Below are 56507 nucleotides of genomic sequence, written 5' to 3'. Positions count from 1 at the left end.
GGGGCCGTCGGCTGCTGGCCGACGCGGACGTGGTGGTCGCCGACCGGCTCGCCCCGCGCGAGCTGCTCGCCGAGCTGGCGCCGCACGTCGAGGTGATCGACGCCTCCAAGATCCCGTACGGCCGCTTCATGGCCCAGGAGGCCATCAACCGGACCCTGGTCGAGCACGCCAAGGCTGGCCGGTTCGTGGTCCGGCTCAAGGGCGGCGACCCGTACGTCTTCGGGCGGGGCGGCGAGGAGCTGCTCGCCTGCGTCGAGGCGGGCGTCCCGGTCACCGTGGTGCCCGGCATCTCCAGCTCGATCAGCGTCCCGGCGGCGGTCGGCATCCCGGTCACCCACCGGGGCATGACGCACGAGTTCACCGTGATCTCCGGGCACGTGGGCCCGGACGAGCGTTCGCTGACCAACTGGGACGCCGCCGCCCGGATGACCGGCACCCTGGTGCTGCTGATGGCGGTCGACAAGATCGGCGCCATCGCCGCCCGGCTGATCGAGGCGGGCCGCTCGGCCGACACGCCCGTCGCCGTCGTCCAGGAGGGCACCACCGCCGCCCAGCGCCGGGTGGACGCCACCCTCGCCACCGTCGCCGACGTGGTCACCGCGGAAGGCATCAAGCCCCCGGCCGTCATCGTCATCGGCGACGTGGTGAACGTCCTCGGCTGATCCGCCGAACCGTCCCGTCGCCCGAGTTGACGGGTCGGCGGGACGGACCTCCTCGGGCTGAGCCGCCCGGCCGGTGTGCCAAGATCGATGTCGTGGCAGAACCAGAGACCATCACCGACCCCGCCGACCCCCGGCTCGCCGACTACACCGGGCTGACCGACGTCGAGCTGCGGCGACGCCGTGAGCCGGCCGAGGGGCTGTTCATCGCGGAGGGGGAGAAGGTGATCCGGCGGGCCGTGGCGGCCGGGTTCCGGATGCGTTCGATGCTGCTCACGCCGAAGTGGCTCGACGTGATGGCCGACGTGATCACCGACACCCCGGCCCCCGTCCACGTGGTCGAACCGGGCCTGGCCGAGGCCGTCACCGGCTACCACGTGCACCGGGGCGCGCTCGCCTCGATGGAGCGCAAGCCGCTGCCCGGCGCCGCCGAACTCCTGCTCACCGCCCGCCGGGTGGCGATCCTGGAGGGCCTGGTCGACCACACCAACCTCGGTGCGATCTTCCGCAGCGCCGCCGCCCTCGGGATGGACGCGGTGCTGCTCTCGCCGGACTGCGCCGACCCGCTCTACCGACGGGCCGTCAAGGTCTCGATGGGGGCGGTGTTCGCCGTCCCGTACGCCCGGCTCGACCCGTGGCCCGCCGCCCTGCAGACCGTCCGCGAGGCGGGCTTCGAACTGCTCGCCCTCACCCCCTCCGGCGCCGACGACCTGCCGGCCGCCACCCCGCACCTGATCCCGAAGACCGCCGTCATGCTCGGCGCCGAGGGCGACGGCCTCACCGACCGGGCCCTCGCCGCCGCCGACCGCCGGGTCCGGATCCCGATGGCGCACGGGATCGACTCGCTGAACGTCGGCGCGGCCGCCGCCGTGACCTTCTACGCGGTGAACGCCGGGATCTGACCGCGGAACCATCCGGACTGGGAACGGCGGGTGCTACCTTCCTTCCCGTGGCGGAGCACCAGGACGAGACCAGGGCGGCCTACGACGGGGTCGTCGAGCTGTACGCGTCGCTGTTCGCCAACGGGCTGGAGACCCAGCCGTTCGCGCGGAACATGATCGGCACCTTCGCCGAGCTGGTGCGCGGGACGGGGAACCTCCGGGCGGCCGACGTCGGCTGCGGGCCGGGACACCTGACGGCCATGCTGCACGACCTGGGCCTGGACGCCTTCGGGCTCGACCTCTCCCCGGGCATGGTCGACCACGCCCGGCGGGCCCATCCGACGCTGCGGTTCGACGAGGCGCGGATGGAGGCCCTCCCGGTCGAGGACGGCGTCCTCGGCGGCGTGCTGGCCCACTACTCGATGATCCACACCCCTCCCGGGGAAGTGCCCGCGCTGCTCGCCGAGCAGGCGCGGGTCCTGGCGCCGGGGGGCCTGCTGCTCGCTTCGTTCTTCGCGACCGACGGGCCCGAGCCGGTCCGCTTCGACCACAAGGTGACGCCCGCCTACAGCTGGCCGGCGGACCGGTTCGCCGAACTGCTGGCCGGGGCCGGGTTCGTCACGTTCGCCCGGCTGCTCCACGACCCGGCCTCCGAGCGGGGCTTCCTCGACGCCCACCTGCTGGCCCGTCGCCGGTAGGTGGACCCCCGCCGGAACGTCGCGCGGTCGGTGTCAGCTGCCGCCCGTTCCGCCACTTCCGCCCGAGACCCCGGCGCCTGGCCAGGACTCCTCCAACTGCCCGTCCCCGCGCACGGTGTAACGCGTCGTCGAACCGGCCCCCGTGTGCGAGACCCGCTCCTCCCGGACCAGCGCGCCGCCCTCGATCCGCCAGGCCGCAGTGGCCTGGGGATCGGCCACCGAGGAGCGGGAGGCGAGCAGGACGGGGGTGTCGCCGCTGAAGCCGTACAGCTGGACCAGGTCCACCGGGGCGGAGCCCTCGGCGCGGCGCAGCACCACCAGGGCCGCAGGGGCGCCGTGGTAGCGGGCCGGCAGCACGGTGGAGAGGCCGATCTGCACGCCCTCCACCGCCGACCGGCCGTCCCGGAGCCGGATCGCCTGGCCGCCGGACAGGTCGGCGTAGGTGCGGTTGGGCCAGTCCACGGCCGGCAGGGTGACCCCGACGGCGGGGCCGAGCGCGGCGTCGGCGGCCCCCTTGGCCACCGCGGCGAACGGGGCGGCCGGCGGCTGCGCGCCGTCGATCGAGACCGAGACCGGCGAGCCGGACGGGCCGCCCGCGCTCACCTTCGGTGCCGGGATCATGCCCTGACTGCTGCGGCTCTCGCAGCCCTGGGCCGCCGCGATGGCCAGCGCGACGCCGACAGTGACGGTCACGAAGACCACCAGCCGCTGCCGGAGCAGCCGACGCCTGGCCTCGGCGGGCCGACCCGGCAGGGTGTGCGGGCGGTCCCGCTGCGGGCCGCCCTGGCGTTGTGGCGGCGGTCCCTGGCGGCCGTCGTGGCCGGTGTGACGCTCCCTCAGCGGTTCGGTGGCCGAGGTCTGCGGCATCGGTGCGGTGGCGGACTGCCGGGTGGCACCGGCCGGGCGGCGGACCGGCTGCGGCCGGGCTGCGGGGGCGACGGCGGGCGGCGGCCCGGCCCGGCGGGCGGCGGGGGCCTGCAGCGCGCCCCGGGAGGCGAGTTCGGTCAGCCGCTCGTGCAGCGCGGCCGCACCCGGCCGCTCGGCGGGCTCCTTGGCCAGGCAGGCCCGGACCAGCGGCGCGAGCGGGGGCGGGACGGTGGAGAGGTCGGGCTCCTCGTGCACCACCCGGTACAGCATCACCTCGGAGGAGGCGCCGGAGCCGAACGGCGAGTCCCCGGTGAGCGCGTACGCCAGGGTGGCGCCGAAGGCGAACACGTCGGTGGCGGGCGTCACGGCCGCGCCCCTGACCTGCTCGGGCGCCAGGAATCCCGGGGAGCCGACGGCGGTACCGACGTGGGTGAGCGTGCTGGCACCGCGCGACCAGGCGATGCCGAAGTCGATGATCCGCGGGCCCTTGGGGGAGAGCAGGATGTTGGACGGCTTGAGGTCGCGGTGCACCACACCGGCCTCGTGCACCTTGACCAGCCCGTCGGCCAGCGCGGCGCCGATCCGGGCCGCCTCCGGCCAGGGCAGCGGGCCCTCCTCGCCGACCCGTTTGTACAGCGAGGGCCCAGGGACGTACGCGGTGGCCAGCCAGGGCCGCTCGGTCTCGATGTCGGAGCCGACCACCCGCGCGGTGCAGCCGCCCCGGATCTTCGAGGCGGCTGCGATCTCGCGGGCGAACCGGGTGCGGAACTCGGCGTCCTCGGCCAGCTCGGCCCGGATCAGCTTGAGAGCGACCCGCTGCCCCTTGCGGTCCGAGCCGAGGTAGACCACGCCCATCCCGCCGGCGCCGAGCCGACGGTGCAGCCGGTAGGGGCCGACGATGCGGGGGTCCTCACGCCTCAGCCGCATCATCGCCATAGTCAGTTCTTCCTGTCAGCCTCAAGGGTGAGACCCCGTCGGTTGGGCCACCGTCAGAATCCTGTTCCGGCACAGCTTACGGACTCCGTACTGCGGTGTGCTGATACGCAACACCCGCCGGGCCGGTCGGATTGTCGGATCTGCCCGGACGGCCGCACTGACCAGCGCCGGAGCATCCCCTCGGGGTAGCTCTCAGGGTTGCCTCGGGGATCTCCGCCACCCGCTCTCCCCCTTCGGTAGTAGGCGGCGTGCCCCGTCGTCATCCTCGGGGATGCCCAGCGACGGTACGCGGGCATGACGACCCCGTCGGTGGCCCCGCCTACCTTTGTTCCTAGCGGTGGGCGGCCTACTCGTCCCCCGAGGTGAACCGCCCACCGCATCGACCGACACCAGTCCAGGGCTCACGACAGAGAAGGCAGGAGCACCGACCATGGCCACCCAGCTCACCGAAGCCGGCCGCCGCCGTATCGGGTTCCGCCAGGCGCCTGCCCGCTCCGCCGAGCAGGGCACCAGGCACCCGGCGGTGGCCGTGGCCATGGTGCTCCCGTTCGCCGTCGCCCTGCTGGCGTTCTTCGGCGGCTGGGAGCAACTGGCGGCACAGACCAGGGCTGTCGCCGATCTGATCGGGCGCTGACCTCTGGGGAGAGGTCGGCGTCGGCCGGAGTGCGCCGTCAGGGACAACGCGGACGGGCGGAGACGGTGCACAGCACTCCGGCAGCACGAGCAGGGGCCGGGTACGGATCGTCGGTGAGGGCGATCCGTACCCGGCCCCTGCTGCTGTCCCGAACTCCCGGCAACGGCAAGGGCCCTGATCCGATGACGGATCAGGGCCCTTGAACTGCGGTGCGCGATACTGGGATTGAACCAGTGACCCCTTCCGTGTCAGGGAAGTGCTCTCCCGCTGAGCTAATCGCGCGGGTGGTGGTGCGGTACAGCAGCCGGGCCCCGAGAGGTCCGAGTGCGCGATACTGGGATTGAACCAGTGACCCCTTCCGTGTCAGGGAAGTGCTCTCCCGCTGAGCTAATCGCGCGGGTGGTGGTGCGGTACAGCAGCCGGGCCCCGAGAGGTCCGAGTGCGCGATACTGGGATTGAACCAGTGACCCCTTCCGTGTCAGGGAAGTGCTCTCCCGCTGAGCTAATCGCGCGGGGAGGGGCCCTGGCGAACCAGGGACACCTCTTGGAGGTGGAGACGGGATTTGAACCCGTGTACACGGCTTTGCAGGCCGTTGCCTCGCCTCTCGGCCACTCCACCAGGCAACACACACAGAAGAACGATCTTACACCGTTCTCCGTCGAGCGGACGACGAGATTCGAACTCGCGACCCTCACCTTGGCAAGGTGATGCTCTACCAACTGAGCCACGTCCGCCTGTCTCCCGATCACTTCACCGCTTGTTTGCGGCTCCGTTTCCCGGCGACGTGTTGAACTTTAGCGGATTCCTGGGCCAGCTCAAATTCCGTTCCCGCAGCGTGGCGCCCGGGTGCCCCCGGGGTGGCACCCCGTCAGCTCTCCCGAGGCTCCGGGGCCGACGCCGGACACTCCCTCCGACCTACACTTCAAGCCACCGCAGTCCCCACCGCTCCGCGCCCCGTACCGCGTGGAACAGCACCGAAACCGCGCAGGAGAACCGTGTCCGGCCGCACCCCACCCCACGCCACCGCCGCCCCGATGGCCCGATTCGGCGGCCGCCTGGCGACCGGCCTGCGTGAGGTCAGCTCGGACCCGGCGGTGCTGGACGGCACCGGGTTCTGGGCCGTGGCGTACGACTTCGAGGGCCGGCTCACCTGCGCCCGCTTCGACGAGGTGCGGCCCGCCCCGGCCCCGCCGCGTACCGACGGCTGGCTCGGGCCCCGGCCGGGCAGCTGGCACAGCTCGCTCGACCGGGCCGCCTACACGGCGGGCGTGCGCCGGATCCGCGAGCACATCGCGGCGGGCGAGGTTTACCAGGCCAACCTGTGCCGGGTGCTGTCCGCGCCGCTGCCCGACCCGGCCCGCACCGACATCGACGCGCTCACCGGCCTGCTCGCGTACGGCAACCCCGCGCCGTACGCGGGCACCATCCGGCTGCCCGACCACGGGGTCGAGATCGCCACCGCCTCGCCCGAGCTCTACCTGCGCCGGGACGGCCGCACCATCTCCTCGGGACCGATCAAGGGCACCGGCAGGACCGAGCACGACCTGCTGGAGAAGGACCACGCGGAGAACGTGATGATCGTGGACCTGGTCCGCAACGACCTCGGCCGGGTCTGCGAGACCGGCAGCGTGACCGTCCCCGACCTCTGCGTGGTGGAGAAGCACCCCGGCCTGGTCCACCTGGTCTCCACCGTCGCGGGCCGACTGCGTGGCGGCGCGGGCTGGGGTGCGCTGTTCGACGCCACCTTCCCGCCCGGCTCGGTCACCGGCGCCCCGAAGTCCAGCGCGCTGCGGATCATCGACGCACTGGAGACCGCCCCGCGCGGCCCCTACTGCGGCGCGATCGGCTGGGTCGACGCCGACCGGGGCGAGGCCGAACTCGCGGTCGGGATCCGTACGTTCTGGATCGACCGGACCGTGGCCGACGCCCCGGCGCTGCGGTTCGGCACCGGGGCCGGGATCACCTGGGGCTCGGACCCGGAGCGCGAGTGGGACGAGACCGAACTCAAGGCCGCCCGCCTGGTCGCGATAGCGTCGGGCGACGACCAGTACCCGAGGAGCAGTAACTGATGATCTGGGTCAACGACTCCCTGGTCGACGCCGGCAGCGCCGCCCTCTCCGTGCTCGACCACGGACTCACCGTCGGCGACGGCGTCTTCGAGACGGTGAAGACGGTGCACGGGCAGCCCTTCGCGCTCACCCGGCACCTGGACCGGCTCAGCCGCTCCGCCCACGGCCTCGGCCTGACCGCCCCCGACCACGAGCTGGTCCGGGCGGGCGTCGCCCAGGTGCTGGCCGCCAACCCGATGCCGCTCGGTCGGCTCCGGATCACCTGCACCGGCGGCATCTCCCCGCTCGGCTCCGAACGCGGCAACCACCCGACCACGTTGGTGATCGCCCTCGGCAGCGCCAACCGGCGGCCCGACACCACCGCCGTGCACACCGTGCCCTGGCGCCGCAACGAACACAGCGCGGTGGCGGGACTGAAGACCACCTCGTACGCGGAGAACGTCGTCGCGCTGGCCGCCGCCCACCGGGCCGGCGCCTCGGAGGCGCTCTTCGCCAACACCGCCGGGCTGCTCTGCGAGGGGACCGGCTCCAACATCTTCGTGGTCCTCGGCGGCCGGCTGCTCACCCCGAACCTCGCCTCCGGCTGCCTGGCCGGCATCACCCGGCAGCTGGTGATCGAGTGGACCGGCGCCGAGGAGACCGACCTGCCGTTCGAGGTGCTCGCCGGGGCGGAGGAGGCGTTCCTGACGTCCACCCTGCGCGACGTCCAGGCCATCGCCCGCATCGACGGCCGCGAGCTGCCCGCCCCGGGTCCCGTCACCCTCAAGGCGATGGCGCAGTTCGCCGAGCGCGCGGCGGACGACCTGGACCCCTGAGCCGTCCGCGGGGCCGCCGCCGGTCGCGGCGCCCCGGGCCCCTGGCGGGGTGGTTGCGGCGCGGCGGTGGGGGAAAGGTCCCCGCATGACCACCACGCTGCGTCCCGAACACCCCGAGGAGCCGCTGCCCGGTGGGGGCCGGAGCCGACGGTGGCTGATCTGCGTCAACGGCCGTCCGGTGGGCGGGTTGCGGACCACGCTGCGGACGTACGGCGAGCAGCGCTGGGGCGAGATCTCCGAGCTGGAGGTCACCGGCGAACGGCGGCGCGGGCGGGGCACCGTCGGGGCGTTGGCGGCGGAGGAGGTGCTGCGCGGCTGGGGGTGCAGCCGGGTCGACGTCACCGTCCCCGCAGGCAACGAGGCCGCGTCGCGCCTCGCCGTGACCCTCGGCTACACCGAGCGGATGCTGAACCTGGCCAAGGACCTTACTCAACTCCCCGAACTGCCAAGGGAGCTGACGGCCCGTCCGATCGGGCCGGAGCGATACGAGAACTGGCTGGAGCAGGTCAAGACCGGCTATCAGCGCGACCTGACCGGCTCCGGCCTCGGCGAGAGCGCGGCGCGCGCCAAGGCGGCCGCCGACCACGAGCGGGTGCTGCGCGAGGGCTACGCGACGCCCGGCATCGCCCTGCGCGAACTCGCCGACCAGCACGGCACGTTGCTCGGTCACCTGTGGCTGACGCTCCGTCAGGGGATCGACCCCGACGGCGAACCGGTGGCCTGGGTGATGAGCGTCGCCGTCGAACCGGAGCACCGTGGCCACGGCCACGGCCGCACCCTGATGCTGCTCGCCGAACGCGAGTGCCTGGCGGCCGGGGTGCGCCGCCTCGGGCTGAACGTCTTCAGCGGCAACACCGTGGCGGTCCGGCTGTACGAGTCGCTCGGCTACCGGACCACCCGGCGGGTCATGGGCAAGTCACTGGCCTGAGCGGGCCGCCTCGATGATCGCGACGATCTGCTCGCGCAGCCCGTCCTGGCTCTTGCCGCCGTCCAGCCGCCTGCCGCCGATCACGTACGTCGGGACGCCGGTGATGCCGATCGCCTTGCCCTCGGCCTGGTCCGTGTCGACCACCAGCATGTGCCGCCCGTCGATCAGGGCGAGCTCGACCTCCTCCGCGTCCAGCCCGAGCTCTCCGGCCAGTGCCGTCAGCACCGGCTGCCCGGCCCTGCCGAGCTCCTCGCAGCGTCCGAGCAGGGCCTCCGCGTACGCCCAGCCCTGCCCCTGCGCGAAGGCCTCCTCGAAGGCCTCTGCGGCCGCGTAGGCGTGCTTGTGCTTCTCCAGCGGGAAGTGCCGCAGCTCGATCGTCAGGGCGTCGCCGTACTGCGCGCGCAGCGCCCGTACGTCGTCCAGGGCGGTGCGGCAGTCCGGGCACTCGAGGTCGCACCAGAACTCGAGGCGGGGGAGAGGGGCGTCGGAGAGGGGGGCGTCGGTCATGCCCCCAGTCTTCCATCCGCCGGTCGTCCGTCCGCCGCAGGCCGTCCGCCGCGGGCCGCCGGAGTCGGTCATCCGGGGCCGGTCAGCCGGTGGCGACCGTCTCGGCCCGCTGGCGGGCCCGGTACGCGGCCACGTGCAGGCGGTTGCCGCAGGTGCGGCTGTCGCAGTAGCGGCGGGAGCGGTTGCGGGAGAGGTCGACGAAGACCCGGGCGCAGTCCGGCGCCTCGCAGCGGCGCAGCCGCTCCCGTTCGCCGGCCATCACGATGAAGGCCAGCGCCATGCCGAGTTCGGCCGCCAGGTGGTCACCCAGGGCAGCGTGCGGGGCGAAGTAGTGGATGTGCCAGTCGTGCTGGTCGTGGTTGGTCAGCCGGGGCGTGGTGCCGGCCGCCGCGACCACCGCGTTGACCAGTTCGGCCGCCTCCTCGGTGGAGTCCGCCGAGAACACCGCACGCAGCCGGGCCCGGAGCCGCTGGACGGCGGCGAGGTCGGCGGCGGTGAGGGAGTCGACCTCGCTGATCTCGTGCCGGGTGACGAAGGCGCCGAGCGCCGACAGGTCCGGGAGCTGCTCGCTGCCGCAGGCGCCGGGCGAGGTGTTGAGCAGCTCCACCAGAATGCCCAGCGCGCATTCGGTGTCATGGGTGATCAGCACGTGGGGCTCCTCGCGCGGCGGGGGGGCCGACGGCACCCGCGTCGGTCGTCTCGCTGGACTCTACCGGGAGAGCCGGTGCCGGCGCGGCGTCCCGGAGGCGAGGAGCGGTACGGGAAGGGCGAAGGCCCCGGTTCGCCCTGGTACGGGCTGAACCGGGGCCTGGCCCCGATGCCGCTTGCTGGGCGGCTGTGAGTGCGACCGTGCCCCCGAGTAGGACGGACGCGGTGGCGGGACGACCCGACGTCGAGGCGGTCAGCTCTCGGCGAGGATGTGGGACAGTTCCCGGTCGAGGTCGAAGTGACGGTGTTCGGTGCCGGGTGGCACCGCGGCATCGGTGCGCTTGAGGAAAGACTCGAGCGCGCGAGCCGGGGCTTCCAGCAGGGCTTCTCCTTCCGGAGAACTCAGGGCGATGCAGACCACCCCCTGACCATGACTGCGCGAGGGCCACACCCGGACGTCGCCGGTACCGGTGGGTCGGTGCAGCCCCTCCGCGAGGAGGTCGCGGGCGAACACCCACTCGACGGTCTCGTCAGCACCCGTATGGAAGGTGGCGTGCACGGCATAGGGGTCGGCAGTGTCATAGCGCAGGCCCGCGGGGACGGGCAGTGACGACTCGCTGGACACGATGAGGCGCAGGTGCAGCTCGCAGCTGACCGTGGTGTTCATAAGCGCCAGGGCCTTTCGCTCAGTGTGCGCTCGGGGAATCGCACGTCGGCGAACGGACCATCCCACCTGAAAGCCCGGTGTAAACCCGTCTGTCCCGATTCAGGCGCGAGTCGTACCCCTTCCGGCGCATTGCAGAATCGCTACGGCAGCAGGAACGGCCGCACCGGGCCGGGCCGCTCCGGTAGTTTTCCCCGTATGGCTGTACGAAACGACAATCCCGGTCCCGAGGGGCCGGCTCCGGCGGCGGGCGAGACCCCGGCCGCCCTCGGTTCCAAGGCTCCGCAGTTCATCCGGCGGTCCAGGCCGCTGCACCTCAGCTGGCAGGTGGCGATCTTCCTGATCGGCCTGGCCGTGGTCGGGCTCGGCGTGGTGATGCTGCCGCTGCCCGGGCCGGGCTGGGTGGTCATCTTCCTGGGCATGGGGATCTGGGCGACCGAGTTCGTCTGGGCCCAGCTGGTGCTGCGCTGGACCAGGCGCAAGGTGACCGAGGCGGCCCAGCGGGCCCTCGACCCCAAGGTGCGGCGGCGCAACATCATCATCACCGCCGTCGGCGTGGTGATCATCGCGGGCCTGGGCGGCTGGTACCTGTGGAGGTACGGGCTGACCATGCCCTGGAAGCTGCGCTGACCCCGGGGGTGTCCGGGGGGTGTTCGGAGCACCCCACGGCATGCGGTAATGTTTTCCCTGCACCCGGGCGATTAGCTCAGCGGGAGAGCACTTCGTTCACACCGAAGGGGTCACTGGTTCGATCCCAGTATCGCCCACCGGAATGCAAGGAAGGCCCCGGCCAATTCAATTGGCCGGGGCCTTCTGGTGTTTCCGTGTTCCGTTCTCCGGGGTCGCTGATTCCCCATCAGTCTCCGCAGCCGGTACGGGAGCTGGGGATCCGGTTTGCGGAGTCACCCCCAAGTGGTGCTAGTCTTCTTCTCGTTGCCCGGGCGATTAGCTCAGCGGGAGAGCACTTCGTTCACACCGAAGGGGTCACTGGTTCGATCCCAGTATCGCCCACCGGAGTCAACACTCAGGCCCCGACCGGAAGTTCGGTCGGGGCCTGAGTCATTCGCCGGGGCGTCCCGGCATTCAGGCCGCCGCCTCGCAGCGGTGGTCCAGCGCGAGCCGTCGGCCGCAGGCGCAGCGGGCCGGGCGGAGCGGCCAGGCGAAGTCCACCCGCTCCCGGGTGCCCTCGCGGTCGAACCAGTTCTGCAGTCCCCGGGCCTGGGCGGCGTGCCAGACCGCTTGGCGCAGGTGCAGTTCGGCCGGTGTCAGCGTGCCGAGCGGGGCCGGGTACCTGCGACCCAGGGCGCGGACCAGGTGCAGGGTGGCGGTCGCGTCGGCGGTGGCGTCGTGCGCGCCGTCCAGCGTCACGCCGTAGTGCGCGCACAGGTCGGTCAGGGTACGGCGGCCCTTGCGGTAGCGGTCGACGTACTTGTCCATCACCCGGGGGTCGAGCACCAGCAGTTCGGTCCGGCCCAGGCTGTCGGCGAGCGAGAGGCCGCGGTGCCGGCGCAGCTCGCGGTCCAGCAGGGTGAGGTCGAACGGGGCGTTCATCACCACCAACGGCACGTGCGCCAGCGCCTGTTCGGCCAGCGCGCGGGCGATCTCGGCGACCACCACCCGGGGCGGGCGGCCGAAGTCCCTGGCCCGCTGGTCGGTTATCCCGTGCACGGCGCGGGCGGCGTCGGGGATCGGTATCCCCGGGTCGGCCAGCCAGCCGACCGTACGGGCGGGCGCGGTGGGTGTGGCCTGGACCACCAGCGCGGCCGAGACGATCCGGTCGGTCTCGACGTCCACGCCCGTGGTCTCGGTGTCGAAAGAGGCGAGTGGGCCCTGGTACCAGGGCAGAGTGTGCGGCACGGCTGCGGCCCCCGATCACCACCTGGCGGTGCCCGGCGCGCCACCGAGGACCAGTGGCGCGCCGGGCACAGCGGCGTTCTGCCTAGGTGATACCGCAGTTGACGCCCCCTCAATCCCGTCTCGATCCGGTCCGGCCGAGCCTCGGGGGCGCCCGGGGCATATGGGTGCGCGGTCGGGCCCCTGCTCTCGGTACCATCGGACACGCGCAGCATGGTGCTGTGGCCCACAGATGTCAGGAGAGACCGGTGACCGACGTCCGGATCATCATCAACCGCGAACCCGATCGGGAAGAGCGCGTGGTGACCACGGGCACTACCGCCGCCGAGCTCTTCGCCGACGACCGTTCGATCATCGCCGCCCGGGTCGCGGGCGCGCTGAAGGACCTGGCGTACCAGGTACAGGACGGCGACGAGGTCGAGCCCGTCGCGATCTCCAGCAAGGACGGCCTGGACATCCTGCGGCACTCCACCGCACACGTGATGGCGCAGGCCGTGCAGCAGCTCTTCCCGGAGGCCAAGCTCGGCATCGGCCCGCCGGTCAAGGACGGCTTCTACTACGACTTCGACGTCGAGAAGCCGTTCCACCCCGATGACCTCAAGGCCATCGAGAAGAAGATGCAGGAGATCATCAAGCGCGGCCAGAAGTTCGCCCGCCGGGTGGTCACCGACGAGGCCGCCACCGCCGAGCTGGCCGCCGAGCCGTACAAGCTGGAGCTGATCGGCCTCAAGGGCTCGGCCGCGACAGCGGGCGAGGGTGCCGACGTCGAGGTGGGCGGCGGCGAGCTGACCATCTACGACAACCTGGACCCCAAGTCCGGCGAGCTCTGCTGGGGCGACCTCTGCCGCGGCCCGCACCTGCCGTCCACCCGGCACATCCCCGCGTTCAAGCTGATGCGCAACGCGGCCGCCTACTGGCGCGGCAGCGAGAAGAACCCGATGCTGCAGCGCATCTACGGCACCGCGTGGCCGACCAAGGACGAGCTCAAGGCGCACCTGGAGTTCCTGGAGGAGGCCGCCAAGCGCGACCACCGCAAGCTGGGCTCAGAGCTCGACCTGTTCTCCGTTCCGGAGGAGATCGGCTCCGGCCTGGCGGTGTTCCACCCCAAGGGCGGCATCATGCGCCGGGTGATGGAGGACTACTCGCGCAAGCGGCACGAGGAGTCCGGCTACGAGTTCGTCTACACCCCGCACGCCACCAAGGGCAGCCTATTCGAGCTCTCCGGCCACCTGGACTGGTACGCCGACGGCATGTACCCGCCCATGAAGCTCGACGGCGAGGTGGACTACTACCTCAAGCCGATGAACTGCCCCATGCACAACCTGATCTACCGCTCGCGCGGCCGCTCGTACCGTGAACTGCCGCTCCGGCTCTTCGAGTTCGGCACCGTCTACCGGTACGAGAAGTCCGGCGTGGTGCACGGCCTGACCCGCGCGCGGGGCTTCACCCAGGACGACGCGCACATCTACTGCACCCGTGAGCAGATGGCGGACGAGCTCGACTCGCTGCTCACCTTCGTACTGGACCTGCTGCGTGACTACGGGCTGAACGACTTCTACCTGGAGCTCTCGACCAAGGACCCGGAGAAGTTCATCGGCTCCGACGAGGACTGGGCGGAGGCCACCGAGACCCTGCGGGCGGCCGCCGAGAAGCAGGGCCTCGAACTGGTCCTCGACCCGGCCGGTGCGGCCTTCTACGGCCCGAAGATCTCGGTGCAGGCGCGGGACGCGATCGGGCGCACCTGGCAGATGTCGACCATCCAGGTCGACTTCCAGCTGCCGCAGCGGTTCGAGCTGGAGTTCCAGGGCTCGGACGGCAACCGGCAGCGTCCGGTCATGATCCACCGAGCGCTGTTCGGCTCGATCGAGCGGTTCTTCGCGGTGCTGCTGGAGCACTACGCCGGCGCCATGCCGCCGTGGCTCGCCCCGGTCACCGTGGTCGGCATCCCGATCACCGACGAGCACATCCCGTACCTGCGGGAGGTCGCCGCCGAGCTGAAGAAGCAGGGCGTGCGGGTGGAGGTCGACTCCTCGGACGACCGGATGCAGAAGAAGATCCGCAACGCGCAGCGCAGCAAGGTGCCGTTCATGCTGATCGCCGGCAACGACGACGTCGAGGCGGGTGCGGTGTCCTTCCGCTACCGCAACGGCGAGCAGAAGAACGGCGTGCCGGTCGCAGAGGCGGTCGCGGAGATCGTGGACGCGGTCCAGCGCCGGGTCCAGGTCTGATCCAACGGTCGGTGCGGGGCAGGCTCTTCAACGAGTCTGCCCCGCACTGCTATGCACAGCCGCCCCGGCGAATATGCTGATCAGCATGACGAGTGAGCCGGAAGTGCAGCGGGGCGTGGGGGAGCCGGATGGCTTCCGGCGCCTGTGGACGCCTCATCGGATGGCGTACATCCAGGGCGAGAACAAGCCCACCGGGCCCGCACCGGACGACGGTTGCCCGTTCTGTTCGATCCCCGCGCTGAGCGACGAGGACGGGCTGATCGTGGCCAGGGGCGGTTCGGTCTTCGCGGTGCTCAACCTCTACCCGTACAACGGTGGGCACTTGATGGTGGTCCCGTACCGGCACGTGGCGGACTACACCGACCTGGACGCGGCCGAGACCGCCGAGCTGGCCGACTACACCAAGCGGGCCATGACGGCGCTGCGCGCCGCCTCCGGGGCGCACGGTTTCAACATCGGGATGAACCAGGGCGCCGCCGCCGGAGCCGGCATCGCCGCGCACCTGCACCAGCACGTGGTGCCGCGCTGGGGCGGGGACACCAACTTCATGCCGGTGGTGGGCCACACCAAGGTGCTGCCCCAACTCCTGGCCGACACCCGGAAGATGCTCGCCGAGGCCTGGCCGCAGAGCTGATGGCAGGTACGACAGTGGGGCCGCACCGGTGTCCGGTGCGGCCCCACTGTCGTATCAGGCGTCAGCCCGCGTCGTAGTTGTCCGCCTTGAACGGGCGGGCGCCCTGCATCTCCGACTTGAGGATGCCGATCCGGTTGCTGAACCGGTCGACGTTGACGTCGTGCTCGGCCAGGAACTCCACCGTGGCGGCCATCACGGCGTTGACCACCGGAGTGGCGCTGTAGAGCACGTCGTCCGACTTGAACCGACTGGTCCACGTCCGGTCGGCCCAGGCGCCGCGGAGCGAGAACGGCTCCGGCAGCGAGACCGATCCGCCCAGCCAGCTGAGCAGGGTGGGGAACTTGTGGAACGGTGCGCGGAGGGCCTGCCGGACCACCTCGTCGTTGTTCACCAGCGGGAGGATGACGGTGCGCTCCTCCCAGAACTTGCCGGTCTTGGGGACCTTGAGCTCCTTGGGCTTCGGCTTGGCACCGAACAGCGCGTGCAGCGGGCCGAGTGCGTGACCGGAGACCGAGACCCGCAGGATGTTGCCCATCACGGTCACGCCGATCAGCACGGTGGACACCAACTGGCCCTTGTGCAGTACCAGTTGGGCCGACGTACGGTGCCGGCTGTCGGTGCCGAGGGTCTGCCGGTTGGCGATCGTCTGGAGCGCGAAGTCACGCATCCGGTAGCCGTCCATGTCGGGCCCCGACGGTCGGCCGATCTCGTCCGCGCCCTCCGGGATGTCCACCACCAGCCACTGCTGGACCGAGACGTGCGGCATCCCGCCGCCCGCCACTTCGCTCTGGCTCAGGGCGCCCAGCCCGGTGGTGATCCGGCGGGCCAGGTCCCACGGGTGGAACGCCCGGATGTCCGCATGGCCCTCGGCCGGGCGGAGCTCCTCGACCACCTGCCAGTCGCCCCAGCGCATCCCGGCCCCGAGCAGACCCTTCGCGCCGGCGTAGTGCTGGACGTTGGTCTCCTGCTCGACCGTCAGCCGCTCCAGCGAGGCGCGCAGGTCGGCCGCCTTCTTGTCCAGGTCGTCCCGGGGCACCGCCTTGGGCACGGTGGCCGCCAGCGAGCTGCCCGCCACCAGACCGCCCCAGCGCTCGCGCAGCTCCACCGTGAAGCGCAGGCAGATCCGCTTGGCGATGAACCAGCCGACCACCGGCGCCAGCGTCATCACCCGGAAGTACAGCCCGAACGGACCCGCCACCGGCGGCCGGAGCGCGAGCAGCCCCGCCACCCCGACCGCGAGCAGCACCAGCACGGCGTTGTAGAAGCCCTGCCGACCGGGGGAGGTCTTCCGGAAGTAGGCACGCCCGTAGAACACCGCGAGCCAGATCAGCGCGCCGGGCAGGAAGAGCAGGCCGGTGAGCACGGTGACGACCATCAGCTCGCGGTCGCGGGCGTCCCGGAGCTCCTGGGCGGCCAGGCAGTGCTCGACCACCAGGCGGGTGTCGGTGCCGAACGAGGGCACCAGCGGGAGGCGGCCCTGGCCGAGGGTGCGGTCGAGTACGGCGCGGGTGAACGCCTCGCCGGTGCTGGGCCGGAACAGCTTGAAGAACCTGCCCTCTTTGAGCTTGACGCCTTCGAGCGCGGCGAGCGCCTCGACCTCGGTGTCCCGGTAGGCCGCCGAGGAGAGCAACTGCGTGACCGCGGTCTGCGGCCCGACGTCCGTACGGGGTATCTGCGCGCCCGGGGTCATGTCGAGCTTGGTCACGGTGGCGTCCCCTCCTCCCCTAGTGTTCAGCGGCAGGTTACCGCGCGACCGGTGCACCGCGCGGATGATCGTCTGAACAGCCGTCACTTCCGATGGCCGGTGGCCGTGGAGGGATCGTGCCCAGTTTGGTGCGGCTTCGATCCTGTGAGCGGGGCCGATGGTGCAGGATCGGGGTATGAGCGAAGAACGAACGACAGACCCGGTGCTGGTCTTCGACGGGGACTGCGCGTTCTGCAGCAGCTGCGTCCAGTTCGCGGAGCGCTACCTGCGGGCGAGCCTCTCCTCGGCGAACTGGGAGGCGGTGCCGTTCCAGTTCACCGACCTGGCAGAGCTGGACGCCCGCGCGGGCGGTGCCGGGCTGGTCAGCGGTGAGCGGGCGGAGCAGGAGGTGCTCTGGCTGACGCCCCGGGGGGACGTGTACGGCGGGGCGGAGGCAGTGGCGCGGCTGCTGATGCGCAGCGGAGGCGCCTGGGCCTACCTCGGCGCGGTCCTGACCCTCGCACCGGTCCGCCCCCTCGCGGCGCTCGGCTACCGCTGGGTGGCGAAGAACCGCCACCGCCTCCCCGGGGGCACCCCGGCCTGCTCGCTGCCCCGGCGCTGATTTCGTGCAGGCGCCCAGCGGTCTACGGTCCAGGGCTCGGGGAACTGCGAAAGTGCCTGACCAGCTGCGCACGGATCACCTTGCACGAGGTCGGCGTCGCAGTTCCCCGAGCCCCTGGGGTGTGCCTACTGGTACTGCGCCGCCAGAGCCGGAGGCATCGGTGCGTGGCGTACGTAGCTGCGGGAGAAGGTGCCGGTGCCGTGGGAGAGGGAGCGCAGGTCGACGGGGTAGTGGGTCAGCTCGATCTCGGGGACTTCGGCTCGGAGCAGGCTGAGGCCGGGGCCGCCCGGTTCGGTGCCGAGGACGTGGCCGCGGCGGGCGGAGAGGTCGTTGAGGACGGCGCCCTGGTACTCGTCGGGCAGCAGGACCTGCACCTCGTCGACCGGCTCCAGCAGCCGGACGGCGCCGTCTGCGGCGGCTTCGCGGAGGGCGAGGGCCGCGGCGGTCTGGAAGGCGGTGTCCGAGGAGTCGACCGAGTGGGCCTTGCCGTCGGTGAGGGTGACCCGGACGTCGACCACGGGGTAGCCGGCCAGCACGCCCTTGGCCAGCTGGCCGCGGACGCCCTTCTCGACGGACGGGACGAAGTTCCGTGGCACCGCGCCGCCCACCACCTTGTCGACGAACTCGAAGCCGCCGCCCGGCAGCGGCTCCACCGCCAGGTCGCAGATCGCGAACTGGCCGTGCCCGCCCGACTGTTTGACGTGCCTGCCGTGGCCGGTCGCGGAGTGGGCGAAGGTCTCGCGCAGGGCGACCCGGTACGGGACGGTGTCGACGTGCACGCCGTAGCGGGTGCGCAGCCGGTCCAGGACGACCGCCTGGTGGGCCTCGCCGGTGTTCCAGAGGACGAGTTGGTGGGTGTCCGGGTTCTGTTCGACCCGGAGGGCCGGGTCCTGCGCGGTGAGCCGGGCCAGGCTCTGCGCCAGCCGGTCCTCGTCGGCCTTGCTGTGCGCCTCGACGGCGACCGGCAGCAGCGGTTCGGGCTGCGGCCAGCGGTCGAGCTCGGTGCCGTCGGCGGCGAGGGTGTCGCCGGTACGGGCGTGCGCGAGCTTGGCCAGGCAGGCCAGGTCGCCCGCCGTGGCGAGCGGGACGGGGCGCTGGTGGTGTCCGAACGGGCTGGTGAGCGCGGTGACCCGCTCCTCGCCCAGGACGGTGTCGGGCCGCAGGGTGCCGGAGAAGACCCGGACCAGGCTCAGCCGGCCGACGTACTGGTCCTCGCCGGTGTGCACCACCTGGGCGACCACCGGAGCGTCGGGGTCGCAGGGCGGGAGGTCGTCGGTGCGGTCCAGCGGGCTCGGGAAGGCGTCCACGATCAGGTCGAGGAGTTCGGCGGCGCCGAGCGGGGCGGCGGTACAGAGCAGCGGGTGGACGGTGTTCTGTCCGAGCTCGCGGCGCAGGGCGGCGGTCAGCGAGGCCGGGTCGAGGTCCTCGCCGGCCACCCAACGTTCCAGCAGGGTGTCGTCCTCACCCGCGATGGCCTCCACCAGGGCGCCCCGGGCGGTCGGGTCGGGGGCCGGGGCGTCGCCGTACTCGCGGCCGGTGAGCAGGTCGAGGGAGCCGGTGAGGCGGCCGTCCCGGAAGGCGGGCAGGTAGCGCGGCAGGACGGTGTCCGGGTGACCCTCGCCGAAGGCCTCCTGACAGGCCGTCACGGCCTCGGCGCTGTGCACGTGGGTGAGGGCGATCGCGGTGGGGAGACCGGCGGCGCGGCACTCGCGCCAGAGGGCGAGCACGGTGGGGCCCACCGGTTCGGCGGCGGAGACGACCAGGACGGCGGCCTCGGCGGCGCGCATGCCGGCCCGGCGTTCGCCGGCGAAGTCGGCGTAGCCGGGGGTGTCCAGCAGGTTGATCTTGCAGTTCCGCCAGGCCAGCGGGAGCAGCGAGAGCTGGACGGAGCGCTGCTGCTGATGCTCGATCGCCTCGTGGTCGGAGACGGTGCTGCCGTCCGGCACGGTCCCGGCCCGGGTGATCGCCCCGGCGGCCAGGGCCAGCGCCTCGGCCAGGGTGGTCTTGCCGGAGCCCGCGGTGCCGATCAGCACCACGTTGCGCAGCCGGCCGGGGTCCGCGACGGGCGGCGGTGGTGGAGTGGTCCGGTCGGACATCGGCACCTCCGTGACGGTGGGTGGTATCTCAACTGCCGTGGGTGACGGCCGATTGGGCCGGAATCCGGCTCGCGGGCGTGGGGCGGCGGAGCGTGCGAGCGGCGTGGATACCATTGTCCAGCCGGGCGGGCCGATCCGCTCGGCCGCCCGCCGCCCGCTGGGTGGGGGCGGGTTCCGTGAGATCGGGGCGGTCCGGAAGGCCATGCTCAACAAGTACGCACGTGCCTTCTTCACACGTGTCCTGACGCCGTTCGCCGCGCTGTTGCTCCGCTGGGGCGTGAGTCCGGACGCGGTGACGCTGATCGGGACGGCCGGGTCGGTCGCGGGTGCGCTGGTGTTCTTCCCACGCGGGGAGTTCTTCTGGGGCACCATCACGATCACCCTCTTCATCTTCTCCGACCTGGTGGACGGCAACATGGCCCGTCAGGCCGGTACGTCCAGCCGGTGGGGTGCCTTCCTGGACTCGACGCTGGACCGGGTCGCCGACGCGGCGATCTTCGGCGGCCTGGCCCTCTGGTACGCGGGCAAGGGCGACAACGAGCTGCTCTGCGCGGTGGCGATCTGCTGCCTGGCGAGTGGCCAGGTGGTCTCGTACACCAAGGCGCGGGGCGAGAGCCTGGGCTTCCCGGTGGACGTCTCCGGGCTGGTCGAGCGGGCCGAGCGGCTGGTGCTGACGCTGGTCGCGGCGGGGATCGCGGGGTTGCACGGGTTCGGGGTGCCGTACGTGGAGTGGCTGCTGCCGGTGGCGCTCTGGCTGGTCGCCGTGGGCAGCCTGGTGACGGTCTGGCAGCGGATGCTGACGGTGCGTCGGGAGTCCAGGGAAGCCGAGGCGGCGGCATGAAGGACCGGTTGACCGACGGGGCGTACGCGCTCGGCTGGGCGGCGCTCAAGCATCTGCCCGAGCCGGTGGCGCGCGGACTGTTCAACCAGCTCGCGGACCACACCTGGCGCCGTCGGGGCAAGGGGGTGCTCCGGCTGGAGGCCAACCTGCGGCGGGTCAGGCCCGAGCTGGACGAGGCCGGGCTGCGCGAGCTGTCCAGGGCCGGGATGCGGTCCTACCTGCGGTACTGGAAGGAGTCTTTCCGGCTGCAGACCCTGAGCACCGCCGAGCTGGCCGAGCAGTGCCAGGTCAAGGGCATGGAGCCGTTGGAGGAGGCGCTGGCCGCCGGCCGCGGCGTGGTGATAGCGCTGCCGCACATGGGCAACTGGGACCTGGCCGGTGCCTGGGTGGCCGGCGCCGAGGGGCACCGGTTCACCACGGTCGCCGAGCGGCTGAAGCCGGAGTCGCTGTTCGACCGGTTCGTGGCGTACCGGGAGAGCCTCGGCATGGAGGTGCTGCCACTGACGGGTGGTCAGGGCTCGGTGATCGGCACGCTGGCCCGCCGGCTGCGGGCGGGCGGGATGGTCTGCCTGGTGGGGGACCGTGACCTGTCCGAGGCCGGGCTGCCGGTGGACTTCTTCGGCGAGCGGACCAGGATGCCGGCCGGTCCGGCCGCACTCGCGCTGCGCACCGGCGCCGCACTGATGCCGGTCACGCTCTGGTACGACGGCCCGGTGATGCGCGCGGTGATCCACCCGGAGGTACGGCCGCCCGCCGAGGGCGACCAGCGGGAGAAGACCTCCGCGATGACGCAGGCGATGGCCGACGTCTGGGCGGACGGCATCCGCGAGCACCCCGAGGACTGGCACATGCTGCAGCGGTTCTGGCTGGCCGACCTGGAGGGGACCCGATGAAGATCGGTATCGTCTGCCCGTACGACTGGGACGTGCCCGGTGGGGTGCAGTTCCACATCCGCGACCTCGCCGAGCACCTGATCGCCCTCGGGCACCAGGTCTCGGTGCTGGCCCCGGCCGAGGACGAGTCGGCGCTGCCGGCGTACGTGGTCTCGGCGGGCCGCGCGGTGGCCGTGCCGTACAACGGCTCGGTGGCCCGGCTGAGCTTCGGCATCCTCTCGGCGGCCCGGGTCAGGCGCTGGCTGAACGACGGCCGGTTCGACATCCTGCACGTGCACGAGCCGAACTCGCCGAGCCTGTCGATGCTGGCCGCCTGGTCGGCCTCCGGGCCGATGGTCGGCACCTTCCACACCTCCAACCCGCGCTCCCGGGCGATGATCGCGGCGTCGCCGATCCTGCAGCCGGGCCTGGAGAAGATAAGCGCCCGGATCGCGGTCAGCGAGTACGCCCGGCGCACCCTGGTCGAGCACCTGGGCGGCGACGCGGTGGTGATCCCGAACGGGGTGGACGTCCGGTTCTTCGCGGGCGCCGAACCGGACGAGCGCTGGCAGGGAGGCGCCGCCGACGGCGGGCCCGGCACGATCGGCTTCATCGGCCGGATCAACGAGCCGCGCAAGGGGCTGCCCACGCTGCTCGCGGCGCTGCCCGAGATCCTGGCGGCCCGGCCGGGCGTGCGGCTGCTGGTCGCCGGCAAGGGCGACGAGGAGGAGGCCGTCGCCGGCCTCGCTCCGGAGGTACGGGACCGGATCGAGTTCCTCGGGATGGTGACCGACCAGGAGAAGGCCAGGCTGCTGCGCAGCGTCGACCTGTACGTGGCGCCCAACACCGGCGGTGAGAGCTTCGGCATCATCCTGGTCGAGGCGATGTCGGCGGGCGCACCGGTGCTTGCCAGCGATCTGGACGCGTTCAAGCAGGTGCTGAACGGCGGCGAGGCGGGCGAGCTGTTCCCGGTCGAGGACGCGGGGGCGCTGGCCGAGGCGGCCGTCCGGCTGCTGGCGGAGCCGAAGCGGCTGGCCGAGCTCCGGGACGCGGCGTCGCGCCACGTCCGCCGCTTCGACTGGTCCACGGTCGGTGCGGAGATCCTCTCGGTGTACGAGACGGTGACGGACGGCATGCCGCCGGTCGCCGAGGACGTCCGGGGCGGCTGGCGCGAGCGGCTGGGGCTGGCGCGGGACTGATGCTCGGGTCACTGCGAACGTGCATGACCACTTACGTATGGATCGCCTTGTACGTGGTTGGCATCGCAGTTCCCCGAGCCCCCGGGTAGCTCGTGGCTGATCTCGCGGCGCGGTAGCGTACCGGCCGTGACTACCTGGATCTGGGCCGTGGCTGCGGTCGTGCTGTTCGCCGTGTACCTCAGTTGGACGGCGGGACGGCTCGACCGGCTGCACGCCCGGATCGACGCGGCGAAGGCGTCGCTGGACGCGCAGTTGGTGCGGCGGTCCGCGGTGGCGCTGGAGCTGGCCACCTCCTCGCAGCTGGACCCGGCCACCTCGATCCTGCTCTACGAGGCGTCACATGCCGCCCGGCAGGCGGAGGACGACCACCGGGAGGTGGCGGAGAGCGAGCTGAGCCTGGCGCTGCGCGCGGTGTTCGCGGAGCCGGCCCAGCTGGCGGCGCTGGTCGCGGTGCCGGGGGGCGAGGAGACGGTCAAGGAGATGACCGCCGCCGTCCGGCGGGTGCCGATGGCGCGGCGGTTCCACAACGACGCGGTGCGCGCCGCCCGGGCGGTGCGGGAGCACCGCGTGGTGCGGTACTTCCGGCTGGCGGGGCGGGCGCCGTTCCCGCTGGCGTTCGAGATGGACGACGAGCCGCCGGTCGCGCTCACCCCGCAGGGTGCTCCCGTGTGACGGTCGAGGGCCCGAAACCCATTTCGAGTGAAATCGGCGATTGTTCAGCCTCTTTGTCGTAACCCGAAGGCCCTTCTGGCCTGGATGGTGCGTGGTTCGCGTCAGGTTCGGGCCTACGATAGGGCGATAGCACTGGTTCATCTTCGAGTGAGGTCTCACGTGTCCACCACCCCCATCACCGCTGACCAGCCGCAGATCGGCACCGCCCGCGTGAAGCGCGGTATGGCCGAGCAGCTCAAGGGCGGTGTGATCATGGACGTGGTCAACGCCGAGCAGGCGAAGATCGCCGAGGACGCCGGTGCCGTGGCCGTCATGGCCCTGGAGCGGGTGCCCGCCGACATCCGCAAGGACGGCGGCGTGGCCCGGATGTCCGACCCGAACATGATCGAGGAGATCATCGCCGCGGTTTCCATCCCGGTGATGGCGAAGTCCCGGATCGGCCACTTCGTCGAGGCCCAGGTCCTGCAGTCGCTCGGCGTCGACTACATCGACGAGTCCGAGGTGCTGACCCCGGCCGACGAGGTCAACCACTCGGACAAGTTCGCCTTCACCACCCCGTTCGTCTGCGGCGCCACCAACCTCGGTGAGGCGCTGCGCCGGATCGCCGAGGGCGCGGCCATGATCCGCTCCAAGGGCGAGGCCGGCACCGGCAACGTGGTCGAGGCCGTCCGCCACCTGCGCCAGATCAAGAACGAGATCGCCCGCCTGCGCGGCTTCGACAACAACGAGCTGTACGCGGCCGCCAAGGACCTGCGTGCTCCGTACGAGCTGGTCAAGGAGGTCGCCGAGCTCGGCAAGCTCCCCGTGGTGCTGTTCTCCGCCGGTGGTGTGGCCACCCCGGCCGACGCCGCGCTGATGCGCCAGCTCGGCGCCGAGGGCGTCTTCGTCGGCTCCGGCATCTTCAAGTCCGGCGACCCGGCCAAGCGCGCCGCCGCGATCGTGAAGGCCACCACCTTCTACGACGACCCGAAGATCATCGCGGACGCCTCCCGCAACCTCGGCGAGGCCATGGTCGGCATCAACTGCGACACCCTCCCCGAGAGCGAGCGCTACGCCAACCGCGGCTGGTAGTCCCGCCGGTCGGCCCGCCGCGCTGCTTCGGCCGCGGCGGGCCGCCGCACGTCCGACGTAACAACGTGAAGAGGTAGTGACCGTGAGTACCCCCGTCATCGGCGTCCTGGCCCTGCAGGGCGACGTCCGTGAGCACCTGATCGCGCTGGCCGCGGCCGACGCGATCGCCCGTGAGGTGCGGCGGCCCGAGGAGCTGGCCGACGTCGACGCGCTGGTCATCCCCGGCGGGGAGTCCACCACGATGTCGAAGCTGGCCCTGCTGTTCGGCCTGATGGAGCCGGTCCGCGAGCGGGTCAGGGCCGGTATGCCGGTCTACGGCACCTGCGCGGGCATGATCATGCTGGCCGACAAGATCCTGGACGGCCGGGACGACCAGGAGACGGTCGGCGGCATCGACATGACCGTCCGCCGGAACGCCTTCGGCCGGCAGAACGAGTCCTTCGAGTCCGGCGTCGCCTTCGACGGCCTCGGCGAGGAGCCGGTGCACGGCGTCTTCATCCGGGCCCCCTGGGTCGAGGAGGTCGGCGCCGGTGTGCAGGTGCTGGCCGAGCTGCCCGCCGCCGACGGTCCGGACAGCCGGATCGTGGCGGTCCGTCAGGGCAACCTGCTGGCCACCTCGTTCCACCCCGAGCTGACCGGTGACCACCGGGTGCACGAGTACTTCGTACGCATGGTCGAGAGTGCCGGTCGCTGAAGCGGCCCGCGGCACCGGTAAGATCCCTTCTGTTCATTTCCCTTTGGCGACGAAAAGGAGCTGGTGATGTCCGGCCACTCTAAATGGGCTACCACCAAGCACAAGAAGGCCGCGATCGACGCCAAGCGCGGCAAGCTCTTCGCCAAGATGATCAAGAACATCGAGGTGGCGGCCCGCACCGGCGGCAGCGACCCGGCCGGCAACCCGACGCTCTACGACGCCACCCAGAAGGCGAAGAAGAGCTCGGTGCCGATCGACAACATCAACCGCGCCGTCAAGCGCGGTGACGGTGCGGAGGCCGGCGGGGCCGACTACTCGACCATCATGTACGAGGGCTACGGCCCGAACGGCGTGGCGGTCCTGATCGAGTGCCTCACCGACAACCGCAACCGCGCGGCCTCCGACGTCCGGGTCGCGATGACCCGCAACGGCGGGAACATGGCCGACCCGGGCTCGGTCTCGTACCTCTTCAACCGCAAGGGCGTCATCATCGTCCCGAAGGCGGACGGGGTCGACGAGGACAAGGTCTTCGAGGTCGTCCTGGAGGTCGGCGCCGAGGAGGTCAACGACCTCGGTGACTCCTTCGAGGTGATCAGCGCGGCCACCGACATGGTCGCCGTCCGCACCGCGCTGGTGGACGCCGGGATCGACTACGACTCGGCCGACGCCAACTTCGTGGCGGACCTGCAGGTGCCGCTGGACGCGGACGGTGCCCGCAAGATCTTCAAGCTGATCGACGCGCTGGAGGACAGCGACGACGTGCAGAACGTCTTCGCCAACTTCTCCATCAGCGACGAGGTCGGTGCCGAGCTCGACGCCGAGTAACTCGGCCGCCCCTCCGGCCCGGTGGTCCCTCGCGGACCGCCGGGCCGGTGTCGTTCGTCCGGTTGTCCGACCCGGGCGGTAGCCTTCGCAGGTCGGACGACATGAAAGGCCAAGCGTGCGGGTGCTGGGAGTTGACCCTGGGCTGACCAGGTGCGGTGTCGGCGTGGTGGAGGGGACGCCCGGTCGGCCGCTCACCATGCTCGGGGTCGGGGTGGTCCGTACGCCCGCCGAGGCGGAGATCGGGCAGCGGCTGCTGCTGATCGAGCAGGGGCTGGAGCAGTGGCTGGACCAGTACGACCCCGAACTCGTCGCGGTGGAGCGGGTGTTCGCCCAGCACAACGTCCGTACGGTGATGGGTACCGCGCAGGCCAGCGCCGTCGCGATGCTCTGCGCCACCCGGCGCGGCATCCCGGTCACGCTGCACACGCCCAGCGAGGTCAAGGCCGCCGTCTCGGGCAACGGCCGGGCCGACAAGGCCCAGGTCACCGCGATGGTCACCAGACTGCTGCGGCTGGCCGAGCCGCCCAAGCCCGCCGACGCGGCCGACGCGCTGGCGCTGGCGATCTGTCACATCTGGCGCGGCACGGCGAACAACCGGATCGCCGCCGCCGTCGCGAGTCAGCCGAGAGCCAGGGAGTACCGCCGATGATCGCCTTCGTCCAGGGCCCGGTCGCCGCCATCACCCCCGGCAGTGCCGTGGTCGAGGTCGGCGGCGTCGGCATGCTGGTGAAGTGCACCCCCCGCACGCTGGCCGCGCTGCGGATCGGCGAGCCCACCCGGCTGACCACCGCGCTGATCGTCAAGGAGGACTCGCTCACCCTGTACGGCTTCGCCGACGAGGACGAGCGGGCCACCTTCGACGTGCTGCTCACCGCCAGCGGGGTGGCCGCCACCATGGCGCTCGGCATGCTGGCCACCTTCACCCCGGACGAGCTGCGCCGGATCGTCGCCCAGGGTGACGCCAAGTCGCTCACCGCCGTCCCCCGGATCGGCCCCAAGCTCGCCCAGAAGCTGCTCCTGGAGTACAAGGACAAGCTCGGCGCCCCGCACGGCAGCGTCCCCGCCCAGAAGCCGGTCGCCGCAGGTCCGGCCCCCTGGAGCGAGCAGCTGCACGCCGCCCTGGTCGGTCTCGGCTACGCTCCGCGCGAGGCGGACGAAGCGGTCACCGCCGTCACGCCCGAGGCCGAGGCGCAGGCCAGGACGGACGTCGGCGCCCTGCTCAAGGCCGCGCTGCGCACCCTCAACCGCACCCGCTGATGGACTTTCAGGAGCCCGCCCGATGAGCCCGTACGACTCCGACCCCGCCGACCGCCGCGATGTCGACCGGATAGTGACGGCGGCGGCCGACGGTGAGGATCAGGCGGTGGAGGCGGCGCTGCGGCCGAAGCTGCTGGACGAGTTCATCGGGCAGGAGCGGGTCCGCGAGCAGCTGTCGCTGGTGCTGCAGGCCGCCCGCAAGCGCGGTGCCACACCGGACCACGTGCTGCTCAGCGGCCCGCCCGGGCTGGGCAAGACCACGCTGTCGATGATCATCGCGGCCGAGCTGGGCGCCCCGATCCGGATCACCTCGGGCCCGGCCATCCAGCACGCCGGTGACCTGGCGGCGATCCTCTCCTCGCTGACCGAGGGCGAGGTGCTCTTCCTGGACGAGATCCACCGGATGTCCCGCCCGGCCGAGGAGATGCTCTACCTGGCGATGGAGGACTTCCGGGTCGACGTGATCGTCGGCAAGGGGCCCGGCGCCACCGCGATCCCGCTGGAGCTGCCCCCATTCACTCTGGTCGGCGCGACCACCAGGGCCGGGCTGCTGCCGCCCCCGCTGCGCGACCGCTTCGGCTTCACCGGCCACATGGAGTTCTACGCGCCCAGCGAACTGGAGCGGGTGGTGCACCGCTCGGCCGCCCTGCTGGACGTCGAGATCGACCCGGCCGGCGCCGCCGAGATCGCCGGCCGCTCGCGCGGCACGCCCCGGATCGCCAACCGGCTGCTGCGCCGGGTCCGGGACTTCGCCCAGGTCAGGCACGACGGCGTGGTGGATCGGGAGATCGCCGCCCAGGCGCTGGCCGTCTACGAGGTGGACGCCCGTGGTCTGGACCGCCTGGACCGGGCGGTGCTGGACGCGCTGCTCCGGCTGTTCGGCGGCGGCCCGGTCGGCCTCTCCACGCTGGCCGTCGCGGTGGGTGAGGAGGCCGAGACGGTGGAGGAGGTGGCCGAGCCCTTCCTGGTCCGGGAGGGTCTGCTGGCCCGTACGCCGCGCGGCCGGATCGCCACCGCCGCCGCCTGGCAGCACCTGGGGATGGTGCCGCCGCCGCAGTCACCGCGGGGCGCGGTGCCCGGCCAGCCGGATCTGTTCGGTGGTGCGAGCAGCTGACCTTCCGCCGAGCGGTTCGGTTTCGGCCACAGGTCGTGAGCAAACTGTGCAGGCCGAAGGTCGCCACCAACGGCGGCAGGATGACATGCTTGGCGTTGTCCGATCAGAGCGGGTCGCCTAGACTCCGCCGGACCGCCCCTCTCGACCTGATGGGGCCGACCGTTTACCACAGGCCGCCCACTCGGCGGCCCGTAAGGACATTGGCTGCTGTGTCTAACCTCATCATCCTGCTGGTGCCGCTGCTCCTGCTCTTCATGATGTTCCGGTCCAACAAGAAGCGTCAGGACCAGGCCAAGGAGATGCGCTCCGCGCTCGAGCCCGGCTCGGGCGTCCGCACCATCGGCGGCATGTACGCCCTGGTGAAGTCGGTGAACGAGGAGACCGTCGAGCTGGAGATCTCGCCCGGCACCGTCGTGCACTTCACCAAGGGCTCGATCGCCGCGGTGCTCGACCGGGACGAGTACGACGCAATCATCAACGGCCGTCCGATCGAGGACGAGGCGACGGAGACCGTCGACGGGGCCGGCGAGATCGCCGAGCTCGACGAGAAGCCGCTCAGCGACGAGAAGCCGCTCAGCTTCGACAAGAAGGACGAGTCGGGCACCGACGGCACCGACGACGAGGCTCCGAAGAGCAAGTAGTACGGTCGGGCACACCCTCGGCCGCGTGGCAACCGCCCGCGCGACCAAAGGACCTCACGGGCCGTCAGGCCACCTTCCCCTATCCGCCACCTACCGGACAGGGGTCCGGTGACCGGCGCCATGGACAGGGAGAAACGAGCAAGGTGGCATCACCCAAGTCGCGCCCGCGCGACGGTTACCCGGGGCGGGCACTGGCCTTCATCCTGGTGATCACCGTCGGTCTGGTCGCCCTCATGTTCGGGACGGGCCACACCACGCCGCGTCTCGGGATCGACCTCGCAGGCGGCACCAGCATCACGCTGACCGCCAAGTCGGACAACCCCGCCGCGATCACCAAGACCAACATGGACACCGCGGTCAGCATCCTGACCAAGCGCGTGAACGCGTTCGGCGTCTCCGAGGCCGAGGTCCAGACGCAGGGGGCCAACACGATCATCGTCAACATCCCGAACAAGGATGGCGACAATGAGCAGGCGATCAAGGACATCGGCCAGACCGCGAAGCTCTACTTCCGTCCGGTGCTCGCGCTCGCGCCCACCGGTGCCCTGCCTACCGCGCCGGCGGCCTCGCCGAGCGCCGGGACGACCCCCGCGACCACCCCGAGCGCCGGCTCCTCGGCCGCTCCGGTGCCGCCGAGCGGCTCGCCGAGTGCCTCCGCGAGCGCCTCGTCCAAGGCCGGCCGGGCCGTCACCGACGGGCTGAAGGCGGACCCGACCGCCTCGCCCGCCGCGAGCACCGCTCCGCCCGCCGCCCCCTCCGCGGCCCCGTCCGCCCCGAGCGCCGCCGACATGTCGGCCGCCCTCACCCAGGGCACCGTCCCGCCGGAGCTCGCGCAGCAGTTCGCGGCGCTGGACTGCTCGAACCAGGCGCAGCGGCTCGACTACCAGACCGACCCGGCCAAGGGCTCGGTCGCGTGCAGCTTCGACGCCGAGCAGAACGTCTGGTACAAGTTCGCGCTCGGCCCGGTCGCCGTACAGGGCCAGGACATCGACAAGGCGATCGCCTCCTTCGACACCCAGGGCGGCGCCGGCTGGCAGGTCCAGCTGAAGTTCAACGACACCGGCTCCAAGGCGTTCGCCGGGACCACCGGCCAGCTCGCCACCCAGCCCACCCCGGCCAACCAGTTCGCCATCGTGCTCGACGGCAAGGTGGTCTCCCACCCGTACGTCAGCCAGTCGATCACCGGTGGCAACGCGGTCATCTCCGGCAGCTTCACCCAGACCGAGGCCAAGGCCCTGGCCAACGTGCTCAGCTTCGGCGCCCTGCCGCTCACCTTCGAGATGAGCGACGTCACCACGGTCTCCCCGCAGCTCGGTGGTGACCAGCTGAAGGCCGGTCTGGCCGCCGGTGGCATCGGCATGATCCTGGTGGTGCTCTACTCGCTGGTCTACTACCGCGGGCTCGGTCTGGTGTCCATCGCCGGTCTGGTGGTCTCGGCCGCCCTGACCTACGCGATCATGTCGCTGCTCGGCGCCGGTATCGGCTTCGCGCTCAACCTGCCCGCCGTCTGCGGTGCGATCGTCGCGATCGGTATCACTGCGGACTCCTTCATCGTGTACTTCGAGCGGATCCGCGACGAGGTCCGCGAGGGCGCCCCGCTGCGCCCGGCCGTCCAGCGTGCCTGGCCCCGGGCCCGGCGCACCATCCTGGTCTCGGACTTCGTCTCGTTCCTCTGCGCCGCCGTGCTCTACCTGGTCTCGGTCGGCAAGGTGCAGGGCTTCGCCTTCACCCTCGGCCTGACCACCGCGCTCGACGTCGTGGTGATCTTCCTCTTCACCAAGCCGCTGATCACCCTGCTGGCGCGGACCAAGTTCTTCGCCGAGGGCCACAAGTGGTCCGGTCTGGACCCGAAGCGCCTTGGTGCCCGTCCTCCGGTGCGCGGTCGTCGCCGCACCTCCGCCACCGCCGCGAAGGAGGTCTGACGCGATGTCACGCTTCAGCAACCTCGGCCACCGTCTCTACCAGGGCGAGGTCAGCTTCGACTTCGTCGGCCGGCGCAAGCTCTGGTACAGCATTTCCGCCGTGATCGTGCTGGTCGCCGCGCTCGGGCTGGCGCTCGGCCTCAAGCTCGGCATCGAGTTCGAGGGCGGCTCGGTCTACACGATCACCAAGCCCGGTCTGACCGTCTCCCAGGCCAAGACCGCGGCGGACGACATCCTCAAGGACACCAGCGCGCTGGTGCAGTCCACCGACAAGGGCGCGGTCAAAATCCAGGTCAGCGCCGAGGAGCAGCTGCCGGCGGCGACCTTCATCGCCGAGCTCTCCAAGGACCTGAACGTCCAGGCGAACGAGATCAACGCCCAGGTGGTCGGCCCCAGCTGGGGTGAGGAGATCTCCAAGAAGGCGCTGCTCGGCCTGGTGATCTTCATGGTGCTGGTCACCATCTACCTGGCCATCGCCTTCGAGTGGCGGATGGCGATCGCCGCCCTGGTGGCGCTGATCCACGACCTCCTGATCACCATCGGCGTCTACGCCCTGGTCGGCTTCGAGGTCACCCCGGGTACCGTGATCGGCTTCCTGACCATCCTCGGTTACTCGCTCTACGACACGGTGGTCGTCTTCGACACCGTGAAGGAGAACGCCAAGGGCATCACGCGGCAGAACAAGCGCACCTTCAGCGAGGCCGCCAACGCGGGCCTCAACCAGACCCTGGTGCGCTCGATCAACACCACCGTGGTGGCGCTCCTGCCCGTCGCCGCACTGCTCTTCATCGGTGGCGGTCTGTTCGGCGCGGGCACCCTGAACGACATCTCGCTTGCCCTCTTCATCGGCCTCGCGGCCGGTGCGTACTCCTCGATCTGTGTGGCCACCCCGCTGTACGCGCAGCTCAAGGAGATGCAGCCGGAGATGAAGGCGCTGGCCAAGAAGGTCGCGGCCCGCCGGGCCGCGGACGCCAAGGCCGAGGCCGACCGGATCGCCGCAGGCGAGCCGGACCCGGCCGAGGGCGACGAGGCCGACGGGTCGGCGGGTATCGTCGGTAGCCGCAACCAGCCGGTCAGCCGGTCCCGTACCAAGGGCCGCCCGTCCGGCAAGCACTGACCGGACTCACCGAAGGACCCCCGTGACCTTTCCCGACCCCGTCCTGGCCGAGCTGCTCAACAGCCGGATCAGGGACGTACCGGACTACCCGAAGCCGGGCGTGCTGTTCAAGGACATCGCGCCGCTGCTCGCCGACGCCGAGGCCTTCGCGGCCCTCACCCGGGCGCTGGCCGACCGGGCCAAGGCACTCGGTGCGACCAAGGTGGTCGGTCTGGAGGCACGGGGGTTCGTGCTCGCCGCCCCGGCGGCCTTCGCGGCCGGGATCGGGTTCGTGCCGATCCGCAAGAAGGGCAAGCTGCCCGGTGAGGTGCACGGGCAGTCCTACGACCTGGAGTACGGCTCGGCCACCCTCGAGGTGCAGTGCGACGCCTTCACCCGGGGCGAGCGGGTCCTGGTGGTCGACGACGTGCTGGCCACCGGCGGCACCATCGGGGCCTCGCTGGACCTGGTCCGCCGGGCCGGAGCCGAACTCGCCGGGGTGGTCGTGCTGATGGAGCTCGGCTTCCTGGACGGCCGCGAGCGGCTCACCCCGCACCTGGGCGACGCGCCGTTGGAGACCCTGGTCACCCTCTGAGACCCTGCGTGACGCACGAGGCACGGGCATCCTGAGGATGCCCGTGCCTCGGCCTTCACCCCGGCTCGGTACCATGAAGAATCATCCGTTCCCCTTCTCGTGCGAGGGGAAGGCACCGCGCCACGAGGAGTGTCCTTGCCCGACGAGGTTGTGCCCACGGCCAAGGCCGCCGCCCCCGACAGCCGGCCCACGCCCTCGGGGGACACCCCGGTACGGCCGACACCGCCCCCCTCGGCACCCCGGCCGTCCGCCTCCGGCGGCATGCGGGCCCGGCTGGCCCGCTTCGGCGGCCAGCGCAGCACCGTGCTCAACCCGGTGCTCGAACCGCTCTTCCGGACCATCAGGGCCCAGGACCCGAAGGCCGATCCGGCTCTGCTGCGCGACATCGAGCGCGCCTACGAGGTGGCCGAGCGGTGGCACCGGGGCCAGAAGCGCAAGAGCGGCGACCCGTACATCACCCATCCGCTGGCGGTCGCCACCATCCTGGCCGAACTCGGCATGGACGCCGCGACCCTGATGGCGGGTCTGCTGCACGACACGGTCGAGGACACCGACTACGGCCTGGAGACCCTGCGAAAGGACTTCGGCGACTCGGTGGCGCTGCTGGTCGACGGCGTGACCAAGCTGGACAAGGTCAAGTTCGGCGAGGCGGCCCAGGCCGAGACGGTGCGCAAGATGGTCGTCGCGATGGCCAAGGACCCGCGCGTCCTGGTGATCAAGCTGGCCGACCGGCTGCACAACATGCGCACCATGCGCTACCTCAAGCGGGAGAAGCAGGAGCAGAAGGCCCGCGAGACCCTGGAGATCTACGCCCCGCTGGCACACCGGCTGGGGATGAACACCATCAAGTGGGAACTGGAGGACCTCGCCTTCGCGATCCTCTACCCCAAGATGTACGACGAGATCGTGCGTCTGGTGGCCGAGCGGGCACCCAAGCGGGACGAGTACCTGGCCACCGTGATCGACCAGGTACAGGGCGATCTGCGGGGGGCCAGGATCACCGCGCAGGTGACGGGCCGTCCGAAGCACTACTACTCGGTCTACCAGAAGATGATCGTACGAGGTCGCGACTTCGCCGAGATCTACGACCTGGTGGGCATCCGGGTGCTGGTCGACACCGTCCGCGACTGCTACGCGGCGCTGGGCACCATCCACGCGCGGTGGAACCCGGTGCCGGGGCGGTTCAAGGACTACATCGCGATGCCCAAGTTCAACATGTACCAGTCGCTGCACACCACGGTGATCGGTCCCGGCGGCAAGCCGGTCGAGCTGCAGATCCGCACCTTCGACATGCACCGCCGCGCGGAGTACGGCATCGCCGCGCACTGGAAGTACAAGCAGCGCGCGGTGGCGGGCGCCTCCAAGGTCCGTACCGACACGCCCTCGCAGGCGCGCAAGGACGACAAGGCCGGCGCGGTCAACGAGATGGCCTGGCTGCGGCAGCTGCTGGACTGGCAGAAGGAGACCGAGGACCCGAGCGAGTTCCTGGAGTCGCTGCGCTTCGACCTCTCCAACAACGAGGTCTTCGTCTTCACGCCCAAGGGTGACGTGATAGCGCTGCCGGCCGGCGCCACCCCGGTGGACTTCGCCTTCGCGGTGCACACCGAGGTCGGTTACCGGTGCATAGGAGCACGGGTCAACGGCCGGTTGGTGCCGCTGGAGTCGACGCTGGAGAACGGCGACGCGGTAGAGGTGTTCACCTCCAAGGCGGAGAACGCGGGTCCGTCCCGGGACTGGCTGGGCTTCGTCAAGTCGCCCCGGGCCCGGAACAAGATCAAGGCGTGGTTCTCCAAGGAGCGCCGCGAGGAGGCGATCGAGCAGGGCAAGGAGGCGATCGCCCGCGCGATGCGCAAGCAGGGTCTGCCGATCCAGCGCATCCTCACCGGCGACTCGCTGGTCACCCTCGCGCACGAGATGCGGTACCCGGACATCTCGTCCCTGTACGCGGCGATCGGCGAGGGCCACGTCGCGGCGCAGAACATCGTCCAGAAGCTGGTCCAGGCGCTCGGCGGCGAGGACGGCGCGACCGACGACCTGGCCGAGACGGCGACCCCGACCACCCACCAGAGCCGGGCCACCCGGCGCCGGGCCAAGGGCGACCCGGGCATCATCGTCAAGGGCGTGGACGACGTCTGGGTCAAGCTGTCCCGCTGCTGCACCCCGGTGCCGGGCGACCCGATCGTCGGCTTCGTGACCCGGGGCAACGGCGTCTCGGTGCACCGGGCGGACTGCGTCAACGTCGAGTCGTTGACCCAGCAGCCGGAGCGGATGATCGAGGTCGAGTGGGCCGCCACCCAGTCCTCGGTCTTCCTGGTGGCGATCCAGGTCGAGGCGCTGGACCGGTCCCGGCTGCTCTCGGACGTCACCCGGGTGCTCTCGGACCAGCACGTCAACATCCTGTCGGCGGCGGTGCAGACCTCCCGGGACCGGGTGGCGATGAGCCGCTTCACCTTCGAGATGGGCGACCCGAAGCACCTCGGGCACGTGCTCAAGGCGGTCCGCGGCGTCGAGGGCGTGTACGACGTCTACCGGGTCACCTCGGCGCGGAAGTAACCCCGGACACGAGAGAGGGCCCCCACCGCGCGGTGGGGGCCCTCTCTCGTGTCCGGCAGGTCAGCCGCTGAACTCCTGCAGGCTCTTGAGAGCCTGGTCGAGCAGCGCCTGACGGCCCGCCAGCTCGTTCTCCAGCTTGGCGACCTTGCTCGCGTTGCCGGCCGCGCGTGCCTTCTCCAGCTCACCCTGGAGCTTGTCCACGGCGGACTGCAGCAGGCTGGTCATGCCGGTGGCGCGGGCACGGGCCTCCGGGTTGGAGCGCTGCCACTCGGCCTCCTCGGCCTCGCGGATCGCGCGCTCGACCGCGTTCAGCCGGGCGTCCAGCTTCGGCTTGGCGTCGCGCGGGACGTGGCCGATCGCCTCCCAGCGCTCGTTGACGCCGCGCAGCGCGACCTTGGCGGCCTTGAGGTCGGTGATCGGGAGGATCGCCTCGGCCTCGGTCAGCAGGGCCTCCTTGAGCTTCTGGTTCTCGCCCTGCTCGGCGTCCCGCTCGCTGAAGGTGGCCGACCTGGCCTGGAAGAAGACGTCCTGCGCGCTCCGGAACCGGGCCCAGAGCTCCTCCTCCGCGTCCCGCTGGGCGCGACCGGCCGCCTTCCAACTGGTCATCAGGTCCCGGTACGCGGCGGCGGTGTCACCCCACTCGGTGGAGCTGGAGAGCGCCTCGGCCTGGGCGACCAGCTTCTCCTTGACTGCGCGGGCCTGCTCGCGCTCGGAGTCCAGGGTGGCGAAGTGCGCCTTGCGGTGCTTGGAGAAGACCGAGCGGGCGTGCGAGAAGCGGTGCCACAGCTCGTCGTCGCTCTTCCGGTCCAGCCGGGGCAGACCCTTCCAGATGTCCACCAGGGCGCGCAGCCGGTCCCCGGCCTCCCGCCACTGGGTGGACTCGGCGAGCTGCTCCGCCTCGGCGACCAGCTTCTCCTTGGCCGTGCGGGTCTCGTCCTGGGCCTTGGCCTTGGCGAGCTTCCGCTCGTTCTGCCGGGTCTCGATCTCCCCGGTCAGCGTATCCAGGCGCTTGGCCAGCGACTCCAGGTCACCGACCGCGTGGGCCTCGACGACCTGCGCGCGCAGGTGGTCGAGGGCGGTCTGGGCGTCCTTGGTGGCCAGGTCGGTCTTCCGGACCCGGTGCTCCAGCAGGGCGATCTCGGCCGCCAGGCCCTGGTACTTCCGCTCGAAGTAGGCGAGGGCCTCCTCGGGGGAGCCCGCCTGCCAGGAGCCGACGACGCGCTCGCCGTCGGCGGTCCTGACGTAGACGGTCCCCTGCTCGTCGACACGGCCCCACGGTTCGCTGCTCACAGCGCGCCTCCTCCACATGACGTCACGGCCCGCACGGGGCACGTACGTCGTCCACAGTTGATGTGCGGCGGACCGATGGAGTCCGCCGTCCGAGCCGTCGAGTTGTCTGCGCCGAGGGTGACGGCCGACGGTCAGGGCACCCTATACAACAAGCAAGATAGGCGACCAGCACCGGCGTTGTCCGGATCCGGGCCGGTCGGGTTCGGGCGTGGCCGGGCCCCGGTGGTCCGGGGCCCGGCCAGGTGACCGGTCAACTCTTGGTCGCGGTCACCGAGTTGAGCACCACATTGGCGTTCGGCGCACCGTCGCCGCCACCGCCCTTGACGCCGCCACCGGCGATGTTGGTCAGCACGTCGAGGCCACCGGTGATCTTCCCGAACGGGGTGTAGTTCGGCGGCAGCTTGGTGTCCTTGTAGACCAGGAAGAACTGGCTGCCGTTGGTGCCCGGGCCGGCGTTGGCCATCGCCACGGTGCCCGCGGGGTAGACCGCGCCGGTCAGGTTCTCGTCGGCGAACTGGTAGCCGGGGCCGCCGGAGCCGCTGCCGGTCGGGTCACCGCACTGGAGCACGTAGATGCCCTCGGTGGTGAGGCGGTGGCACTTCACGTGATCGAAGTACTGCTCACCGGCCAGGTAGACGAAGGAGTTCACGGTGTGCGGCGCCTTGGCGGCGTCCAGCGAGAGGGTCACCTCGCCGCAGCTGGTGGCCAGCTTCGCGGTGTAGGCGGCCTTGGTGTCGACCGTCAGTGCGGGTTCGGTCTTCCACTGCTTGCCGTTCGGCGCACCGGCGGCGGGCGCCTCGCAGCCCTTGACGGGCGTGGCGGCGGCGGCCGGCGTCGGCGCGGCCTGCGCGCTGTCCTTCGGCTTGGCGTCGGAGTCGAAGACCCCGCCGGCCCAGGCGCCACCTGCGGCGATCACCACGACGGCGAGGGCGCCGCCGACGATCGCGTTGCGCCGCCTCGCCTTCTTCTGGGCCTCTACCCGGCGCTCCATCTGCCGCTCGTACTTCTCGCGGGCGAGCTGACGTCGACGCTGTTCGCTGGTGACCACCGGCCGTGTCTCCTGAAAGGTGGGGAGTTCTTGGGGATGCTGATGCGGATCATCGCATCCGCAGGCGGCCAAGTGTAGGGACCTCGTGTGTAAGTACGAGATCAGCTGTGCAGGTCCGAGGTCACGATTGGGCCGGTGGAGGCGGAGCGGACTCACGGCCAACCGGTTAGGAACCGGCGCCCTGCCGCCGGTAGGCTTGCGGAAGTTATACAACTCCCGCAGCTGATCGATACCCGATCGAGAGGAATCACGTTGTTCGTCGCCGGATTTCCCGCCGGGGCCTGGGGCACCAACTGCTACCTGGTCGCGCCGGCAGCCGGTGAGGAGTGCGTGATCGTCGACCCCGGGCACCAGGCGACGCAGGGTGTCGAGGACCTGATCAGGGAGCACCGGCTCAAGCCGGTCGCCGTCCTGCTGACGCACGGGCACATCGACCACATCGCCTCGGTGGTGCCGGTCTGCGGTGCGCAGGGCGTCCCGGCCTGGATCCACCCCGAGGACCGCTACATGATGTCCGACCCGGCCGGTGGTCTGGGTCGTTCGATCGGGCAGCAGATCATGGGCTCGATCACGGTCGGCGAGCCGGACGACGTACGGGCGCTGACCGACGGTGCGGTGTTGGAGCTGGCCGGTCTACAGCTGACGGTCGATCACGCGCCCGGGCATACCAAGGGGTCGGTGACCTTCCGGACGCCTTCGCAGAGCGACATCCCACCGGTGTTGTTCTCGGGTGACCTGCTGTTCGCCGGCTCGGTAGGGCGTACGGACCTCCCGGGGGGAGACGGCGAGGCGATCATGCGCTCGCTGGCCCGGGTCTGCCTGCCCCTCGACGATTCCACCGTGGTCCTCTCCGGCCACGGCGGCCAGACCACCATCGGCCGTGAGCGCGCCACCAACCCCTACCTCCAGCAGGCGGCGGGAGCGCTCGGCGCCCCGGCCTTCCCGCGACGAGGAATGTGACGGATAGAGAAGTTGAGCACCTTCACCGCCCCCAAGGGCACCTACGACCTGCTGCCGCCGAGCTCCGCCACCTACCTGGCGATCCGGGAGCGGCTCTCGGCGCCGCTGCGGCGTTCCGGCTACGGCTACATCGAGACGCCGGTCTTCGAGGACATCAAGCTCTTCTCCCGGGGCGTCGGTGAGTCCACCGACATCGTCTCCAAGGAGATGTACAGCCTGACCACCAAGGGCGGCGACGAGCTCGGGCTGCGTCCCGAGGGCACCGCCTCGGTGGTCCGCGCCACGCTCCAGGCCAACCTTCACAAGGTGGGCAACCTGCCGGTCAAGCTCTGGTACTCGGGCTCCTTCTACCGTTACGAGCGGGCCCAGAAGGGCCGCTACCGCCAGTTCGCCCAGATCGGTGCCGAGGCGATCGGTGCCGAGGACCCGGCGCTGGACGCCGAGCTGATCATCCTGGCCGACGACGCGTTCCGTTCGCTCGGGCTGAGCGACTACCGACTGCTGATCAACAGCCTGGGCGACAAGGAGTGCCGCCCGGTCTACCGGGCCGCGCTGGTGGACTTCCTGGCCGGGCTCGACCTGGACGAGGACACCCGCCGCCGGGCCGAGATCAACCCGCTCCGGGTGCTCGACGACAAGCGGCAGTCCGTGCAGGACCAGCTGGTCGACGCGCCGATGCTGCGCGACTACCTGTGCGAGGCGTGCAAGGCCTACGACGAGCAGGTCCGGGCGCTGCTGACCGCCGCCGGGGTGGCCTTCGTCGACGACCCGAAGCTGGTCCGCGGGCTGGACTACTACACCCGCACCACCTTCGAGTTCGTGCACGGCGGTCTCGGCGCCCAGTCCGCGATCGGCGGCGGCGGACGGTACGACGGCCTCTCCGAGATGCTCGGCGGCCCGGCGCTGCCGTCGGTCGGCTGGGGCCTCGGCGTGGACCGCACCTTCCTCGCGATGGAGGCCGAGGGCATCGTCCTCGACCTGCCCGCCACCACCTCGGTGTACGCCGTGGCGCTCGGCGAGGAGGCCAAGAACGTGCTGTTCGGCAAGGTGACCGAGCTGCGCCGGGCGGGAATCGCCACCGACCTCGCCTTCGGTGTGAAGACCATCAAGAACGCCATGAAGTCCGCCGACCGTTCCGGGGCCCGCTTCGCCCTCGTCGCCGGGGACCGAGATCTCGCCGCCGGTGTCGTCCAGTTGAAGGACATGACCACCGGCGAACAGACCCCCGTCGAACTCGAAGCACTCGTCACCACCCTGAAGGAGAAGCAGCTGTGATCCGCACGCACGACGCGGGCACGCTCCGCGCGGAGCACGCCGGAACGACCGTCACCCTGGCCGGCTGGGTCGCCCGCCGCCGCGACCACGGCGGGGTGGCCTTCATCGACCTGCGCGACGCCTCCGGCACCGTGCAGATCGTGGCCCGCGACCTGGAGGCGATCGGGGACCTGCGCTCCGAGTACTGCGTCAAGGTCGTCGGCGAGGTCCGGGTCCGCCCGGAGGGCAACGAGAACCCGGAGATCCCGACCGGCAAGATCGAGGTCGTGGTCGGCGCCCTGGAGGTGCTCTCCGAGGCCGCCCCGCTGCCGTTCCAGGTCGCCGAGTACGAGCCGGGCACGGTCAACGAGGAGGTCCGCCTCCGGTACCGCTACCTGGACCTGCGCCGTGAGGGCCCGGCCCGCGCGCTGCGCCTGCGCTCCAAGGTGAACCACATCATCCGTACGGTGATGGAGGAGAACGACTACCTCGACATCGAGACCCCGTACCTGACCCGGTCCACCCCCGAGGGCGCCCGCGACTTCCTGGTCCCGGTCCGCCTCCAGCCGGGCCACTGGTACGCCCTGCCGCAGTCGCCGCAGCTGTTCAAGCAGCTGCTGATGGTGGCCGGCATGGAGCGGTACTACCAGATCGCCCGCTGCTTCCGGGACGAGGACTTCCGGGCCGACCGGCAGCCGGAGTTCACCCAGCTCGACATCGAGGCCTCGTTCGTCGACCAGGAGGACATCCTGGCGCTCGGCGAGAAGGTCGTGGGCGCCATCTGGAAGCAGGTGCACGGGTACGAGATCCCGAACCCGCTGCCCCGGATGACCTACGCGGACGCGATGAACCGCTACGGCTCCGACAAGCCGGACGTCCGCTTCGGGCAGGAACTCACCGACCTCACCGAGTACTTCAAGGGCACCGAGTTCCGGGTCTTCCAGGCCCCGTACGTCGGCGCCGTGGTGATGCCCGGTGGCGCCTCCCAGCCGCGCAAACAGCTGGACGCCTGGCAGGACTGGGCCAAGGCGCGCGGCGCCCGTGGCCTGGCCTACGTGCTGGTGGACGCCGAGACCGGCGAGCTGCGCGGCCCGGTGGCCAAGAACCTGTCCGAGGAGCACCTGTCCGGCCTCGCGGCCGCCGCCGGGGCCAAGCCGGGCGACGCGGTGTTCTTCGCGGCGGGTAAGAAGACCGCCTCGCAGGAGCTGCTCGGCGCGGCCCGGCTGGAGATCGGCCGTCGCTGCAACCTGATCGACGAGTCGCAGTGGGCCTTCCTCTGGGTGGTCGACTTCCCGATGTTCGAGCCGATCGAGGACGACAAGGGCGAGTTCCAGGGCTGGCACGCGGTGCACCACCCGTTCACCGCCCCGACCGCCGAGTCGCTCGCGACCTTCGACACCGACCCGGGCAACGCGCTCTCCAACGCGTACGACCTGGTGCTCAACGGCTCGGAGCTGGGCGGCGGTTCGATCCGTATCCACCAGCGCGACGTGCAGAAGCGGGCGTTCGACGCGATCGGGCTGTCGGAGGAGGAGGCGCAGTCGCAGTTCGGCTTCCTGCTCGACGCCTTCAACTACGGCCCGCCGCCGCACGGCGGGGTCGCCTTCGGCCTGGACCGGATCGTCACCCTGCTCGGCGGGTACGACACCATCCGGGACGTCATCGCCTTCCCGAAGACCTCCACCGGCGGTGACCCGCTGACCGGCGCACCGACCCCGATCACCCCGGCCCAGCGCCGGGAGGCCGGTGTCGACGCGAAGCCCAAGTCGCGGGACGAGGCCAAGCGCGACGAGGCCTGACGCGGGATCTGTACGATCAGGGCCCCGGTCGGTGTGCGGTTCGCACCGGCCGGGGCCCTCGTGCCGTCTCGGTCCACAAAGGCGTGGAAGGATCAACCATGAACGTCAGCACCAGAGTTGAGCACCCCTCGGACGCACCGGCGACCCGTCGGGTGCACATGGCCGCCTTCCCAGGACCGGACGAGGCCGACCTGGTGGACGCCCTTCGCCGGGACGGCAGTTGGCTTCCCGCCCTCTCGCTGGTCGCCGTGGACGAACGCGAACTCGTCGTCGGGCACGTCCTGTTGACCCGCCTCGAAGTCGGCGACGCGGCCGGTCTCGCGCTCGCGCCGGTGGCGGTCGCGCCGGAGTGGCAGCGCAAGGGGGTGGGGGTGCTGCTGGTGCGCGCAGCGCTCGCCGCCGCCGCCGAGGCGGGCGAGAAGCTGGTGGTGGTCCTGGGGGATCCCGACTACTACGGCCGCTTCGGCTTCGCCCCGGCGACGGACCACGAGGTCACCGGTCCGTTCGAGGTGCCGGGGGAGTACTTCCAGGCGTTCCCGCTGCCCGCGTACGACGGCAGCCCGAAGGGCCACTGCCGGTACCCGGCGCCCTTCGGCGGGGTGTGACCCGCCGCAGTACCGGCTTCCAGTACGGCAGGCACGGGTGCGCGCCGACCTGCGGGCGCAGCTGATCCGCCGTAGCGTGAGTGCTCATCAGCACCCCTGAGCGGAGGGCCCGATGGCGTCGGACGGCGGGAAGCGGCTACCCAAGAAGCCCTACGAGAAGGAACTGCTCCGCCTGCAGAGCGAGTTGGTGAAGGTCCAGGAGTGGGTCAGGGCCGAGGGCGTCCGCCTGGTGGTGCTCTTCGAGGGCCGGGACGCGGCCGGCAAGGGCAGCGCCATCAAGCGGGTGACCGAGTACCTCAACCCGCGCGTCGCCCGGATCGCCGCCCTGCCCGTCCCGACGGAGCGCCAGCGCAGCCAGTGGTACTTCCAGCGGTACGTGGAGCAGCTGCCCGCCGCCGGGGAGATCGTGCTGTTCGACCGGAGCTGGTACAACCGGGCCGGGGTCGAGAAGGTGATGGGGTTCTGCACCCCGGAGGAGTACTGGCAGTTCCTGCACCAGGCGCCGACCTTCGAGCGGATGCTGATCGAGGCGGGCATCGTGCTGCGCAAGTACTGGTTCTCGGTCAGCGACACCGAGCAGGAGCGGCGGTTCCGGGCCCGGCTGGAGGACCCGCTGCGGCGCTGGAAGCTCTCGCCGATGGACACCGAGTCGATCTCGCGCTGGGAGGAGTACTCCCGGGCCAAGGACGAGATGTTCGTCTACACCGACATCCCGGAGTCGCCCTGGCACGTGGTGGAGAGCGACGACAAGCGGCGCGCCAGGATCAACATGATCGCCCACCTGCTCGCCACCCTGCCGTACCACGAGGTCAGCGTGCCCCCCGTGGAACTGCCGCCCCGGCCCGCGCCCAGGGGCTACCAGCGACCGCCGCGCGACCTGCAGAAGTACGTCCCCGACCATGCGGCCCGGCTGGAGAAGTAAGGGCTGTCGGCGCGCTGGCATACCCTTCAAGCGTGGAACCGGACCTCTTCACCGCAGCCGCCGAGGAACGCCAGAGCCAGGAGCCGGGGCGGGCCCCGCTGGCCGTACGGATGCGCCCGCGCACCCTGGACGAGGTGGCCGGGCAGCGGCAGTTGCTGAAGGACGGGTCGCCGCTGCGGCGGTTGGTGGCGAGCACCCGGGGGCCGGCCGCGACCAGCTCGGTGATCCTCTGGGGGCCGCCCGGGACGGGGAAGACCACGCTGGCGCACGTGATCAGCCAGGCCGTCGAGGGCCGGTTCGTGGAGCTCTCCGCGATCACCGCGGGCGTCAAGGAGGTCCGGGCGGTGATCGAGGGCGCCCGGCGCGCGGTCGGCATGTCCGGCAAGGAGACGGTGCTGTTCCTGGACGAGATCCACCGCTTCTCCAAGGCCCAGCAGGACTCGCTGCTGCCGGCCGTGGAGAACCGCTGGGTCACCCTGATCGCGGCCACCACGGAGAACCCGTACTTCTCGGTGATCTCGCCGCTGCTGTCCCGTTCGCTGCTGCTCACGCTGGAGTCGCTGACCGACGAGGACATCCGGCTGTTGCTGCGCCGGGCGGTGACCGACGAGCGGGGTCTGGGCGGGCGGTTGACGCTCAGCCAGGAGGCGGAGGACCACCTGGTCAGGCTGGCCGGGGGAGACGCCCGCCGGTCGCTCACCACGCTGGAGGCGGCGGCCGGAGCCGCGTTGGAGAAGGGCGAGGACTCGATCTCGCTGGCCACCACCGAGACGGCGGTGAACCAGGCGGCGGTCCGCTACGACAAGGACGGCGACCAGCACTACGACGTGGCCAGTGCCCTGATCAAGTCGATCCGGGGCAGCGATGTGGACGCCACCCTGCACTACCTGGCGCGGATGATCGAGGCCGGCGAGGACCCGCGCTTCATCGCCCGGCGGCTGATGATCTCGGCCAGCGAGGACGTCGGCCTGGCCGATCCGACCGCCTTGCAGACGGCCGTCGCGGCGGCCCAGGCGGTGGCCCTGATCGGCTTCCCGGAGGCCCGGATCATCCTCTCCCAGGCGGCCATCGCACTGGCGCTCGCCCCCAAGTCGAACGCGGCCTACCTGGCGATCGACGCGGCGCTGGCCGACGTCCGGCAGGGCCTGGCGGGGGCGGTGCCGCCGCACCTGCGGGACGGGCACTACAAGGGCGCGGCCAAGCTCGGCCACGCCCAGGGCTACCAGTACCCGCACGACCTGCCGGAGGGCATCGCCACCCAGCAGTACGCGCCGGACGCGGTGCACGGCAAGGAGTACTACCGGCCGACCAGGCACGGCGGCGAGGCGCGGTACGCGGACACCGTCGAGTGGACCAGGGGCCGGCTCAGGGGAGATCGGTGAACCTGGCTCTGTCGTCCAAGATCCCTGAAGGACCTCGGTGGGTGCCGGGAGGGGTGCGGGTGCCCTGTACACTGTCCCGAAGTGCCTTGTCCCGGGCAGGCGGCGAGTGAGAGCTCACCGACCGGCCGCACCAGCGGGGCAGTGGCCCGAGCCTCCCCTTCGTGGAGAGTCTCCTGGAGCGTTGCGCACCGTTTTCGGTGTCGCGGGCAGCCCACCACCTTCCCGGCGGTGGGCCGCACGTGTGCAAGCACAGATGTGCCCGGCCCGGAGAGCGGCTGATCACCCCCAGGGGTGGTTTTTCTCCTGGTCGCGAGGAGCGACCTCCGTCAACACCTGGTGCAGCCGTATTCATTCGCAAGGAAGGTTTGGTTCATGGCGAACCAGAAGCGCCCCAAGGTCAAGATTGCCCGTGCCCTGGGCATTCCGCTGACCCCGAAGTCCGTCAAGTACTTCGAGGCCCGCCCGTACCCGCCCGGCCAGCACGGCCGTGGCCGCAAGCAGAACTCTGACTACAAGGTCCGTCTGACCGAGAAGCAGCGTCTGCGCGCGCAGTACGACCTCAGCGAGAAGCAGATGGCCCGCGCGTTCGACCGCGCGAAGAAGGCCGAGGGCAAGACCGGTGACGCGCTGATCGCCGAGCTCGAGGTCCGCCTCGACTCGCTGGTGCTGCGTTCGGGCATCGCCCGCACCATCTACCAGGCCCGCCAGATGGTCGTTCACGGCCACATCGAGGTCAACGGTGGCAAGGTCAACAAGCCGTCGTTCCAGCTGAAGCCGGGCTACGTCGTCACCGTGCGTGAGCGTAGCAAGGAGAAGGTCCCGTTCCAGGTCGCCCGTGAGGGTGGCTACGCGGGTGAGGGTCAGACCCCGAAGTACCTCGAGGTCAACCTCCGCGCCCTGGCGTTCCGCCTGGACCGTGCCCCGCAGCGTCGTGAGGTCCCCGTGATCTGCGACGAGCAGCTGGTCGTCGAGTACTACTCGCGCTGACCCGCGGTCGGTACCGAGCCCCGCAGCCTTCCGGCTGCGGGGCTCGGCCCGTTCCCGGAGGTCTCCACCGACTCCCGGCCGAGCACCCGGGCGGCCACCTGGTCCAGGTCCAGCGCCGCGCCCAGGCCGAACGCCTCGGTGAACTCCTGCTCGGTCAGCCCCTCCCTGGTCCGCTCCTCGCAGGTCCGGTACGGGCCGTTGAACGAGCTGGAACCGAAGAACGGCTTGCCGACGGCCCGCCAGATCCGGTGTGCCGCGCCCTGCAGCACCCGGGCCTCGAACAGGTCGGGCGCCGGGCCCTCGGTCTCCAGCACCGCCAGCATGTCCAGCGCCAGCACCACCCCGAGCAGATCCCGGAACAGGTGGTTCAGCCGCACGCACTCCCGCGCGTGCGCCCGCGCGGTGCGGTTCTCGCCCGCCGTCCAGGCCGAGAACGCCAGCGCGTAGAGCGCGTAGGCGTACGCCCACTGCTCGCCGTGCTCCTCGCAGATCCCCCGGACCTCCTCCAGCCAGCGTTGCCCGCTCTCGGTCTCGCCCTGGAACAGGTAGGCGACGGCCAGCTCGAACATCGCCATCAGCACGTTGCTGTTCAGCTCGCCGATCGCGTCGTAGTGCCAGAGCGCTTCCTCGAACAGCTCGGTGGCCCGGCCGAGGTCGTCCCCGATCAGGGCGGCGCAGCCCTGCCGGTGCACGGCGTAGGCCAGCGCCCGGTCGTCGCCGGTCTCCAGCGCCTGCCGGTGGCACTCCGCCAGGGCGGGCCTGGCCCGGGCCAGATCGCCCTGGAGGGTGGCCATGTACCCGGTGACCCAGAGCGCCTTGGCCCGGGCCTCGGTCGGCTCGGGGGCCAGCGCGAGCGCCCGGTCCAGCCAGTGCCTGCCCTCGCCCAGGTGGCCGGAGCCGACCCAGTAGAACCAGAGCGTCCCGGCCAGCAACAGGGCGACCTGCTCCTCACCGGGCTCGGCGAGGCAGAACTCCAGTGCGGTCCGCAGGTTGGGGTGGGCCAGCCTGGTCCGCTCGGCGGTCTCCTGCTGGCGTGGGCCGAACCACTCGATCTCGCCCCAGCTGGCCATCCCGAGGTACCAGTCGCGGTGTCGGCTGCGCAGCCGGTACTCCTCGCCCGTGGCGCGCAGCCACTGGGCGCCGTACTCGCGCAGCGTGTCCAGCAGCCGGTAGCGGACGCCGAGCTCGCCCTCCTCCCGGAGCAGCACCGATTTGCCGATCAACTCGCTGAGTAGGTCGAGGAGTTCGTCGGCGCCCAGGCCCTCGCCGACACAGACGTACTCGGCGGACTCCAGGTCGAAGCTGCCGGAGAAGACCGAGAGCCGGGCCCAGGCTAAACGTTCCTGCGGCGTGCAGAGCTCGTGACTCCAGCCGATCGTGGTGCGCAGGGTCTGGTGCCGCCCGGGAGTGCTCCGGTCGCCGCCGGTGAGCAGCCGGAAGCGGTCGTTCAGGCGGAGGGCGATCTGCTCCACCGAGAGCGCCCGCAGCCGTCCTGCGGCCAGCTCGACGGCCAGCGGGATGCCGTCCAGGCGGCGGCAGAGCCGGGTGACCTCGCCCAGGTTGCGGTCGGTCAGCTCGAAGCCGGGCAGCACGGCGGCGGCCCGGTCCGCGAACAGCCGGACCGCCTCCGCCGGGGCGCCGTCCGGGCCGCTCACCGGCAGCGGGGCGACCGGCAGCCGGTGCTCACCCGGCACCCGCAGGGTCTCCCGGCTGGTGGCCAGCACCCGCAGCGCGGGAGCGGCCCGCAGCAGCGTCGCCGCCAGCTCGGCGCAGGCCGCCACCAGGTGCTCGCAGCCGTCCAGCACGATCAGCAACTCCCGGTCGGCCAACTGCTCGACCAGGACCTCCTCGGGCGGCCGGGCGGTCGAGTCGGTCAGCCGGAGCGCCTCCAGCACGGCGTGCCCGAGCAGCAGCGGGTCCTGGACGCCGCCCACCTCGACCAGTCGGACGCCGTCGGCGAAGCGGTTCGCCGCCGCGGCGGCGGCGCGCAGCGCCAGCCGGGTCTTCCCGACCCCGCCGGGGCCGGTCACCGTGACCAGCCGTCGGGTCCGCAGCAGTCCCGCGAGGGCGGCGAGTTCGGGCTCGCGGCCGACGAAGCTGGTCAACTCGGCGGGCAGCCGGTCGGTGGCACTGATCACTTCCGTCGCCCCCGGGGCTCCGCGGTACGGCTCGCGCCCTGCGAACCATCCCGCCCAACGAGGTGACCGGCCGGTAGGTTACTGAGCCGACCGGGGCGTCCGGTGCACCCCGGGGGCTTTCGTGGTGACCCGGCCCCCGGATCTCCTCGCATTCCCGGAGCCCCCGGTGGTGCGGGGCCGAGCGCCCGCCCCTGGGTGCGAGTAACTCGTTGCGGGGCGCGATAGGGTTCAAACCTGAGCTACGTGGCAAGTAGGGAGCGCGCAAGGTGTCCGTGGGAGAGCTGGCCGGTCTGTTGGTGGCCGTGTTCTGGGCGGTCCTGGTCACTCTGCTCGCCGTGGTGCTGGTGCGGCTCTCCAAGGTGCTGCGGGAGGCCACCGTGCTGGTCGCCGCCGTGACCGAGCAGGCGGTGCCGCTGCTGACCGACGCGGGCGCCGCCGTCCGGAGCGCGAACGAGCAGCTGGAGCGGGTCGACGAGATCACCGCCAACGTGCAGGACGCCGCCGCCAACGCCAACGCGCTCTCCTCCACCGTCGCCGCCACCCTCGGGGGACCGCTGGTGAAGGTGGCCGCGTTCAGCTACGGCGTGCGGAAGGCGGTCAGCCGTCAGCAGTCCGGTCTGACGGTGCCCCAGCAGGCAGGCGAGCGCGAGGAACTGGCCCGGCTGATCCGCGCCGAGGTCCGGGCGGCCACCGCGCCGCGTGGCGGCGGGCTGCTGGGCCGGGTACGCCGAGCGGTGAGGGGCTGACCATGGTGCGACGCATCTTCTGGATGGCGGTCGGCGCCGGAGCCACCGTCTGGGCCATGAACAAGGCCAACGAGGCCGTGCACCGGCTCACCCCCGACAGCTTGTCGGGCACCGCCGCGCGCGGCGCCCTGCACCTGGGCGACACCGCCAAGCGGTTCGCCGCCGAGGTCCGGGCCGGGATGGCCGAACGCGAGGAGCAGCTGCGCGGCGACCTCGGCCTGGACGGCACCGCCGTGGTCGAGCCGCCCCGGCGCCGGGCGTTGCGCGGCGAAGCCCCCCTCTCCCCGATCGGGGCGGCCCGAGCTATCAAGGCGGCACCGGGTTCCCCGGCCGCCGCCCTGCGCCCCAGCAAGCACCGCACCACCCCCCAGATCACTGATTCGACGCCGCGTCAGCTCGACGAGCTGCCCGGCGGAACCACCAACCGGAAGGACCAATGATGGAGTCGGCAGAGATCCGCCGCCGTTGGCTGCGCTTCTTCGAGGAGCGCGGCCACACCGTTGTTCCGTCGGCGTCCCTGGTCGCCGACGACCCCACCCTGCTGCTGGTCCCCGCCGGCATGGTGCCCTTCAAGCCGTACTTCCTCGCCGAGGTCAAGCCGCCCTTCAGCCGCGCGACCAGCGTGCAGAAGTGCGTCCGGACCCCGGACATCGAGGAGGTCGGGAAGACCACCCGGCACGGCACCTTCTTCCAGATGTGCGGCAACTTCTCCTTCGGCGACTACTTCAAGGAGGGGGCGATCAGCTACGCGTGGGAGCTGCTGACCACCCCCGTCGCCGAGGGTGGCTACGGCCTGGAGCCCGAGAAGCTCTGGATCACCGTCTACAAGGACGACGACGAGGCCGAGGCCATCTGGCGCGACAAGATCGGCGTCCCGGCCGAGCGGATCCAGCGCCTCGGCAAGGCGGACAACTTCTGGTCGATGGGCGTCCCCGGCCCGTGCGGCCCGTGCTCGGAGATCAACTACGACCGCGGCCCCGCGTACGGCGAGGAGGGCGGCCCGGCCGTCAACGGCGAGCGGTACATGGAGATCTGGAACCTGGTCTTCATGCAGTACGAGCGCGGCGCCGGCTCCGGCAAGGACGACTTCCCGATCCTGGGCGACCTGCCGAACCAGAACATCGACACCGGCCTCGGCCTGGAGCGCCTGGCCACCATCCTGCAGGGCGTCGACAACCTCTTCGAGATCGACACCAGCCGGATGATCCTGGACCGGGCGGCCCAGCTGACCGGCCACAAGTACGGCGCGGACCAGAAGTCGGACGTCTCGCTGCGGGTGGTCGCCGACCACATCCGCACCTCGGTGATGCTGGTCTCCGACGGTGTCACGCCCGGCAACGAGGGCCGCGGCTATGTGCTCCGCCGCATCCTGCGCCGTGCGATCCGCAACATGCGCCTGCTCGGCGCCACCGAGCCGGTCGCCAAGGTACTGAGCGACATCACCATCGACGCGATGGGGCCGCAGTACCCGGAGCTGTTCACCGAGAAGAGCCGGATCGAGGCCGTCATCGTCGGCGAGGAGGCCTCCTTCCTCGAGACGCTGCGCAGCGGCACCCTGCTGCTGGACACGGCGGTCGCCGAGACCAGGTCGTCCGGTTCGGCCGTGATCACCGGCGCCAAGGCGTTCCAGCTGCACGACACCTACGGCTTCCCGATCGACCTCACCCTCGAGATGGCGGCCGAGCAGGGCCTCAGCGTGGACGAGGACGGCTTCCGCACCCTGATGAAGGAGCAGCGGGACCGGGCCAAGGCCGACGCGAAGGCCAAGAAGCACGGCCACGCCGACGTCTCCGCCTACCGCGAGGTGGCGGACCGCTCGGGGGCCACCGTCTTCACCGGCTACACCGAGTCGCACGGCGAGGCCACCGTGGTCGGCCTGCTGGTGGACGGGGTGTCCGCCCCGGCCGCGCACGAGGGCGACGACATCGAGCTGGTGCTCGACCGCACGCCGTTCTACGCCGAGGGCGGCGGCCAGCTTGCCGACCAGGGCCGGATCCGGCTCGACTCCGGCGCGGTGGTCGAGGTCCGCGACGTGCAGGCGCCGGTGCCCGGGGTGGTCGTGCACAAGGGCCGCGTGGTGGTCGGCGAGGTCGTACTGGGCGCCCGGGCGTTCACCCAGATCGACCTGGACCGCCGCCGGGCGATCGCCCGCGCGCACTCCGCCACCCACCTGACCCACCAGGCGCTGCGGGACGCGCTCGGCCCCACCGCCGCCCAGGCCGGGTCCGAGAACGCCCCGGGACGGTTCCGGTTCGACTTCGGCTCGCCCGCCGCCGTGCCCGGTTCGGTGCTGGTGGACGTCGAGCAGAAGATCAACGACGTGCTGACCCGTGAGCTGGAGGTCTCCGCCGAGGTCATGACGATGGATCAGGCCCGCAAGGCCGGCGCCATCGCGATGTTCGGCGAGAAGTACGGCGACGCCGTCCGGGTGGTGACCATCGGCGACTTCTCCAAGGAGCTCTGCGGTGGTACGCACGTCGGCAACACCGCCCAGCTCGGGCTGGTGAAGCTGCTCGGTGAGTCCTCGATCGGCGCCGGTGTGCGCCGGGTCGAGGCGCTGGTCGGCGCCGACGCGTACCGCTTCCTGGCCAAGGAGCACACGGTGGTGGCCCAGCTCACCGAGCTGGTCAAGGGCCGTCCGGAGGAGCTGCCGGAGAAGATCTCGGGCATGCTCGCCAAGCTGAAGGACGCCGAGAAGGAGATCGAGCGCTTCCGGGCCGAGAAGGTGCTCGCGCTCGCCTCGGGCCTCGCCGGGAGCGCCGAGGACGTCAACGGCGTCTCGGTGGTGGCCGCGCGGGTCGCCGACGGCACCGGCGCCGACGACCTGCGCAAGCTGGTCCTCGACGTGCGGGCCCGGCTGGGTTCGCGCCCGTCCGTGGTCGCCGTCTTCACGGTAGCCAACGACCGCCCGGTGACCGTGATTGCCACCAACGAGGACGCCCGCGCCCGCGGCGTCAAGGCCGGTGAGCTGGTCAAGATCGCGGCCAAGACCCTCGGCGGCGGCGGTGGTGGCAAGGACGACCTCGCCCAGGGCGGTGGCAGCAACCCGGCCGCCGTGGACCAGGCGATCGCGGCCGTCCGCGGCCTGGTCGCCGAGCGTGCCGTCTGATGGAGGCTCAGGAGGGCAGGGTCTTCCGCCGAGGCCGCAGGATCGCTGTGGACGTGGGCGACGCCCGGATCGGAGTCGCCGCCTGCGACCCCGACGGGCTGATCGCCACCCCGGTGGAGACGGTCCCGGCGGGCGGCCGCTCGCAGGCCAGGCTGAAGGAGATCGTCGAGGAGTACGACGCCGTCGAGGTGGTGGTCGGCCTGCCGCGTTCGCTGAACGGCAAGGAGGGCCCGGCCGCCGTCAAGGTGCGCGCGTACGCGGGGCGGCTGGCCGCGCTGGTCGCCCCGGTGACGGTGCGTCTGGTGGACGAGCGGATGACCACGGTCACCGCCGCCCAGGGCCTGCGGGCCTCGGGCCGGAGCTCGAAGAAGGGCCGCTCGGTGATCGACCAGGCTGCCGCCGTGGTGATCCTGCAGAGCGCTCTTGAGACCGAACGGGTGAGTGGTCGCGCCCCCGGTGAGAGCGTCGAACCGGTCAGCTGATCATCCTGGTCTAGCGTCCCGAACGGGGCACCTGCTCATGAGCAGGTGCCCCGTTCCGCATTCGGAGGGGACGAGGCCATGACCGATCCGTACACCGCACCCGGCCTGGCACCCGGACTGACGCCCGGTCACCTCGGCGCGCCGGCGGACGAGCCCGAAGGGTTGCCGCCGGGGCACGCGCCGGGGTTCGAGCCGCCCGACCCGCGCCGGGTGCGGACCGGACTCGCCTGCTGCCTGAGCGGGCTGGCGCTGGCGGGCGTGCTGGGCCTGGCGGTGCTGGCGACCTTCCTGCTCTGGCCGTCGGGCCAGGAGAGGGCGGCGGACTTCACCGGATCGGGCTCGGGCACCGTGCAGGTCTCGGTGGGCCAGGGGGCGACGCTCACCCAGATCGGCCAGACCCTGCAGAAGGAGGGTGTGGTGGCCAGCGTCCGGGCGTTCACCGAGGCGGCGGCCAAGAGCCCGGCGGGCACCCTGATTCAGCCGGGCACGTACACCCTGCGCCGGCGGATGGCGGCCGTCTCCGCGCTGAACGTCCTGCTGGATCCGGCGAACGCCAACGCGCTGACCATCCCCGAGGGGCGCCGGGCCGAGCAGATCTACGCCGCGGTCGACCAGAAGCTCAAGCTGGACCCGGGCACCACCAAGGCGGTGGCCGTCCGGCAGGCCGCCGCGCTGGGCCTGCCGGACGCGGCCCGGGGCAACCCGGAGGGCTACCTTTTCCCCTCCACCTACCCGGTCACCGACGAGACCACCCCGCTGACGCTGTTGCAGCTGATGGTGGCTCAGGCTGCGAAGCGGCAGGCCACGGACGGGGTGACGCAGGCGGCCGAGGCGTACCGGCGGAGCCCGTACGAGATCCTCACGCTGGCCAGTCTGGTGCAGGGGGAGGCGGACAACCCGGAGGACATGTCCAAGGTGGCCAGGGTGATCTACAACCGGCTGGAGAAGTCGATGCCGCTGCAGCTCGACTCGACCATCAACTACGCGCTCAACCGGTCGACCCTCACCACCACTGCCGGCGACACCAGGCTCGACTCGCCGTTCAACACCTACCTGCATCCGGGCCTGCCGCCGACCCCGATCGCCAACCCGGGACGGGACGCGATCCAGGCGGCGGCGCACCCCGCGGACGGTGACTGGCTGTACTTCGTGACCGTAGGGCCCGGTGACACGCGCTTCACCGACAGCTTCGAGCAGCACCAGCGCAACGTGGCCGAGTTCAACGCCCGGCAGGCCGCGCAGCCCTCCTCACCGAGCGCCTCCGGCCGCTGACGGTGCGTCCGGGGCCACTGGGGTGTACCGCGCGGTACGGTAACGTCTCCCTCCAGGCGTTGCGCTAGCACGCCGGTTCGAGATGTCTTGCCGGATCGGCTTAAGGGGATCGATGACTGATCTGGGCGGGGGCTACCAGCCCCAGGGCATGCGGCCTTGGCAGCCGGGCGATCCCGGACCCGGCGGAGCCCCGGGCGGGCAGTGGCAGCAGCCGCAGTACGCCCAGGACCAGTACGGCGCCGGCCAGCAGGGGTACCCGCAGCAGCAGCAGCAGTCGTGGCCGCAGCAGCCCGGCCCGTACGGTCAGCCACAGCAGCAGCCACAGGGTTACCCGCAGCAGGGCCAGTACGGCTACGGACAGCCGCAGCAGCCGGGGTATCCGCAGCAGCCCCAGCAGCCCCAGTACGGTCAGCAGCAACAGCCGCAACAGCAGCAGTACGTACAGCAGCCGCAGCAGCCGCGCCGCCCGATGCCGCAGCAGGGCCACCAGCAGCAGCCCCCGCAGCCGGCCGCGCCGCAGCCCTCCGGCCCGGGCGCGGACGGCATCGACTGGGAGGCCGAGGCCGCCGCGCTGGACGCGCCGCAGACCCCCCGGGTGGTCGAGCCGGAATCCGGGCAGTGGGCCGACCACGAGGTCGAGGCGTTCGAGGAACCGGAGCAGGAGTCCTTCTTCGGCGAGCAGGACGACTCCCGCTCCGCCGAGCGCAACCGCAAGGAGAAGGGCAAGAAGTCCGGCCGCAAGAACAGCGGTGCCTGCCTGGTGGTCGCACTGGTGCTGCTCGGCGGCGTGGCCGGCGCCGGCTGGTGGGGCTACGGCTTCTACCAGCAGCACTTCGGACCGCCGCCGGACTTCACCGGCACCGGCAGCGGCTCGGTGCAGATCGAGATCAAGCCGGGCGCGGTCGGCGAGTCGATGGGCGCGACGCTCAAGGCGGCCGGTGTGGTGAAGAGCGTGGACGCGTTCATCTCCGCCTTCAACAAGAACCCCAAGGCCAACACGATCCAGCCGGGCTTCTTCACCCTGCACCACCAGATGGCCGCGTCCGAGGCCGTCAAGGTGCTGGTCGACGCTGCCGGTGGCAACGCGCTGATCGTGCCCGAGGGCAAGACCGCGGCCGTCACCTACGGGCTGATCGACGGCAAGCTGAAGCTCGCGCCGGGCACCACCGCGAACGTGGCCAAGACCCAGGTGGCCTCGCTCGGCCTGCCGCCGTACGCCAACGGCAACATCGAGGGCTTCCTGTACCCGACCAAGTACTCGATCAGCCAGGGCATGAAGCCCGAGGACCTGCTCAAGCAGATGGTCTCCACCGCCACCCAGCACTACCAGGACCTCAACCTGGACGCGGGGGCGCAGAAGATCGGCCTCAAGAGCGGTTACGAGGTGCTGACCGCGGCCAGCATCCTGCAGGCCGAGGGCAACAACTCGGCCGACTTCGGGAAGATCGCCCGGGTGATCTCCAACCGCCTGAGCACCCCCGCGACCCAGGGCAAACTGCAGCTGGACACCACGCTGCAGTACAAGCTGGGCCGCACCAAGTTCACCGTGGCGGAGAAGGACGGCGACAAGAGTCCGTACAACACGTACGTCAACAAGGGCCTGCCGCCGACCCCGATCTCCAACCCCGGTGACGACGCGATCAAGGCGATGCTCGACCCGACGCCGGGTGACTGGGTGTACTTCGTCGCGCTCTCGCCGCAGGAGACCCGCTTCGCGGTCACCTTCGAGGCGTTCAAGAAGGACGTGAAGGACTACTGCAGCGCGAACAAGCAGGGCTTCGACGAGGCTGCGGGGATGTGCAAGTCGTGAGCTCGCAGCACCGCGCGGCCGTGCTCGGCTCGCCGATCGCGCACTCGCTCTCGCCGGTGCTGCACCGGGCGGGGTACGCCGCGCTCGGGCTGACTCAGTGGCGCTATGGGCGGCACGAGGTGGACGAGGCCGGGCTGCCCGCGTTCGTCGCCGGGCTCGACCCGGCGGAGTGGGCCGGGCTGTCGCTGACCATGCCGTTGAAGCGGGCGATCATCCCGCTGTTGGACGAGGTGAGCCCGACCGCGCTGAGCGTGGACGCGGTCAATACGGTGGTGTTCGGCCCGGACGGCCATCGGCGCGGGGACAACACCGACGTGCCGGGGCTGGTGAACGCGCTCCGCGAGCGCGGCATCGACTCGGTCGAGGCGGCCTCGGTGCTCGGCGCGGGGGCGACCGCCTCCTCGGCGCTGGCCGCGCTGGCGCAGGTCTGCACCGGCGAGGTCACCGTGCACGTGCGCAGCGCCGAGCGGGCCGCCGAGATGCGCGAGCTGGGCGAGCGGCTGGGCCTGAAGCTGCGGACCGCCGACTGGGCGGACGGCGCCTCGGCGCTGGCCGCCCCGCTGACCATCTCCACCACCCCGGCCGGGGCCACCGACGTGTTCGCGGCGGAGCTCACCGGTACGCCCGGCGCGCTGTTCGACGTGCTCTACCACCCGTGGCCGACCGAGCTGGCCGCGGCGGTGGCGGCGCGGGGTGCCACCGTGCTGGGCGGTCTCGATCTGCTGGTGCATCAGGCGGTGCTCCAGTTCGAGTACTTCACGGGCGTGCCCGAAGGGCCGCTGGCCGCGATGCGGGCGGCGGGCGAGGCGGCGCTGACCGGGGCAAGCTGACACTGTTCGGACCGATCATGTCCGCAACGCGGACCATGCGCCCGATGGCTCCCGGGACGTGAAAGGATCGTGGGGAACGAACGCCCGGCCGTCCGGCCGCTGACGAAGGAGCTCCCGTTGGGTACGTTGCGCTGGCTGACGGCGGGGGAGTCGCACGGCCCCGCACTGGTCGCGACGCTGGAGGGCCTGCCGGCCGGAGTGCCGGTGACCACCGAGCTGGTCGCCGACGCGCTGGCCCGTCGGCGGCTCGGCTACGGCCGCGGTGCCCGGATGAAGTTCGAGCAGGACGAGGTCACCTTCCTCGGCGGCGTCCGGCACGGCGAGACCATGGGCTCCCCGGTCGCCGTGATGGTCGGCAACACCGAGTGGCCCAAGTGGGAGCAGGTCATGTCGGCCGACCCGGTCGACGCGGAGATCCTCGCGGGTCTGGCCAGGAACGAGGCGCTGACCCGCCCGCGCCCCGGCCACGCCGACCTGGCCGGCATGCAGAAGTACTCGATCGACGAGGCCCGCCCGATCCTGGAGCGCGCCTCCGCCCGGGAGACCGCGGCCCGGGTCGCGCTCGGCGCGGTGGCCCGCTCCTACCTCAAGGCGACCTGCGGCATCGAGATCGTCTCGCACGTGGTCGAGCTGGCCGCCGCCAAGGCCCCGGCCGGCGTGCTGCCGCTGCCCTCGGACGAGGCCCGCCTCGACGAGGACCCGGTGCGCTGCCTGGACCAGGATGCGTCGAAGGCGATGGTCGCCGAGATCGACCAGGCCCACAAGGACGGCGACACCCTCGGTGGCGTGGTCGAGGTGCTGGCGTACGGCGTGCCGGTCGGCCTCGGCTCGCACGTGCACTGGGACCGCCGGCTGGACGCCCGGCTGGCCGCCGCCCTGATGGGCATTCAGGCGATCAAGGGTGTCGAGGTCGGCGACGGCTTCGAGCTGGCCAGGGTGCCCGGCTCGCAGGCGCACGACGAGATCGTGCCGGGTGCCGACGGCATCAGGCGGACCTCCGGCCGGTCCGGTGGCACCGAGGGTGGTCTGTCCACCGGCGAGCTGCTCCGGGTGCGCGCCGCGATGAAGCCGATCGCGACCGTGCCGCGTGCGCTGC

At 71.4% G+C, this 56507-nt stretch carries 51 protein-coding genes, 7 tRNA genes and 1 pseudogene (2 of these 59 only partly in view); 43 read left to right on the top strand and 16 right to left on the bottom strand.

Features of this window, described 5'->3' with window-relative positions:
* From cobA to ACKUU6_RS04480, 3 genes are all read left to right on the top strand, one after another.
* Nucleotides 1–662: the 3' portion of a uroporphyrinogen-III C-methyltransferase gene (gene cobA / locus ACKUU6_RS04490; RefSeq protein WP_407987117.1), read on the top strand. 571 nt of this gene lie to the left of the window's left edge; only the last 662 of its 1233 coding nucleotides appear in the window; its start codon lies off the left edge, out of view; it ends in the stop codon at nt 660–662.
* Between the two features lie 92 nt (nt 663–754).
* Nucleotides 755–1561 (top strand): TrmH family RNA methyltransferase, encoded by an 807-nt coding sequence (locus ACKUU6_RS04485; protein ID WP_407987116.1) that lies wholly within the window; start codon nt 755–757, stop codon nt 1559–1561.
* A gap of 47 nt (nt 1562–1608) precedes the next feature.
* Nucleotides 1609–2238, top strand: a complete 630-nt coding sequence (locus ACKUU6_RS04480) for a class I SAM-dependent methyltransferase (protein ID WP_407987115.1) — start codon at nt 1609–1611, stop codon at nt 2236–2238.
* A 576-nt stretch (nt 2239–2814) separates the two neighbouring features.
* Here the strand turns inward: ACKUU6_RS04480 and ACKUU6_RS04475 are convergent.
* Nucleotides 2815–4041: pseudogene (locus tag ACKUU6_RS04475) on the bottom strand (serine/threonine-protein kinase); the annotation flags it as partial.
* 430 nt (nt 4042–4471) lie between these two features.
* Between ACKUU6_RS04475 and ACKUU6_RS04470 the strand changes: the two are divergent.
* Nucleotides 4472–4675: a hypothetical protein gene (locus tag ACKUU6_RS04470; protein ID WP_407987114.1), complete on the top strand. Its 204-nt coding sequence runs from the start codon at nt 4472–4474 to the stop codon at nt 4673–4675.
* 210 nt (nt 4676–4885) lie between these two features.
* On the opposite strand, the gene ACKUU6_RS04465 is transcribed toward ACKUU6_RS04470, so the two are convergent.
* The 5 genes from ACKUU6_RS04465 to ACKUU6_RS04445 form a co-directional block, all read right to left on the bottom strand.
* Nucleotides 4886–4957: transfer RNA gene (locus ACKUU6_RS04465), tRNA-Val, on the bottom strand.
* Nucleotides 4958–5000: 43 nt separating this feature from the next.
* A tRNA-Val gene (locus tag ACKUU6_RS04460) sits at nt 5001–5072 on the bottom strand.
* A 43-nt stretch (nt 5073–5115) separates the two neighbouring features.
* A tRNA-Val gene (locus ACKUU6_RS04455) sits at nt 5116–5187 on the bottom strand.
* A 33-nt stretch (nt 5188–5220) separates the two neighbouring features.
* Nucleotides 5221–5294: transfer RNA gene (locus ACKUU6_RS04450), tRNA-Cys, on the bottom strand.
* A 43-nt stretch (nt 5295–5337) separates the two neighbouring features.
* A tRNA-Gly gene (locus ACKUU6_RS04445) sits at nt 5338–5410 on the bottom strand.
* Between the two features lie 300 nt (nt 5411–5710).
* On the opposite strand from ACKUU6_RS04445, the gene ACKUU6_RS04440 reads away from it, so the two are divergent.
* The 3 genes from ACKUU6_RS04440 to ACKUU6_RS04430 all read left to right on the top strand — a co-directional run bounded on the left by ACKUU6_RS04440 (nt 5711) and on the right by ACKUU6_RS04430 (nt 8488).
* Complete coding sequence (locus ACKUU6_RS04440) at nt 5711–6745, top strand: chorismate-binding protein (protein WP_407992036.1); 1035 nt, start codon at nt 5711–5713, stop codon at nt 6743–6745.
* Complete coding sequence (locus ACKUU6_RS04435; protein ID WP_407992035.1) at nt 6742–7560, top strand: aminotransferase class IV; 819 nt, start codon at nt 6742–6744, stop codon at nt 7558–7560. Before ACKUU6_RS04440 ends, ACKUU6_RS04435 begins: the two co-directional genes overlap by 4 nt.
* Nucleotides 7561–7645: 85 nt before the next feature.
* A complete protein-coding gene (locus ACKUU6_RS04430) occupies nt 7646–8488 on the top strand; it encodes a GNAT family N-acetyltransferase (RefSeq protein WP_407987113.1) in 843 nt (280 codons plus the stop codon).
* On the opposite strand, the gene ACKUU6_RS04425 is transcribed toward ACKUU6_RS04430, so the two are convergent.
* From ACKUU6_RS04425 to ACKUU6_RS04415, 3 genes are all read right to left on the bottom strand, one after another.
* Nucleotides 8477–8995 (bottom strand): DsbA family protein, encoded by a 519-nt coding sequence (locus ACKUU6_RS04425; protein WP_407987112.1) that lies wholly within the window; start codon nt 8993–8995, stop codon nt 8477–8479. The two genes, ACKUU6_RS04430 and ACKUU6_RS04425, sit on opposite strands and share 12 nt — an antisense overlap.
* 82 nt (nt 8996–9077) lie before the next feature.
* Nucleotides 9078–9644 (bottom strand): CGNR zinc finger domain-containing protein, encoded by a 567-nt coding sequence (locus ACKUU6_RS04420; RefSeq protein ID WP_407987111.1) that lies wholly within the window; start codon nt 9642–9644, stop codon nt 9078–9080.
* A 252-nt stretch (nt 9645–9896) separates the two neighbouring features.
* Nucleotides 9897–10310 (bottom strand): SsgA family sporulation/cell division regulator, encoded by a 414-nt coding sequence (locus ACKUU6_RS04415; RefSeq protein WP_030056266.1) that lies wholly within the window; start codon nt 10308–10310, stop codon nt 9897–9899.
* Between the two features lie 195 nt (nt 10311–10505).
* On the opposite strand from ACKUU6_RS04415, the gene ACKUU6_RS04410 reads away from it, so the two are divergent.
* The 3 genes from ACKUU6_RS04410 (at nt 10506) to ACKUU6_RS04400 (ending at nt 11318) form a co-directional block, all read left to right on the top strand.
* A complete protein-coding gene (locus ACKUU6_RS04410; RefSeq protein ID WP_407987110.1) occupies nt 10506–10937 on the top strand; it encodes a TIGR02611 family protein in 432 nt (143 codons plus the stop codon).
* 65 nt (nt 10938–11002) lie between these two features.
* Nucleotides 11003–11074 (top strand) — tRNA-Val (locus ACKUU6_RS04405).
* A 172-nt stretch (nt 11075–11246) separates the two neighbouring features.
* A tRNA-Val gene (locus tag ACKUU6_RS04400) sits at nt 11247–11318 on the top strand.
* 72 nt (nt 11319–11390) lie between these two features.
* On the opposite strand, the gene ACKUU6_RS04395 is transcribed toward ACKUU6_RS04400, so the two are convergent.
* On the bottom strand, nt 11391–12164 hold the full coding sequence (locus ACKUU6_RS04395; RefSeq protein WP_407987109.1) for an exonuclease domain-containing protein: 774 nt from the start codon (nt 12162–12164) through the stop codon (nt 11391–11393).
* Nucleotides 12165–12409: 245 nt separating this feature from the next.
* On the opposite strand from ACKUU6_RS04395, the gene thrS reads away from it, so the two are divergent.
* Together thrS and ACKUU6_RS04385 are read left to right on the top strand one after the other, a co-directional pair.
* Nucleotides 12410–14389 carry a threonine--tRNA ligase gene (thrS, locus tag ACKUU6_RS04390; protein ID WP_407987108.1) on the top strand — a complete coding sequence of 660 codons (1980 nt, stop codon included), beginning with the start codon at nt 12410–12412 and terminating at the stop codon, nt 14387–14389.
* Between the two features lie 73 nt (nt 14390–14462).
* Nucleotides 14463–15023: an HIT family protein gene (locus ACKUU6_RS04385; protein ID WP_407987107.1), complete on the top strand. Its 561-nt coding sequence runs from the start codon at nt 14463–14465 to the stop codon at nt 15021–15023.
* A gap of 61 nt (nt 15024–15084) precedes the next feature.
* On the opposite strand, the gene ACKUU6_RS04380 is transcribed toward ACKUU6_RS04385, so the two are convergent.
* Nucleotides 15085–16728: a hypothetical protein gene (locus ACKUU6_RS04380; protein ID WP_407987106.1), complete on the bottom strand. Its 1644-nt coding sequence runs from the start codon at nt 16726–16728 to the stop codon at nt 15085–15087.
* Between the two features lie 175 nt (nt 16729–16903).
* Here ACKUU6_RS04380 and ACKUU6_RS04375 point away from each other — a divergent pair, with 175 nt between their 5' ends.
* Nucleotides 16904–17329, top strand: a complete 426-nt coding sequence (locus ACKUU6_RS04375; RefSeq protein WP_407987105.1) for a thiol-disulfide oxidoreductase DCC family protein — start codon at nt 16904–16906, stop codon at nt 17327–17329.
* A gap of 125 nt (nt 17330–17454) precedes the next feature.
* Here the strand turns inward: ACKUU6_RS04375 and ACKUU6_RS04370 are convergent, their stop codons facing one another.
* Entirely contained in the window at nt 17455–19425 is a 1971-nt protein-coding gene (locus ACKUU6_RS04370; RefSeq protein WP_407987104.1) for an elongation factor G, read from the bottom strand.
* Nucleotides 19426–19627: 202 nt separating this feature from the next.
* Here ACKUU6_RS04370 and pgsA point away from each other — a divergent pair, with 202 nt between their 5' ends.
* The 15 genes from pgsA to ACKUU6_RS04295 all read left to right on the top strand — a co-directional run bounded on the left by pgsA (nt 19628) and on the right by ACKUU6_RS04295 (nt 34777).
* Nucleotides 19628–20266, top strand: coding sequence for a phosphatidylinositol phosphate synthase (gene pgsA, locus ACKUU6_RS04365; protein ID WP_407992034.1), 639 nt, complete (start codon nt 19628–19630; stop codon nt 20264–20266).
* Entirely contained in the window at nt 20263–21159 is an 897-nt protein-coding gene (locus ACKUU6_RS04360; protein ID WP_407987103.1) for a phosphatidylinositol mannoside acyltransferase, read from the top strand. The genes pgsA and ACKUU6_RS04360 overlap by 4 nt, the downstream gene beginning before the upstream one ends.
* On the top strand, nt 21156–22337 hold the full coding sequence (locus tag ACKUU6_RS04355; RefSeq protein WP_407987102.1) for a glycosyltransferase family 4 protein: 1182 nt from the start codon (nt 21156–21158) through the stop codon (nt 22335–22337). The genes ACKUU6_RS04360 and ACKUU6_RS04355 overlap by 4 nt, the downstream gene beginning before the upstream one ends.
* Nucleotides 22338–22463: 126 nt before the next feature.
* The gene (locus ACKUU6_RS04350; RefSeq protein WP_407987101.1) at nt 22464–23009 is read left to right on the top strand and encodes a hypothetical protein; all 546 of its coding nucleotides are present in this window, start codon (nt 22464–22466) and stop codon (nt 23007–23009) included.
* A gap of 159 nt (nt 23010–23168) precedes the next feature.
* Nucleotides 23169–24080, top strand: a complete 912-nt coding sequence (gene pdxS / locus ACKUU6_RS04345) for a pyridoxal 5'-phosphate synthase lyase subunit PdxS (protein ID WP_407987100.1) — start codon at nt 23169–23171, stop codon at nt 24078–24080.
* Between the two features lie 82 nt (nt 24081–24162).
* A complete protein-coding gene (gene pdxT / locus ACKUU6_RS04340) occupies nt 24163–24774 on the top strand; it encodes a pyridoxal 5'-phosphate synthase glutaminase subunit PdxT (RefSeq protein WP_407987099.1) in 612 nt (203 codons plus the stop codon).
* A gap of 66 nt (nt 24775–24840) precedes the next feature.
* Nucleotides 24841–25599: a YebC/PmpR family DNA-binding transcriptional regulator gene (locus ACKUU6_RS04335; protein ID WP_407987098.1), complete on the top strand. Its 759-nt coding sequence runs from the start codon at nt 24841–24843 to the stop codon at nt 25597–25599.
* A gap of 115 nt (nt 25600–25714) precedes the next feature.
* Nucleotides 25715–26248, top strand: a complete 534-nt coding sequence (gene ruvC / locus ACKUU6_RS04330; RefSeq protein ID WP_407987097.1) for a crossover junction endodeoxyribonuclease RuvC — start codon at nt 25715–25717, stop codon at nt 26246–26248.
* The gene (ruvA, locus tag ACKUU6_RS04325; protein ID WP_407987096.1) at nt 26245–26856 is read left to right on the top strand and encodes a Holliday junction branch migration protein RuvA; all 612 of its coding nucleotides are present in this window, start codon (nt 26245–26247) and stop codon (nt 26854–26856) included. The genes ruvC and ruvA overlap by 4 nt, the downstream gene beginning before the upstream one ends.
* A 22-nt stretch (nt 26857–26878) precedes the next feature.
* Nucleotides 26879–27970 (top strand): Holliday junction branch migration DNA helicase RuvB, encoded by a 1092-nt coding sequence (gene ruvB / locus ACKUU6_RS04320; RefSeq protein WP_407987095.1) that lies wholly within the window; start codon nt 26879–26881, stop codon nt 27968–27970.
* A 209-nt stretch (nt 27971–28179) separates the two neighbouring features.
* Nucleotides 28180–28611 carry a preprotein translocase subunit YajC gene (gene yajC, locus ACKUU6_RS04315; RefSeq protein WP_407987094.1) on the top strand — a complete coding sequence of 144 codons (432 nt, stop codon included), beginning with the start codon at nt 28180–28182 and terminating at the stop codon, nt 28609–28611.
* Between the two features lie 143 nt (nt 28612–28754).
* Nucleotides 28755–30533, top strand: a complete 1779-nt coding sequence (secD, locus tag ACKUU6_RS04310; RefSeq protein ID WP_407987093.1) for a protein translocase subunit SecD — start codon at nt 28755–28757, stop codon at nt 30531–30533.
* 4 nt (nt 30534–30537) lie between these two features.
* Nucleotides 30538–31650 carry a protein translocase subunit SecF gene (secF, locus tag ACKUU6_RS04305; protein WP_407987092.1) on the top strand — a complete coding sequence of 371 codons (1113 nt, stop codon included), beginning with the start codon at nt 30538–30540 and terminating at the stop codon, nt 31648–31650.
* A 22-nt stretch (nt 31651–31672) separates the two neighbouring features.
* Nucleotides 31673–32224 carry an adenine phosphoribosyltransferase gene (locus tag ACKUU6_RS04300; protein ID WP_407987091.1) on the top strand — a complete coding sequence of 184 codons (552 nt, stop codon included), beginning with the start codon at nt 31673–31675 and terminating at the stop codon, nt 32222–32224.
* 135 nt (nt 32225–32359) lie between these two features.
* Entirely contained in the window at nt 32360–34777 is a 2418-nt protein-coding gene (locus tag ACKUU6_RS04295) for a RelA/SpoT family protein (RefSeq protein WP_407987090.1), read from the top strand.
* Between the two features lie 60 nt (nt 34778–34837).
* Here ACKUU6_RS04295 and ACKUU6_RS04290 read toward each other — a convergent pair whose 3' ends face one another.
* Both ACKUU6_RS04290 and ACKUU6_RS04285 read right to left on the bottom strand, forming a co-directional pair.
* Nucleotides 34838–36067, bottom strand: coding sequence for a DUF349 domain-containing protein (locus ACKUU6_RS04290; RefSeq protein ID WP_407987089.1), 1230 nt, complete (start codon nt 36065–36067; stop codon nt 34838–34840).
* Nucleotides 36068–36317: 250 nt separating this feature from the next.
* Nucleotides 36318–37115 carry a peptidylprolyl isomerase gene (locus ACKUU6_RS04285; protein ID WP_407987088.1) on the bottom strand — a complete coding sequence of 266 codons (798 nt, stop codon included), beginning with the start codon at nt 37113–37115 and terminating at the stop codon, nt 36318–36320.
* A 252-nt stretch (nt 37116–37367) separates the two neighbouring features.
* On the opposite strand from ACKUU6_RS04285, the gene ACKUU6_RS04280 reads away from it, so the two are divergent.
* The 7 genes from ACKUU6_RS04280 (at nt 37368) to rpsD (ending at nt 45024) form a co-directional block, all read left to right on the top strand.
* On the top strand, nt 37368–38075 hold the full coding sequence (locus ACKUU6_RS04280) for an MBL fold metallo-hydrolase (RefSeq protein WP_407987087.1): 708 nt from the start codon (nt 37368–37370) through the stop codon (nt 38073–38075).
* Between the two features lie 12 nt (nt 38076–38087).
* Nucleotides 38088–39350 carry a histidine--tRNA ligase gene (hisS, locus tag ACKUU6_RS04275; protein ID WP_407987086.1) on the top strand — a complete coding sequence of 421 codons (1263 nt, stop codon included), beginning with the start codon at nt 38088–38090 and terminating at the stop codon, nt 39348–39350.
* Nucleotides 39347–41128, top strand: coding sequence for an aspartate--tRNA ligase (gene aspS, locus ACKUU6_RS04270; protein ID WP_407987085.1), 1782 nt, complete (start codon nt 39347–39349; stop codon nt 41126–41128). The genes hisS and aspS overlap by 4 nt, the downstream gene beginning before the upstream one ends.
* Before the next feature lie 98 nt (nt 41129–41226).
* Nucleotides 41227–41733: a GNAT family N-acetyltransferase gene (locus tag ACKUU6_RS04265; protein ID WP_407987084.1), complete on the top strand. Its 507-nt coding sequence runs from the start codon at nt 41227–41229 to the stop codon at nt 41731–41733.
* A 112-nt stretch (nt 41734–41845) separates the two neighbouring features.
* Nucleotides 41846–42655, top strand: coding sequence for a polyphosphate kinase 2 (gene ppk2 / locus ACKUU6_RS04260; protein WP_407987083.1), 810 nt, complete (start codon nt 41846–41848; stop codon nt 42653–42655).
* A gap of 32 nt (nt 42656–42687) precedes the next feature.
* A complete protein-coding gene (locus ACKUU6_RS04255) occupies nt 42688–44037 on the top strand; it encodes a replication-associated recombination protein A (protein ID WP_407987082.1) in 1350 nt (449 codons plus the stop codon).
* A 372-nt stretch (nt 44038–44409) separates the two neighbouring features.
* A complete protein-coding gene (gene rpsD, locus ACKUU6_RS04250; protein ID WP_184911720.1) occupies nt 44410–45024 on the top strand; it encodes a 30S ribosomal protein S4 in 615 nt (204 codons plus the stop codon).
* On the opposite strand, the gene ACKUU6_RS04245 is transcribed toward rpsD, so the two are convergent.
* Nucleotides 45012–47162 carry an ATP-binding protein gene (locus ACKUU6_RS04245; protein ID WP_407987080.1) on the bottom strand — a complete coding sequence of 717 codons (2151 nt, stop codon included), beginning with the start codon at nt 47160–47162 and terminating at the stop codon, nt 45012–45014. The two genes, rpsD and ACKUU6_RS04245, sit on opposite strands and share 13 nt — an antisense overlap.
* A gap of 266 nt (nt 47163–47428) precedes the next feature.
* Here ACKUU6_RS04245 and ACKUU6_RS04240 point away from each other — a divergent pair, with 266 nt between their 5' ends.
* From ACKUU6_RS04240 to mltG (ACKUU6_RS04220), 5 genes are all read left to right on the top strand, one after another.
* Nucleotides 47429–47908, top strand: a complete 480-nt coding sequence (locus tag ACKUU6_RS04240) for a DUF948 domain-containing protein (protein ID WP_407987078.1) — start codon at nt 47429–47431, stop codon at nt 47906–47908.
* Nucleotides 47909–47910: 2 nt separating this feature from the next.
* Nucleotides 47911–48348, top strand: a complete 438-nt coding sequence (locus tag ACKUU6_RS04235) for a DUF6167 family protein (RefSeq protein ID WP_407987077.1) — start codon at nt 47911–47913, stop codon at nt 48346–48348.
* On the top strand, nt 48348–51017 hold the full coding sequence (alaS, locus tag ACKUU6_RS04230) for an alanine--tRNA ligase (protein ID WP_407987076.1): 2670 nt from the start codon (nt 48348–48350) through the stop codon (nt 51015–51017). Before ACKUU6_RS04235 ends, alaS begins: the two co-directional genes overlap by 1 nt.
* A complete protein-coding gene (gene ruvX / locus ACKUU6_RS04225; RefSeq protein ID WP_407987075.1) occupies nt 51017–51499 on the top strand; it encodes a Holliday junction resolvase RuvX in 483 nt (160 codons plus the stop codon). The genes alaS and ruvX overlap by 1 nt, the downstream gene beginning before the upstream one ends.
* Nucleotides 51500–51577: 78 nt before the next feature.
* Complete coding sequence (mltG, locus tag ACKUU6_RS04220) at nt 51578–52771, top strand: endolytic transglycosylase MltG (RefSeq protein WP_407987074.1); 1194 nt, start codon at nt 51578–51580, stop codon at nt 52769–52771.
* Between the two features lie 100 nt (nt 52772–52871).
* On the opposite strand, the gene ACKUU6_RS04215 is transcribed toward mltG (ACKUU6_RS04220), so the two are convergent.
* The gene (locus tag ACKUU6_RS04215) at nt 52872–53258 is read right to left on the bottom strand and encodes a hypothetical protein (protein ID WP_407987073.1); all 387 of its coding nucleotides are present in this window, start codon (nt 53256–53258) and stop codon (nt 52872–52874) included.
* Between ACKUU6_RS04215 and mltG (ACKUU6_RS04210) the strand changes: the two genes are divergently transcribed.
* The 3 genes from mltG (ACKUU6_RS04210) to aroC form a co-directional block, all read left to right on the top strand.
* Nucleotides 53241–54581, top strand: coding sequence for an endolytic transglycosylase MltG (gene mltG / locus ACKUU6_RS04210; protein ID WP_407987072.1), 1341 nt, complete (start codon nt 53241–53243; stop codon nt 54579–54581). The genes ACKUU6_RS04215 and mltG (ACKUU6_RS04210) overlap by 18 nt on opposite strands.
* The gene (locus ACKUU6_RS04205) at nt 54578–55411 is read left to right on the top strand and encodes a shikimate dehydrogenase (RefSeq protein WP_407987071.1); all 834 of its coding nucleotides are present in this window, start codon (nt 54578–54580) and stop codon (nt 55409–55411) included. The genes mltG (ACKUU6_RS04210) and ACKUU6_RS04205 overlap by 4 nt, the downstream gene beginning before the upstream one ends.
* Before the next feature lie 117 nt (nt 55412–55528).
* Nucleotides 55529–56507: the 5' portion of a chorismate synthase gene (aroC, locus tag ACKUU6_RS04200; RefSeq protein WP_407987070.1), read on the top strand. Its footprint extends 206 nt past the window's final position; only the first 979 of its 1185 coding nucleotides appear in the window; the start codon lies at nt 55529–55531; the stop codon falls past the right edge of the window.

The organism is Kitasatospora sp. CMC57 (assembly GCF_045866025.2).
Taxonomy (GTDB): Bacteria; Actinomycetota; Actinomycetes; order Streptomycetales; family Streptomycetaceae; genus Kitasatospora.
Note: the sequence above shows the minus strand (reverse complement) of the source record. Positions and strands in the feature narration are given on the sequence as shown.

What these genes read in the sequence shown, in the direction of transcription:
- ACKUU6_RS04470 (WP_407987114.1), top strand. Translation starts at nt 4,472, where the DNA reads ATGGCCACCCAGCTCACCGAAGCCGGCCGCCGCCGTATCGGGTTCCGC.
- ACKUU6_RS04440 (WP_407992036.1), top strand. Translation starts at nt 5,711, where the DNA reads ATGGCCCGATTCGGCGGCCGCCTGGCGACCGGCCTGCGTGAGGTCAGC.
- ACKUU6_RS04430 (WP_407987113.1), top strand. Translation starts at nt 7,646, where the DNA reads ATGACCACCACGCTGCGTCCCGAACACCCCGAGGAGCCGCTGCCCGGT.
- ACKUU6_RS04425 (WP_407987112.1), bottom strand. Translation starts at nt 8,995, where the DNA reads ATGACCGACGCCCCCCTCTCCGACGCCCCTCTCCCCCGCCTCGAGTTC.
- ACKUU6_RS04415 (WP_030056266.1), bottom strand. Translation starts at nt 10,310, where the DNA reads ATGAACACCACGGTCAGCTGCGAGCTGCACCTGCGCCTCATCGTGTCC.
- ACKUU6_RS04410 (WP_407987110.1), top strand. Translation starts at nt 10,506, where the DNA reads ATGGCTGTACGAAACGACAATCCCGGTCCCGAGGGGCCGGCTCCGGCG.
- ACKUU6_RS04385 (WP_407987107.1), top strand. Translation starts at nt 14,463, where the DNA reads ATGCTGATCAGCATGACGAGTGAGCCGGAAGTGCAGCGGGGCGTGGGG.
- ACKUU6_RS04375 (WP_407987105.1), top strand. Translation starts at nt 16,904, where the DNA reads ATGAGCGAAGAACGAACGACAGACCCGGTGCTGGTCTTCGACGGGGAC.
- ACKUU6_RS04370 (WP_407987104.1), bottom strand. Translation starts at nt 19,425, where the DNA reads ATGTCCGACCGGACCACTCCACCACCGCCGCCCGTCGCGGACCCCGGC.
- pgsA (WP_407992034.1), top strand. Translation starts at nt 19,628, where the DNA reads ATGCTCAACAAGTACGCACGTGCCTTCTTCACACGTGTCCTGACGCCG.
- ACKUU6_RS04360 (WP_407987103.1), top strand. Translation starts at nt 20,263, where the DNA reads ATGAAGGACCGGTTGACCGACGGGGCGTACGCGCTCGGCTGGGCGGCG.
- ACKUU6_RS04355 (WP_407987102.1), top strand. Translation starts at nt 21,156, where the DNA reads ATGAAGATCGGTATCGTCTGCCCGTACGACTGGGACGTGCCCGGTGGG.
- ACKUU6_RS04335 (WP_407987098.1), top strand. Translation starts at nt 24,841, where the DNA reads ATGTCCGGCCACTCTAAATGGGCTACCACCAAGCACAAGAAGGCCGCG.
- ruvA (WP_407987096.1), top strand. Translation starts at nt 26,245, where the DNA reads ATGATCGCCTTCGTCCAGGGCCCGGTCGCCGCCATCACCCCCGGCAGT.
- ruvB (WP_407987095.1), top strand. Translation starts at nt 26,879, where the DNA reads ATGAGCCCGTACGACTCCGACCCCGCCGACCGCCGCGATGTCGACCGG.
- secF (WP_407987092.1), top strand. Translation starts at nt 30,538, where the DNA reads ATGTCACGCTTCAGCAACCTCGGCCACCGTCTCTACCAGGGCGAGGTC.
- ACKUU6_RS04265 (WP_407987084.1), top strand. Translation starts at nt 41,227, where the DNA reads ATGAACGTCAGCACCAGAGTTGAGCACCCCTCGGACGCACCGGCGACC.
- ppk2 (WP_407987083.1), top strand. Translation starts at nt 41,846, where the DNA reads ATGGCGTCGGACGGCGGGAAGCGGCTACCCAAGAAGCCCTACGAGAAG.
- rpsD (WP_184911720.1), top strand. Translation starts at nt 44,410, where the DNA reads ATGGCGAACCAGAAGCGCCCCAAGGTCAAGATTGCCCGTGCCCTGGGC.
- ACKUU6_RS04235 (WP_407987077.1), top strand. Translation starts at nt 47,911, where the DNA reads ATGGTGCGACGCATCTTCTGGATGGCGGTCGGCGCCGGAGCCACCGTC.
- alaS (WP_407987076.1), top strand. Translation starts at nt 48,348, where the DNA reads ATGGAGTCGGCAGAGATCCGCCGCCGTTGGCTGCGCTTCTTCGAGGAG.
- ruvX (WP_407987075.1), top strand. Translation starts at nt 51,017, where the DNA reads ATGGAGGCTCAGGAGGGCAGGGTCTTCCGCCGAGGCCGCAGGATCGCT.
- mltG (WP_407987074.1), top strand. Translation starts at nt 51,578, where the DNA reads ATGACCGATCCGTACACCGCACCCGGCCTGGCACCCGGACTGACGCCC.
- mltG (WP_407987072.1), top strand. Translation starts at nt 53,241, where the DNA reads ATGCCGCAGCAGGGCCACCAGCAGCAGCCCCCGCAGCCGGCCGCGCCG.